The 57249-nt window shown below is 70.6% G+C and carries 47 protein-coding genes (1 of these 47 only partly in view); 28 read left to right on the top strand and 19 right to left on the bottom strand.

The genetic code is table 11. The features are described from left to right. The 3 genes from D7X32_RS06335 to D7X32_RS06345 all read right to left on the bottom strand — a co-directional run. On the bottom strand, positions 1 to 2161 hold a 2161-nt coding region (locus tag D7X32_RS06335; protein WP_120601662.1), incomplete at its 3' end, for a CHASE3 domain-containing protein. 161 nt (positions 2162 to 2322) lie between these two features. Continuing rightward, positions 2323 to 3216 (bottom strand): phosphatase PAP2 family protein, encoded by an 894-nt coding sequence (locus D7X32_RS06340; protein WP_120601663.1) that lies wholly within the window; start codon positions 3214 to 3216, stop codon positions 2323 to 2325. Positions 3217 to 3273: 57 nt separating this feature from the next. Further along, positions 3274 to 4182 carry a LysR family transcriptional regulator gene (locus D7X32_RS06345; protein WP_120601604.1) on the bottom strand — a complete coding sequence of 303 codons (909 nt, stop codon included), beginning with the start codon at positions 4180 to 4182 and terminating at the stop codon, positions 3274 to 3276. A 116-nt stretch (positions 4183 to 4298) separates the two neighbouring features. Here D7X32_RS06345 and D7X32_RS06350 point away from each other — a divergent pair, with 116 nt between their 5' ends. The 6 genes from D7X32_RS06350 (at position 4299) to D7X32_RS06375 (ending at position 15308) form a co-directional block, all read left to right on the top strand. Next, positions 4299 to 5282 (top strand): alpha/beta fold hydrolase, encoded by a 984-nt coding sequence (locus D7X32_RS06350; protein ID WP_158625618.1) that lies wholly within the window; start codon positions 4299 to 4301, stop codon positions 5280 to 5282. A gap of 344 nt (positions 5283 to 5626) precedes the next feature. Continuing rightward, positions 5627 to 8872 carry a PD-(D/E)XK nuclease family protein gene (locus D7X32_RS06355; RefSeq protein ID WP_120601606.1) on the top strand — a complete coding sequence of 1082 codons (3246 nt, stop codon included), beginning with the start codon at positions 5627 to 5629 and terminating at the stop codon, positions 8870 to 8872. Then, positions 8869 to 12528, top strand: coding sequence for a UvrD-helicase domain-containing protein (locus tag D7X32_RS06360; protein WP_120601607.1), 3660 nt, complete (start codon positions 8869 to 8871; stop codon positions 12526 to 12528). Before D7X32_RS06355 ends, D7X32_RS06360 begins: the two co-directional genes overlap by 4 nt. A gap of 12 nt (positions 12529 to 12540) precedes the next feature. Continuing rightward, positions 12541 to 13851, top strand: a complete 1311-nt coding sequence (locus D7X32_RS06365) for an adenylosuccinate synthase (RefSeq protein ID WP_120601608.1) — start codon at positions 12541 to 12543, stop codon at positions 13849 to 13851. 56 nt (positions 13852 to 13907) lie between these two features. Beyond that, positions 13908 to 14804, top strand: coding sequence for a tetratricopeptide repeat protein (locus tag D7X32_RS06370; RefSeq protein WP_120601609.1), 897 nt, complete (start codon positions 13908 to 13910; stop codon positions 14802 to 14804). Between the two features lie 63 nt (positions 14805 to 14867). Continuing rightward, positions 14868 to 15308, top strand: coding sequence for a PH domain-containing protein (locus tag D7X32_RS06375; RefSeq protein WP_120601610.1), 441 nt, complete (start codon positions 14868 to 14870; stop codon positions 15306 to 15308). A gap of 11 nt (positions 15309 to 15319) precedes the next feature. Here the strand turns inward: D7X32_RS06375 and D7X32_RS06380 are convergent, their stop codons facing one another. Together D7X32_RS06380 and D7X32_RS06385 are read right to left on the bottom strand one after the other, a co-directional pair. Next, positions 15320 to 16153: an FHA domain-containing protein gene (locus D7X32_RS06380; RefSeq protein ID WP_120601611.1), complete on the bottom strand. Its 834-nt coding sequence runs from the start codon at positions 16151 to 16153 to the stop codon at positions 15320 to 15322. 129 nt (positions 16154 to 16282) lie between these two features. Next, entirely contained in the window at positions 16283 to 16918 is a 636-nt protein-coding gene (locus D7X32_RS06385) for an outer membrane beta-barrel protein (RefSeq protein WP_120601612.1), read from the bottom strand. A 186-nt stretch (positions 16919 to 17104) separates the two neighbouring features. Between D7X32_RS06385 and D7X32_RS06390 the strand changes: the two genes are divergently transcribed. Beyond that, positions 17105 to 18310 carry a carbohydrate-binding family 9-like protein gene (locus tag D7X32_RS06390; protein ID WP_120601613.1) on the top strand — a complete coding sequence of 402 codons (1206 nt, stop codon included), beginning with the start codon at positions 17105 to 17107 and terminating at the stop codon, positions 18308 to 18310. 9 nt (positions 18311 to 18319) lie between these two features. Here the strand turns inward: D7X32_RS06390 and D7X32_RS06395 are convergent, their stop codons facing one another. Both D7X32_RS06395 and D7X32_RS06400 read right to left on the bottom strand, forming a co-directional pair. Beyond that, a complete protein-coding gene (locus tag D7X32_RS06395; RefSeq protein WP_120601614.1) occupies positions 18320 to 18580 on the bottom strand; it encodes a hypothetical protein in 261 nt (86 codons plus the stop codon). Then, complete coding sequence (locus D7X32_RS06400; protein WP_120601664.1) at positions 18580 to 21039, bottom strand: DNA internalization-related competence protein ComEC/Rec2; 2460 nt, start codon at positions 21037 to 21039, stop codon at positions 18580 to 18582. Before D7X32_RS06400 ends, D7X32_RS06395 begins: the two co-directional genes overlap by 1 nt. A gap of 191 nt (positions 21040 to 21230) precedes the next feature. Between D7X32_RS06400 and D7X32_RS06405 the strand changes: the two genes are divergently transcribed. Next, positions 21231 to 21725 carry a CarD family transcriptional regulator gene (locus tag D7X32_RS06405; RefSeq protein ID WP_014398206.1) on the top strand — a complete coding sequence of 165 codons (495 nt, stop codon included), beginning with the start codon at positions 21231 to 21233 and terminating at the stop codon, positions 21723 to 21725. Positions 21726 to 21834: 109 nt separating this feature from the next. On the opposite strand, the gene D7X32_RS06410 is transcribed toward D7X32_RS06405, so the two are convergent. Then, positions 21835 to 23319, bottom strand: a complete 1485-nt coding sequence (locus D7X32_RS06410; RefSeq protein WP_120601615.1) for an FHA domain-containing protein — start codon at positions 23317 to 23319, stop codon at positions 21835 to 21837. Between the two features lie 128 nt (positions 23320 to 23447). On the opposite strand from D7X32_RS06410, the gene cysS reads away from it, so the two are divergent. The 7 genes from cysS to D7X32_RS06445 all read left to right on the top strand — a co-directional run bounded on the left by cysS (position 23448) and on the right by D7X32_RS06445 (position 33556). Then, a complete protein-coding gene (gene cysS, locus D7X32_RS06415; RefSeq protein ID WP_120601616.1) occupies positions 23448 to 24917 on the top strand; it encodes a cysteine--tRNA ligase in 1470 nt (489 codons plus the stop codon). A 46-nt stretch (positions 24918 to 24963) separates the two neighbouring features. Further along, positions 24964 to 26640, top strand: a complete 1677-nt coding sequence (locus D7X32_RS06420; protein WP_120601665.1) for a M28 family metallopeptidase — start codon at positions 24964 to 24966, stop codon at positions 26638 to 26640. A gap of 79 nt (positions 26641 to 26719) precedes the next feature. Then, positions 26720 to 28885, top strand: coding sequence for an excinuclease ABC subunit UvrB (gene uvrB / locus D7X32_RS06425; protein WP_167506448.1), 2166 nt, complete (start codon positions 26720 to 26722; stop codon positions 28883 to 28885). 8 nt (positions 28886 to 28893) lie between these two features. Beyond that, complete coding sequence (gene uvrC / locus D7X32_RS06430) at positions 28894 to 30834, top strand: excinuclease ABC subunit UvrC (protein ID WP_120601618.1); 1941 nt, start codon at positions 28894 to 28896, stop codon at positions 30832 to 30834. Positions 30835 to 30972: 138 nt separating this feature from the next. Next, a complete protein-coding gene (locus D7X32_RS06435) occupies positions 30973 to 31491 on the top strand; it encodes a DUF507 family protein (protein WP_014398200.1) in 519 nt (172 codons plus the stop codon). Positions 31492 to 31552: 61 nt separating this feature from the next. Continuing rightward, a complete protein-coding gene (locus D7X32_RS06440) occupies positions 31553 to 33130 on the top strand; it encodes a hypothetical protein (RefSeq protein WP_120601619.1) in 1578 nt (525 codons plus the stop codon). Positions 33131 to 33205: 75 nt separating this feature from the next. Continuing rightward, complete coding sequence (locus D7X32_RS06445) at positions 33206 to 33556, top strand: hypothetical protein (protein WP_120601620.1); 351 nt, start codon at positions 33206 to 33208, stop codon at positions 33554 to 33556. Positions 33557 to 33566: 10 nt separating this feature from the next. Here D7X32_RS06445 and D7X32_RS06450 read toward each other — a convergent pair whose 3' ends face one another. From D7X32_RS06450 to D7X32_RS06475, 6 genes are all read right to left on the bottom strand, one after another. Beyond that, positions 33567 to 34898, bottom strand: a complete 1332-nt coding sequence (locus tag D7X32_RS06450; RefSeq protein ID WP_120601666.1) for a di-heme oxidoreductase family protein — start codon at positions 34896 to 34898, stop codon at positions 33567 to 33569. Between the two features lie 20 nt (positions 34899 to 34918). Continuing rightward, on the bottom strand, positions 34919 to 35998 hold the full coding sequence (locus tag D7X32_RS06455; RefSeq protein WP_120601621.1) for an imelysin family protein: 1080 nt from the start codon (positions 35996 to 35998) through the stop codon (positions 34919 to 34921). 55 nt (positions 35999 to 36053) lie between these two features. After that, positions 36054 to 37460: a hypothetical protein gene (locus tag D7X32_RS06460; RefSeq protein ID WP_244238875.1), complete on the bottom strand. Its 1407-nt coding sequence runs from the start codon at positions 37458 to 37460 to the stop codon at positions 36054 to 36056. A 118-nt stretch (positions 37461 to 37578) separates the two neighbouring features. Beyond that, positions 37579 to 38556 carry a DUF3108 domain-containing protein gene (locus tag D7X32_RS06465; protein WP_120601622.1) on the bottom strand — a complete coding sequence of 326 codons (978 nt, stop codon included), beginning with the start codon at positions 38554 to 38556 and terminating at the stop codon, positions 37579 to 37581. A gap of 25 nt (positions 38557 to 38581) precedes the next feature. Further along, positions 38582 to 40267, bottom strand: a complete 1686-nt coding sequence (locus D7X32_RS06470) for a DUF4091 domain-containing protein (RefSeq protein ID WP_120601623.1) — start codon at positions 40265 to 40267, stop codon at positions 38582 to 38584. 34 nt (positions 40268 to 40301) lie between these two features. Continuing rightward, on the bottom strand, positions 40302 to 41108 hold the full coding sequence (locus D7X32_RS06475; protein ID WP_120601624.1) for a DUF3108 domain-containing protein: 807 nt from the start codon (positions 41106 to 41108) through the stop codon (positions 40302 to 40304). 291 nt (positions 41109 to 41399) lie between these two features. Between D7X32_RS06475 and D7X32_RS06480 the strand changes: the two genes are divergently transcribed. Next, on the top strand, positions 41400 to 41621 hold the full coding sequence (locus D7X32_RS06480; protein WP_120527264.1) for a hypothetical protein: 222 nt from the start codon (positions 41400 to 41402) through the stop codon (positions 41619 to 41621). 22 nt (positions 41622 to 41643) lie between these two features. On the opposite strand, the gene D7X32_RS06485 is transcribed toward D7X32_RS06480, so the two are convergent. Next, on the bottom strand, positions 41644 to 42309 hold the full coding sequence (locus tag D7X32_RS06485; protein WP_120601625.1) for a YggS family pyridoxal phosphate-dependent enzyme: 666 nt from the start codon (positions 42307 to 42309) through the stop codon (positions 41644 to 41646). After that, positions 42306 to 42899: a Maf family protein gene (locus D7X32_RS06490; protein WP_120601626.1), complete on the bottom strand. Its 594-nt coding sequence runs from the start codon at positions 42897 to 42899 to the stop codon at positions 42306 to 42308. Before D7X32_RS06490 ends, D7X32_RS06485 begins: the two co-directional genes overlap by 4 nt. A gap of 64 nt (positions 42900 to 42963) precedes the next feature. Here D7X32_RS06490 and D7X32_RS06495 point away from each other — a divergent pair, with 64 nt between their 5' ends. After that, positions 42964 to 44064 (top strand): GGDEF domain-containing protein, encoded by a 1101-nt coding sequence (locus tag D7X32_RS06495; RefSeq protein WP_120601627.1) that lies wholly within the window; start codon positions 42964 to 42966, stop codon positions 44062 to 44064. On the opposite strand, the gene D7X32_RS06500 is transcribed toward D7X32_RS06495, so the two are convergent. Then, on the bottom strand, positions 44065 to 45642 hold the full coding sequence (locus D7X32_RS06500; protein WP_120601628.1) for a peptidylprolyl isomerase: 1578 nt from the start codon (positions 45640 to 45642) through the stop codon (positions 44065 to 44067). 229 nt (positions 45643 to 45871) lie between these two features. Between D7X32_RS06500 and mreC the strand changes: the two genes are divergently transcribed. From mreC to D7X32_RS06525, 5 genes are read left to right on the top strand one after another with little or no spacing between them, the layout of a single operon-like run. Beyond that, positions 45872 to 46735, top strand: coding sequence for a rod shape-determining protein MreC (mreC, locus tag D7X32_RS06505; RefSeq protein ID WP_120601629.1), 864 nt, complete (start codon positions 45872 to 45874; stop codon positions 46733 to 46735). Next, complete coding sequence (locus D7X32_RS06510) at positions 46732 to 47232, top strand: hypothetical protein (protein ID WP_120601630.1); 501 nt, start codon at positions 46732 to 46734, stop codon at positions 47230 to 47232. The genes mreC and D7X32_RS06510 overlap by 4 nt, the downstream gene beginning before the upstream one ends. Then, positions 47229 to 49289: a penicillin-binding protein 2 gene (gene mrdA, locus D7X32_RS06515; protein ID WP_120601631.1), complete on the top strand. Its 2061-nt coding sequence runs from the start codon at positions 47229 to 47231 to the stop codon at positions 49287 to 49289. The genes D7X32_RS06510 and mrdA overlap by 4 nt, the downstream gene beginning before the upstream one ends. Positions 49290 to 49296: 7 nt before the next feature. Further along, positions 49297 to 50424, top strand: coding sequence for a rod shape-determining protein RodA (gene rodA, locus D7X32_RS06520; protein WP_171446721.1), 1128 nt, complete (start codon positions 49297 to 49299; stop codon positions 50422 to 50424). Between the two features lie 17 nt (positions 50425 to 50441). Beyond that, a complete protein-coding gene (locus D7X32_RS06525; protein WP_120601633.1) occupies positions 50442 to 51083 on the top strand; it encodes a PilZ domain-containing protein in 642 nt (213 codons plus the stop codon). An 18-nt stretch (positions 51084 to 51101) separates the two neighbouring features. On the opposite strand, the gene D7X32_RS06530 is transcribed toward D7X32_RS06525, so the two are convergent. Beyond that, a complete protein-coding gene (locus D7X32_RS06530) occupies positions 51102 to 51446 on the bottom strand; it encodes a hypothetical protein (RefSeq protein ID WP_120601634.1) in 345 nt (114 codons plus the stop codon). A gap of 436 nt (positions 51447 to 51882) precedes the next feature. Then, on the bottom strand, positions 51883 to 52209 hold the full coding sequence (gene trxA, locus D7X32_RS06535; RefSeq protein WP_120601635.1) for a thioredoxin: 327 nt from the start codon (positions 52207 to 52209) through the stop codon (positions 51883 to 51885). A 155-nt stretch (positions 52210 to 52364) separates the two neighbouring features. On the opposite strand from trxA, the gene D7X32_RS06540 reads away from it, so the two are divergent. From D7X32_RS06540 to D7X32_RS06565, 6 genes are all read left to right on the top strand, one after another. Then, on the top strand, positions 52365 to 52739 hold the full coding sequence (locus D7X32_RS06540; protein WP_216618276.1) for a hypothetical protein: 375 nt from the start codon (positions 52365 to 52367) through the stop codon (positions 52737 to 52739). Positions 52740 to 52784: 45 nt separating this feature from the next. Then, positions 52785 to 53597: a cytochrome C assembly family protein gene (locus D7X32_RS06545; RefSeq protein WP_120601636.1), complete on the top strand. Its 813-nt coding sequence runs from the start codon at positions 52785 to 52787 to the stop codon at positions 53595 to 53597. A gap of 2 nt (positions 53598 to 53599) precedes the next feature. Further along, positions 53600 to 54940, top strand: coding sequence for a glutamyl-tRNA reductase (gene hemA / locus D7X32_RS06550; protein ID WP_120601637.1), 1341 nt, complete (start codon positions 53600 to 53602; stop codon positions 54938 to 54940). Beyond that, positions 54937 to 55878, top strand: coding sequence for a hydroxymethylbilane synthase (gene hemC, locus D7X32_RS06555; protein WP_120601638.1), 942 nt, complete (start codon positions 54937 to 54939; stop codon positions 55876 to 55878). The genes hemA and hemC overlap by 4 nt, the downstream gene beginning before the upstream one ends. A 10-nt stretch (positions 55879 to 55888) precedes the next feature. Continuing rightward, positions 55889 to 56650 carry a uroporphyrinogen-III synthase gene (locus tag D7X32_RS06560; protein WP_120601669.1) on the top strand — a complete coding sequence of 254 codons (762 nt, stop codon included), beginning with the start codon at positions 55889 to 55891 and terminating at the stop codon, positions 56648 to 56650. A gap of 71 nt (positions 56651 to 56721) precedes the next feature. Continuing rightward, positions 56722 to 57249, top strand: partial view of an MYXO-CTERM sorting domain-containing protein gene (locus D7X32_RS06565; protein WP_147450047.1) — the beginning only. Its footprint extends 1239 nt past the window's final position; 528 of the gene's 1767 nt are visible here — the first part of the coding sequence; the start codon lies at positions 56722 to 56724; the stop codon falls past the right edge of the window.

A 57249-nucleotide genomic window follows, 5' to 3' on the forward strand; every position in this document is an offset into this window, starting at 1 on the left:
GTGCGGGGGGCGTCTCGCGGACCGCCGGCACCGGAGCGCCCGGGCGCAGGGGGAGGGTGACGGTGAAGGTGCTGCCCTCGCCCGGCGTGCTGTGCACGGTGACGTCGCCGCCCAGCAGCCGGGCCAGGTCGCGGGAGATGGACAGGCCCAGGCCGGTGCCGCCGTACTTGCGGTGGGTGCTGCCGTCGGCCTGCCGGAAGGCTTCGAAGATGGCGCCCTGGAGCTCGCGCGGGATGCCGATGCCGGAGTCACGCACCCGGAAGGCCACGCGGCCCGGGCTCTCGGGGGTGAGGGTGAGGGTCACCTCGCCCGCCTCCGTGAACTTGAAGGCGTTGGCGAGCAGGTTCTTGAGCACCTGGCCCAGCCGCTGCGGATCCGTCTCCAGCGTCTCGGGCACATCCGGCGCGACGGTGGTGGCGAAGCGCAGGCCCTTCTGCTCGGCCACGGGTTGGAAGGTGCGGGCCAGGTTCTCCACGAAGCGCTGGAGGCCCACGGACTCCCACTGAGCCTCCACCTTGCCCGCCTCGATGCGCGACAGGTCCAGGATGTCGTTGATGAGGGCGAGCAGATCATTGCCCGCGGAGCCGATGGTCTGCGCGAACCGCACCTGTTCGGCGGTGAGGTTGCCTTCCTTGTTGTCCGCCAGGAGCTTCGCGAGGATGAGCGAGCTGTTGAGCGGCGTGCGCAGCTCGTGGCTCATGTTGGCCAGGAACTCGCTCTTGTAGCGGTTGGTGCGCTCCAGCTCCGTGGCCTTCTCCGTGAGGGTGACCTGCGCCAGGGTCAGGTCGTCGCGCTGGTTCTCCAGCAGGCGCGCCTGTTGCTCCAGCTGGGCGTTGGTCTGCTCCAGCTCCTCCTGCTGGGTCAGCATCCGCGACTGGGACTCCTTGAGGACGCGGCTCTGCTCTTCAATCTCCTCGTTGGAGACGCGCAGCTCCTCCTGCTGGGCCTGGAGTTCCTCGGCCTGGCGTTGCGTCTCTTCCAGGAGCTGTTCCAGGCGGGTGCGGTCGTGCGAGGAGCGCACCGCGACGCCGATGGCGTCCGACACCCGCTGGAGCAGCTCCAGGTCCGACGGGTGCACCGGGTGCAGGAAGCCCAGCTCCAGCACCGCGTTCACCTGTCCGTCCACCTGGGAGGGCGCGATGAGCACATGGCGAGGGCGGCCGCGGATCAGGCCAGAGGCGATGGGCAGGTAGCCTTCGGGCACGTCGCGCAGGTGGAAGACCCGTCCGTCCTTCAGGGCCTGTCCGGCCAGTCCTTCACCGGGGGACAGGTGCTCATTCCTCGCCTCCAGGTCCGGGGGCAGCGCGTGGCCGGCGACGCGGCGGAAGTGGTTCGCCGTGTCCGCGACGTAGAGGGCCCCCACCTGGGCCTCCAACGTGTCGGCGAGCACGCGCAGGATGTTGCCGCCCAGCCGGTCCAACCGCTGTTCGCCCTGCATGCGTGTGGCGAGCGACGCCTGGGCGGTCTGGAGCCACGACTCGATGGCGCGGGCGCGGAAGTCGCGCGCGGTGGTGTACGCCGCGATGCCCAGCAGCGCGAACAGCAGCGCGGAGCCGCTCAGGGTGACGACGAGGGCCAGATTGGCGGACGCCTGGGACTCCGCGTTGCGCCGCGTGAGCAGCGTGCGCTCCTCCAGCTCCATCTCCTCCAGGGTGGCGCGGATGGTGCGCATGGCGGCCAGGCCGCGGTCCTCCTTCACCACGGCGATGGCCTGCCGGCCCTCTCCGCGCAGCTGAAGGTCCACGGTCTCCTGGAGCTCCGCCAGCTTCTCCGTGACGGCGCCCTCCAGCCGGTCCAGCCGCTGCTGCTGCACGGCGCTGTCGGCGATGAGGCCGCGAAGCTCCGTGAGCCGTTCGGGCAGGGTCTTCTTCGCGTGGGTGTAGGGGCTGAGGTAGCTCTCCGCGCCGGTGAGCAGGAAGCCGCGCTGGCCTGTCTCCGCGTCCTTCACGGTGGACAGCACCTCCTCCAGCTTCGCCACGACCGTGAGCGTGTGCGTCACCATGTCGCCCGCGGCCGCGCGCGTCTGGAGGGTGCGGTAGGAGAGCAGCGCGATGGCGAGCACCGCCAGCGCCGCCACGGCGAAGCCCGTGAACGTGGAAGGGGGCAGCGCCGGCCCGAAGCGTTCGATGCGCGGGGCGTCCTTCACGCGGGGCGGGCTCATGAACACCGCCCCACGGCGCACGGAGGGAAGACAGTCAGGATGGAGCGCACGGAAGGACCCGTCCGACGAAGGTGAACGGATCGACTACCATGTCAGGCGGGTGCGTCCGGGAGCCGTGACGGCCGAAGTGTCGCCTTGTGCGCGCCCGGCCGCGAACGTGCCTAGAAGGCGCCCGACAGGCCCACCATCTGGGCGCCGACCATCGGGTTGAGCGACACCGAGGACGCTCGCGTGGTGGAAGGCGGCGCGTCGTCCACGCGGCCGTGCAGGAGCAGGGGCACGGCGACGCCGAACGCGGTGCCCAGCAAGGCGCCGGTGAGCACGTCGGAGAGGTAGTGCTTGTCCGCGCCCATGCGCAGCAGGCCCACGGACGCGGCGAGCGGCAGACCCACGCCCCACACGATGGCCTGGTGCTTGTAGCCGCGCATCGAGGCGACGGTGCCGGCGGACACGGCCAGGGAGAAGGCCAGGTTGGTGTGGCCGCTGTAGAAGGACAGGTTGTTGTCGCTGGGGTGCGCGGTGAGGCCCTTGTCCTCCTCCGGCAGGACGTGGACGAAGGGGCGCTCGCGGCCCAGGGTGAACTTCACGGCCTGGTTGGCGACGGAGGCGAGGACGGCGCTCTGCACCATGATGGTGGCGTCCTGGGCGAAGAACTCACGGGACGCGCCACTGCTGTGGCCCACGGCGTACTGGGTGCCCAGCAGGGCCAGCGGCAGGCCCGCGAACCCGAGGATGTTGCTCCAGGTGTCCGCGCGCTTGCGGGACGCTTCGGTGTTGCCCGCGATGCCTCGGCCCCAGCGGTCCAACTGGTTGAGCCGGTCGGTGCCATCCGGAGCGCGGTCGCACCAGCGGCACTGCGCCGGGGCCAGGTTGCCCTTGAACACCGTCTCGCTGGAGATCCACAGCACGCCGGCGGTGCCGGTGATGATGCCGTCGCGGGTCCAGTCGAAGCGCAGCGCGCGCGGTGCATCGGAGGTGTCCTGCGCGGCGGCGGGGGACAGCGGCGCCAGCAGCAGCAGGCAGAAGGTGGCCAGGGTCCGGTAGGAGGCAGGCATGGGGCGGCGGAGCATAAGGGCGCTCCGCCCCCTGGTTGCAATCCGGCCGGAGTGGGGTCAGCGCGTCCCGGCCTCGTCCTCTTCGACGAGCCGCGCCAGGAAGTCGCCCAGGGCCTTCACCTTGGGAGGGGTGCGCCGGGCCTGGGGCCACACCATCCACAGCGCGCCGCGTTCCAGGGAGTGCTCGCGGAGGAAGGGGCGCAGGGTGCCGGCCTCCAGCTCCGGGCGGATCATCAGCTCCACGAACTGGGCGATGCCGAAGCCCGCCCGGGCCGCGTGGGTGACGGCCTCGCTGTTGTTGAAGACGAAGGTCTCCGGGATGCGAGGCGCGGAGGCGCCCACGGGCTGGCGCAGGGCCCAGGACTCCACGCGGCCAGTGGACACGAAGCGGTAGCGGATGCAGTCGTGTTCCTGGAGCGCGTCGAGCGAGCGCGGCGTCCCGTGCGCCTGGAGGTACGCGGGGGAGGCGCAGAGGATGAAGCGCTTGGGGCCGAGCCTGCGGCGCATGAGGCGCGAGTCGGTGAGCTCCCCGCAGCGCACCGCCGCGTCCAGTCCGTCCCCGACGATGTCGGCCACGTGGTCGTTCACGTCCAGGTCCAGCTCCAGGTGCGGGTACTCGCGGCGGAAGCGCTGGAGGTTGGGGATGATGAGCCGCAGGGCGAGCATCTCCGGGACGGAGACACGCACGCGGCCGCGAGGCGTGCGCACGGCGTGGGCGAGCTCCGATTCGGCGTCGCGCAACTCCGTGAGGGCGCGGATGCAACGCTCGTGGAAGCGGGCGCCCTGTTCGGTGAGGTGCATGCGCCGCGTGGTGCGCTGGAAGAGGCGGGTGCCCAGGCGCTCCTCCAGGCGGGCCACGCTCTTGCTCGCGGCGGAAGGGGTGATGCCCAGCGCACGGGCCGCGGAGGCGAAGCTGCCGGTCTCCGCGACGCGGGCGAAGACGCCAATGGCGGACAGGCTCTCCATGCGTTCCTCCAGGCCTGATGATTCAAGACACCGATGTCCGGAGTGAAATGGCAGACAGCGTCATTTCGCGCACGCCTTTTCCACCGCATGAATGCTGGCGAAAGGAAACACGCGCCATGTCCACGCCCTGGAAGGCTCCGCCGATTCTTGCTCCACCGTCGTCGCATCCCACACCGCCTGACGGCACGGTCTCCCGCCGGGGCGTGCTGAGCGCGGGGGCCGCGCTGATGCTCGCGGGCTGCGGGAGCGCGTCCGGTGCCCGAACGCGCGCGGCTTCGGACGGAGCGGTCGGGCAGGAGCCGGCGGCCTTCACCCAGCACCGGATCACCTCCGCGGATGGCACCTCGCTGTCCTACTTCCGGCACGGCCAGGGGCCCGCGCTCGTCTGGATCTACGGCACGCTCAGCACCTGGGGCGACTGGCGGGACGTCGCGTCGCGGTTGTCTCCCCACTTCACGAACTTCGTGCTGGAACGGCGAGGACGCGGCGCCAGCGCGGACGGCGCGGCGTACGCGCTGGAGCGCGAGGTGGAGGACGTGCTCGCGCTGATGCAGGAGGCCGGGCCCGGTGCCTCGCTGTTCGGCCACTCACTGGGTGGCATCCTGGCGGTGGAGGCGGCGACGCGGCGGCCTCCGGCACGGCTGGTGCTCTATGAACCTCCGTTTCCCATCTCCCAGCCCATCGCGCGCGAAGCGGTGGAGCGCGTCCGGACGACCTGGAAGCGCGAGGGACCGGACGCGGCGCTCGTGGCCGCGCAGCACCACATCTTCCGGATGCTCACGCCGGAGCAGCTCGAAGCCTTCCGCCAGACGCCCCAGTGGGCGAAGCAGCTCGGCATGATGGAGAGCTTCGTGCGTGAAATCAGCGCGGTGGCGGACCTTCCCATGGGTGTGGAGCGCTTCCGCGCCGTGGATACCTCCACCCTCGTGATTCTGGGCGACCAGAGCCCACAGGTGCTCCTCGCGGAACCGGCTCAAGCCCTGGCGAAGGCACTCCCGCACGTGTCCCTCCGCGTGCTGCCGGGACAGGGGCACGTGGCCCACGTCTCCGCACCCGCGCTGCTCGCCCGTGAGGTGGAAGTCTTCCTCTCCGCGCGCTGACGGAGCGGCTGAGCCCCAAGCCCCTGCGCGTCCATGCCGACGTGTCGGACAGGTTTCGGCGCGGCCGCGGTGCCAGCCGCCGAGTTCCAAACGGGTCCGACAGTCGGACCCGTTCGTTCGGCGCGGCCCCGACGGAAAGCGCCAGCGAGGACAGAAGTCATGACCGAAGGCCTGGGAACCTCTGGCCTGAGCGGAGCTGTCCCAGGTCGGGTGGAAGGCCCGCGACCTCGGACTTCCCGGGTTCCGGAGGGCAGCAGGCGGGCGGACAACGGGCCAGGGTGTGGGAATGCCTCGAAAGGAGCATGAAAACGGCGCCCCTGGCCGTTCTAGAGTCCTCGCCCCGCATGCCCCGCCCTGGCCGCACACTCCACGTCTTCCCCGATGCCGCGCGCCGCCAGGCTGCCCTGCGGACGGAGAGGCGTGCGCGGGGCATCTCCGTGGGGACCCACCTGCTCACGTGGGACGACTTCGTCCACGCGCTGGGTGGGGCGCGCGAGCTCAACCGGCGGCCCTGTCCCGCGATGACGGCGCGCGCCGTGGTGTCAGGCCTGGGTGGCACGCTGGGCACCACGCCGTTCGGCGACTACGTGCGCGAGCCCGCCTTCGCCCGCGCCGCGGCGGACGTGCTGTTGGACCTGAAGGCGGGCCGGCTCTCCCCGCGCGAGCTCCAGGACGCCGCGGAGGTGCTGCCGCCAGAGCGCCGCACCCGCGCGCGGGTCCTGGCCCGGCTCTATCACCTGTACGAACAGCGCCTGGCGGAGCTGGGACTCGCGGACCATGAGGACGTGCTCCGGGGCGCGCGCGAGGCACTGGACCGGGGCGCGTGGCCCACGGGCTGGGACGGCGTGACGGGGCTGGTGCTCCACGGCGTCTACGACGTGCGCCCGTCGAAGCTGGAGCTGCTGATGGGCCTCGCGGCGGCGTGCGAGGCGCGTCGCGTGTCGCTGCGCGTGGAGACACCGGTGGGTGGCTCGCCGGTGGCGGACGCGGCGCTCGCGGCGCTGTTCCGCGCCTTCGAGAACCGGGGCGAGACCATGCCCCACGTGGACCTCTTCAAGGCGGACGTCACCTTCGAGGGCCGCCCCTTCACGGACCTGGGCCGGCACCTGTTCTCGCCCCGCGCCGCGCGCGACGTGCTGAAGGGCGCGGTGGATGGGCTGTCCGTGTGGAACGCGACGTCCGCGCGTGAGGAGGCCCGCGTGGTGGCCCGCGATGTGCGGCGGCTCATGGACGCGGGCAGCGCGCCGGGTGACATCGCCATCGCGTACCGGGACCTGGGGCCGGAGGCAGGGTGGCTCGCGGAGGCGTTGGGCGACCTGGGCGTGCCGGTGCGTCTGCCCTGGGGTGAGCCGCTCGCGCTCGCGGGGCCGGTGCGGCTGGCGCTGGAGCTGCCCGTGCTGATGGAGGACGGCTTCCCGGCGGAGCGCGTGGCGGAACTCGTCTCCAGCCGCTACGTGCCCTCGTTGTCGCGCGGAGGGCCGGATGCGCCCGCGACCCTCTTCGCGCTCGCCGCCGCGCGCGACGACCGCCTGGGCGCGACGCGAGGCAAGGGCGCCTACGACGTGCGTCTGGACGGGCTCGCGCGCCGGATGGCCGCGCAGGGGGGCAGGCACAAGGAGGACGCGGTCAAGGTGATGGCCGTGCGCGCGCTGCGCGACCGCGTGATGCGGCTCATCGACGAATGCCGCCACATCCCCCAGGAGGCCCCGGCCGCGGAGTCGGTCGCCGCGTGGTGGAAGGTGGTGGAGCGGCTGGGCCTGCTGGACTCGGCGGGACCGCTGGAGCCCCGCGAGGCTGGCGCGCTGGGTGCGCGCATCGAGGACGCCAGGGCCCGGGACGACGCGGCGCTCGCGGCGTTCCGTCAGCGGATGGAAGCGCTGCTGCGCTCGCTGCGCGCCGTGGGCGGAGGTCCCCGCATCACCCGGCGCGTGCTGGGCCGGTGGCTGGCGGACGCGTTGCGCGACGTGCACCTGCCCGCCCGGGGTGCGTCCACCGGCGCGGTGGAGGTGTTGGACCTGGCCGATGTTCCGGGCCGCACCTTCCGTCACCTCTTCGTCGCCGGGCTCACGGAAGGCCGGCTCCCCGGGCGCGATCCGCCGTCGCCGCTGCTGGGGGACGCGGAGCGCGTGGCGCTCAACCAGCACCTGACCCGGGACGTGTTCCGCCTCACCGGCGGCGAGTTCGACGACCGCGCGCCCTGGCGCCTCACGGAAGACCGGCTGCTCTTCGCCAGCGCGCTCGCGGCGGCGGAGGGCACGTTGAGCCTGTCGTTCGCGGTGAAGGCCGCGGGCGGACAGGAGCAGGTGCCCTCGGCGTTCCTGGAGGAGGTGCGCAGGCTCACCGGCCACAAGTGGGCCACGCGCACGCTGCCGCCCGTGCTGCCGTTGGACGAAGTGCTCACGGCGTCGGAGCTGCGGCGCACCGTGGCGCTGGAAGCGCTGGCGGGCCTGTCGTTCCCCACGTTGCGTGTCACGGAGCCCGACCCCGCGGGACCGCTGCTCAAGGATCGCTTCGGCACGGACGACTGGTTCCGCACCGCGCGAGAGCTGGCCCACATGGAGGCCGCGCGCCTGCGCTTCTTCGGCCGCGAGGACGAACTGCCCGGCGAGTTCACCGGCGGCGTGCAGGGTCCGGAGCTGGAGCAGAAGCTGCGCGACACGTTCCACTTCGGCCTGGAGCGCCCGCTGTCCGCGAGCGCCCTGTCGAAGTTCGGCAACTGCGGCTTCCAGGGCTTCATCGCGTACGGCCTGAAGGTGGCCGAGCCCGTGGTGGCCAGCGAGGAGTTCGACGCCCGGGGACGCGGCACCTTCTGGCACCGCGTGATGGAGGAGGTGTTCCAGGCGCTGAAGGAGAAGAAGCTCCTGGGGCAGGCGCCGGAGGACATCCCCGACGACGTGCTGGAGAAGGCGGTCAAGAAGGCCAGCCGGCACTTCGCGGAGCTGAACCACGTGGGCCACCACGAGCTGTGGAAGCTCGCGGGAGAGAAGGCCCACGCGATGGCCCGGCGCATCCTCGCGGATCCGCGTCACGGCCTGCCGTTCGACCCGCTGGTGCCCGAAGGCTTCGAGCTGCGCTTCGGTCCCGCGGCCGAGGACAAGCGCTGGAGCGACGTGAAGCTGATGGTGGCGGAGGACGCCATCGTCTTCGAGGGGCAGATCGACCGGCTGGACACGGCCGGCGCGGAAGTGGGCGTCATCGACTACAAGACGGGCCGCCTGGACAAGCGCACGCTGAAGGAGAACCTGCTGCGCTCGGACTTCCAGCTCCCGCTGTACCTCTACGCTGCGCGCGAGGCGGGCCACGTGGGCGCGAAGAACGCGGCGTGGTTCTCGCTGCGCACGGGTGACGCCATCCACCTGTCCGCCGTGCTGCCGCCCGCGGAGCTGGAGGACCTGCTGTCCACGGATCCAGAGGTGCGCCAGCGCGTGGCGGACGCCGCCGGGCTCAACCTGCCCAACGCGGTGGAGGACCTGGTGCGGCGCCTGCGCAAGGGCGACTTCCCGGCGCGGCCCAACGATTGCGGCAAGTGCGGCTACCGCGCGGTGTGCCGCATCACCGAGCGCCGCATCTCGGACGAGGGGAGCGGATGAGCGACACCGCGCCCCACATGCTCGCGCTGGAGAAGAACCTGGCCCTGATGGCGGGTGCGGGCGCGGGCAAGACGTACAGCCTGGTGACGATGACGCTGCACCTGTTCGCGGGAGCGCGGCAGGCGGAGCCGCTGCGTCCATCCCGGCTGTGCATGCTCACGTTCACGGACAAGGCCGCCGCGGAGATGCGCAAGCGCGTCCGCGAGCGCCTGGACGCCCTGGCCCAGGGAGACGTGCCGCTGGACGCGGAGAAGGACCTGCGCGCGTCGCTCGCGAGGCTGGAGCGTCCGTTCCCCACGCAGGACGCGTGGCGCAAGGTGCGCGAGGAGCTGGGCGCCGCGACGGTGGGCACGTTCCACTCGCTCTGCGGTCAGCTGCTGCGCCGCGCGCCGCCCGCGGTGGGAATCGATCCCGCGTTCGAAGTGCTGGACGAACTGGAAGCCGCGGGCCTCCTGGAGGACGTCACCGAACGCGTGGTCCTGGACGCGCTGGAGGGCGGCGACGCGCGCGTGCGCGAGCTGTGCGCGGAGCTGGGTTTCTCCGGCTCCGGCTTCTCCGATGGGCTCGTGGCCGCGCTGATGGATGTCTACGGCACGCTGCGCGAGGAAGGCCTCAAGGCCGCCACGGCGCGCGTGGGTGACGGCGTCGCGGACAAGGCACAGCTCGAAGCGCTCATCGAGGACTGCCGCCGCCTGTGCCTGGACGCACGCGCCCAGGACACCAAGGGTGAGTGGAGCGGGCTCCTGAACGCGTGCGAGCCCGCTTTGAAGGGGATGACGCCGGACACGTTCATGCAGCCGGCCCACTTCCCAGCGCTGCGAACCGCGCTGCTGTCGGAGCCGAAGAACCTGGTCAACCTGCGCAAGGGCGCGGGCGCGTGCCTCAAGGAGCTGCTCTGGAGGGTGAAGGGCAAGAGCGACGGCTCCGTGCGGCGGCTGGAGGATGCCTATGCCGCGTGGCGCACGGCTCCGTTCGAAGCGACCTTCCGCGACCTGCTGGGCCAGGTGGAGGAGCGGCACGACGCGGAGCTGACCCGGCGCAACGTGTTCGACTTCACCTCGCTCTTGGTGAAGGCGCGCGACCTCTTGCGCGACCATCCGGAGTTCCGCCAGCAGGTGCAGGAGCGGCTGGGCGCGCTGCTGGTGGACGAGTTCCAGGACACCAACCGGCTGCAACTGGAGCTGGTGCTGCTGCTGTCGGAGCAGCGCGAGGGCGGCCCGCGCGAGCTGGCGGCGGGCGCGGACCTCGTGGCCTCGCTGCCCCTGGAGCCCGCGTTCCTGTGCGCGGTGGGTGACCGCAAGCAGTCCATCTACGAGTTCCGTGGCGCGGACGTGTCCGTGTTCAAGGTCCTGGCGGACAAGATCGAAGCCGAAGGCGGCATGCGCGGCTTCCTCCAGAACAACTACCGCTCGCTGCCGGGCGTCCTGTCCTTCTTCAACCGCACGTTCGCCGGGCTGCTCGTGGCGAAGGAGGCGACGCCCCGTCCCTTCGAGGTCGTCTACGACGCGGCAACGGACGACCTGTCCCCCACGCGCCCGGAGCTGGCCGAAGGGCCCGTGGTGGAGCGGATCACGTTGCCGGAGGCCGACACGGCTCCGGAGCTGCGCGAGTACGAAGCGGACGCGGTGGCTCGCAGGCTGCGGGTGATGCTCGCTCCTGGCGCTCCGGCGACGGTGATGGCGGAGGACCGGAAGGGCCTGCGCCCCGCGCGCGGAGGCGACGTGGCCATCCTCTTCCGGACCTTCACGCACCTGGAGGAGTACCGGCAGGCGTTGATCCACCACGGCGTGCCGCACCGGGTGCTGCGAGGCCGGGGCTTCTACGGGGCCCAGGAGGTGCGCGACCTCGCCTCGTTGCTGGCGTTGCTCGCGGACGCGGACGATGCCCTGGCGTTCGCGGCGGTGTTGCGCTCGCCGCTGGTGGGCCTGTCGGACGCGTCGCTGTTCCGGCTGGCGGGGGACCTGCCCCTGTCGCTCGGTTCATCCCGGTTGGTGGATCCAGACGTCCGCGCCGCGATGTCCGCGCGTGAGCAGTCGCGGCTGGCGCGCTTCCTGGAGCTCATCCCCGTGCTGCGCAAGGAGCGCGACCGGTTGGGTGTGCATGCCCTGCTGCATGCCGCGCTGGAGGCAACGGGGTATCGCGAAGCGCTGGCGGGTTCGCCCTACGCGGAGCAGGCGAGCGCCAACGTGGAGAAGCTCCTGTCGCTGGCGGCGCGGCGGGATGAGCGCGGCACGGGAGGCTGCGTGGCCTTCGCGCGTGAGCTGCGCCAGTTGGCGGACTCCGACCCCAACGAAGCCCAGGCGGACCTGCTGGACGAGGGCGACCCGCGCGCCGTGCAACTGCTCACCATCCACCGCGCCAAGGGCCTGGAGTGGCCGGTGGTCGTGGTGCCTGGGATGGGCGGACGCAGGCGCACCACGTCGGCCCGCGCGTACTTCGAACGTTCCTTCGGCCTGGCCCTGCGGCCCTGGATGCCGGACTCGCTGGACACCTTCACCTCCGAGCGCTTCGAGGCCGTGCGCGCCGAACTGAAGGCCCGCGAGGACGCCGAATACCTGCGCCTGCTCTACGTGGCCCTCACGCGCGCCAAGGACCTGCTCGTGCTGTCGGGCGGAGAGGAGAAGCGCGCGGGCACGGACACGTGGTGGCACCGCGTGGACCGCCGGCTGGACGCGGATCCGGATCTGCGGTCGCTCGCCAGCGACGTGGACGTGGAGCAGCTGCCCCCGCCCGCGGATCCGGAGCCTCCCACGGAGGAACAGCGCGAACAGGCTCGGATCCGTCTGGAGTCCGCTCTGGAGCGGATGTCCGATGCCGCGTCCGGAGCCCTCTTCACCGACGCTCCGGCGATCGCCTCCGTGCGCGCGGTCCAGGACTTCCTCACGTGCCCGCGCCGCTACCACCAGCTCCACCGGCTGGGGCTCGCCGTCGGATCCGAACCCTGGGAAGCCCCCGCGCGGTCCGCGCCCCTCTTCGTCGAGCCCGAGGGCTGGCTGCCCGTGGAGCGTCCGGACCAGCTCGTCACGCGGCTGTTGCGAGAGGTGGACCTGTCGCTCGCGGGCTCGGACGCGGAAGCCTCCGAGCGGCGCGCGCACCTGGAGAACCTGCTGCGGAGCGCGGGCCGGGATCCGGCCGAGGACGAACTGGGCGACGTGATGACCACCGTCGAACGTTTCCTGGAGACCTCCTTCGCCCGCCAGCTGTCGGCGGTGCCCGCGTCCTCCATCCACCGGGGGCTGGACTTCGTGCTGGACCTGGACGACGGCGCCAGCGTGGAAGGGGCCGTGGACCTGCTCTGGGAGTCGCCAGACGGTGAGGCCGTGGCGGTGCTCCTGCGCCCGGGCGCCCGCCACCCCCTGGGGCCGGCCGCGTGCGCTCATGAGCTGACGGCCCTGTCCCTGGCGTCCGCGCGGATGGTGCGCGACGGGGTGCCGGTGCGGGTGGGCGTGGCCTTCCTGGGGGATGCGTCCCCGGAGCCGGAATTCCTCCCGGCCGGATCCGCTGACGCCGGGGCGGTGCGACGGCTGGCCGAGGGCGTCCGGGCCCTGGTCCAGGCCGAATCCACGCGGGGATGGCAGGGGTGGGACAAGGCAGCCTGCCAGGCCCTTCACTGCGGCTTCGCGGAACACTGTCACCCGGCCCCTCCCGCGTGCTAAGCGGCGGGCACCATGCCGAACGTCGTCGTCATCGGAGCGCAGTGGGGAGATGAGGGGAAGGGCAAGGTCGTCGACCTTCTCACCGAGCACGCCCAGGTGGTCGTCCGTTTCCAGGGCGGCAACAACGCGGGCCACACGCTGGTGGTCGGGGGGCAGAAGACCGTCCTGCACCTGATCCCCTCGGGCATCCTTCACCCGGGCAAGACGTGTGTCATTGGCAACGGAGTGGTGGTGGATCCCGCCGTCCTCGTCGGGGAGATCGACGCGCTCAAGGTGCGCGGCTTCCTCAAGGATGACGCGCAGCTGCTCATCTCCGACAACGCCCACGTCATCTTCCCGTGGCACAAGCTGCTGGACAGCTTCCGCGAGAAGGCCCGCGGCGGCAGCGCCATTGGCACCACGGGGCGGGGCATCGGTCCGGCCTACGAAGACAAGGTGGCCCGCCGGGGCATCCGCGTGCGCGACCTGCTCCACCCGGAGCGCCTGCGCCGCCGCATCGACGAGCGCCTCCCCGCCGCGCTGGAGGAGCTGAAGGACCTGTGCGCCCAGGCGGGCGTGGACGTGCCGCGCCTGGAGACGCCGCAAGTGCTGGCGGAGTTCACCGCGCTGGGCGAGCGGCTGCGCCCCTACGTGCACGACGTGTCCCTCTTCCTCTCCGAGCAGGTCCGCCGCGGCGCCCGCATCCTCTTCGAGGGCGCGCAGGGCACGCTGCTGGACGTGGATCACGGCACCTATCCGTTCGTCACCAGCTCCAACTGCGTGGCGGGCAACGCCGCGGTGGGCTCGGGCCTGGGGCCCACGGCCATCGACAAGGTGATGGGCATCAGCAAGGCGTACACCACGCGCGTCGGCGGAGGCCCGTTCCCCACGGAGCTGAGCGACGAGCTGGGAGACCGGCTGCGCAAGGTGGGCGACGAGTTCGGCGCCACCACGGGCCGCCCGCGCCGCTGCGGCTGGCTGGACGGCGTGGTGCTGCGCTACGCGGTGCGTGTCAACGGCCTGTGGGGCATCGCGCTCACCAAGCTGGACGTGCTCAGCGGCATCAAGACGCTCAGCATCTGCAACGCGTACGAACTGGACGGCCAGCGCGTCACGGAGCTGCCCGGTGACTACGAGGACCTGGCGCGCGTGAAGCCCATCTACGAAACGCTGCCCGGCTGGGATGAGAAGCTCGCCGGCGTGCGCACCTTCGATGAGCTGCCCGAGGCCGCCAAGCGCTACGTGCGCCGCGTGGAAGAGGTCAGCGGCGTGCCCGTGGTGTGCGTCTCCGTGGGCGCCGACCGCGGCGAGACGGTGCTCCTGCAGAACCCCTTCCGCAGCTAGGAAGGACGCAGGCCGAAGTGGTCCTGGCCCGCCGGGGGCCAGGACGGGAGAGGGACATGGTTCGCACGCGCAGGTTCCAGCTCGGGGTCTCGGCGGTGGTGTGGCTTGGCACGATGGCGGTGCCGGCCCAGGCGCAGGTACAGCCCCCGGCCTCCGAGGCGAAGTCCGCCGCCCAGCCCGCGCGCGCGCCAGGTCCTGCCACCGACACGAAACCCGGCCCCGCGGAGGCCCAGCCCCAGCGCACGTCGCAGGCGGTGCTGGCGGCCACGCGGATCCGTGACGGGGACGCGCTGATGCGCGAGCGCCGCTACCGCGAGGCGGCCTTCGCCTTCCTCGACGCGAAGCACGCGGCCCCGGAGCATGTGGAGGCCCGCTTCAAGCTGGGCAACGCGCTGGCGGTGCTCGGCTACTACGCGCGCGCCATCGACGAGTGGGAGACCGCGTCGCGCCTCACCCAGGACGCCGCCATCCGCCAGAGCGCGCAGGACAACATCACCCGGGCGCGCGTGAAGCAGGCGGAGGCCGGCGCGTCCCCTCAGGCCATGGGGCAGCCGCCCGGTTCGGGTCCGGTGGCGGACACGACGCGGGCCCAGGCGCGCCGCGCCTACGAGCAGGGCGTCCAGCACATCAGCCAGCGCGCCTACGCGCCCGCGCTCCAGACGTTGACGCAGGCCCTGCAGCAGGAGCCGCTCCTGACCGTGGCGTACATCGCGCGAGGCAGCGCCAACATCGGGCTGCGGCGCTACGCGGAGGCCGCGGCGGACTACCAGTTCGCGCTGAAGCTGGAGCCGGAGTCGGCCTCGCCGCTGTACGGCCTCGCGGAGGCGTACCGCGCGCTGGGCCGCAACCTGGAGGCCCGCGACCTCTACGAGCGCTATGCCCGCTCCACCGCCGCGGACGCCCGCCCCGAGCTGAAAGAGGAGTCCCGCCAGAAGGCCGAGCGCCTGCGCTGACCGCCTGCCTGGTAGGCGAACGGGCATTGCCGGAGGGGCTGTCCAGGCCACTATTTTGAAGGCATGGACGGACGCGATCGGACGGTGGAGGGGAAGCAGCCGCACCAAATCTTTCGCCCCCGCAGGGTGCTCGCCGCGCTGATGGCGGCGGCAGGCCTGTTATGGCTGGGCGTCTTCGCCTGGCTGTTCCATTTCGACGGGGTGCCGCTGCAGACGTTCCTGTCCGCGGCCTTCTTCGTCGTCTTCTTCGCGGTGGCCGTCGCCTACTACGGCCGCACCCGCATCGAGGTGGACTCCCATGGCGTCACCTGCCGGGGCATGGTGCGCACCCGGCGCTTCTCCTTCGCGGACATCCGCAAGCTGGACGTCATCTCGGGGCCCGTGACGGTCTACGCCATCCGGGGCAGCAAGGGCTTCGTGCACTTCACCAGCTTCTTCCGGCACCACCGCTACCTGGCCCGGCTCCTGGTGGAACGCGCGGGCCTCTCGCCCCTGCCGGCGTAAGGACGCCCGCTTCAGCCCGCCGCCACCAAGGAAGCGGCGAGCAGGGCCCCCAGGGCCAGCGCGATGGCCCCGGCGATGATCCACGCCTCCATCCGCCGTGGCTTCCCTTCCGGAGGCCACGGCGTTTCCGTTTCCGCCAGCGCCTCCAGGGCGGCCACCGGCGGAGGCACGGGCAGGGCCTCCCCCGAAGCCTCATCGAACGCGGCCTGGAAGCGGAGCAGCGAGCGCCCCAGCTCCACGACGTCTCCGTCCGCCAGCGGTCCGGGGGCCTCCAGCCGCACGCCATTGAGGAACACGCCGTTGGGCGTCCCCAGGTCCTCCAGCACGAAGCCCGCGTCCTCGCGGCGGATCCGCGCGTGCATCCGGGACACGGCCCGGTCGCGCAGCCGCAGGGCCACGCCATCGCCCCGGCCGATGTCGGTGCATGCCTCCGCGAGCGCGTGACAGCGGCCCACGTCCAGTCCGGTGAGGCAGGTGAGGGTGGCGGCGCGGGACGGAAGCGCTTCCGCATCCGTCAGCAGTCCCTTGAGCACCGCGACAGTGCCCACGCCGCGCTGGGGGGCACCCGGTTCGGCGAGCACGCGCAGGCACATCCCGTCTGGCAGGCCCAGCACCTCGCCGGGCACCACCAGACGCGACACGCCGGGCAGCACGCGCACCGCGTTCACGGTGAAGCTGCGCACCGCCTCCACCATGAGCCGCCCGGAGCCGATGCGCAGGGTCAACAGCCCCGGAGGCAGGCCCGCCAGGTGGATGTGATCCTCCGGGCCGCCGCCCAGCAGGTGGTGGCCCTCGGTCAGCTCGAACGGGGTGGGGGTGCCCAGGTGCTCGAATTCGAAACGCATGCGAACGCCCGGCAGCAAGGCTCACGCCTGCCACCGGACGCCGCGTTTTCGCGAGGTTGCCCCAAGCGCCCCATCCATCCCCGGCCTCCCATGTCCGGAGGCCGGGACGGCGGTGGCCGTGGCTTCGGGTTAGAAGGTGGCACCCACGTTGATGGTGCCCACGTAGCGGCCGCCCTTGCTGAACGTCTCGTCGCCGCCCAGGTCCACGTCGGACGGCGGCACGGTGAGGGCGAACTCCTGGTCGAACAGGAAGTTGTAGTTCACGCGCGCGTCCGCGGTGAAGCTGCCCACGTGCAGGCGCAGGCCCGCGCCCACTGGCACGTTGCCCACCGTGTCGTCCTGGAAGCCCGGGGCGAAGGCGCGCACGTTGTAGCGGCTCAGGCCCAGGCCGCCCATGATGTACGGCTGGAGCGGCGTGGCCGTCAGGCCCAGCGTCACCGCGGCCTGCGCGCCGTTGCGCACGATGTCCGGCCCGTTGGCGTTCGTCGCCAGCACGCTGCCGGTGTTGAACTCGCTGATGGCGCCCGTGTAGCCCAGCTCGACGCCCAGCACGTTCGTCGGCTTGATGGCCACCGTCACGCCGTAGGCCAGGCCTGGATCAATCTGGTCGCGCAGCGCGCTGGTGTAGCCCTCCACACCGCCGCCCACGAGGAATGTCAGGCCGCGCATGTCCGCCGACCTGCGCAGCTCCGTCGAAGCCGCCTGCACGGAACCCGCCGCCAACACCGCCATCGCCGCCGCACCAGCCAACAATCCCTTGCTCATGTGGTCCCCTCCCTGTGTTGGACCGAAAAGTGGGGTGCACTTCGGTCCATGCCAACCGGGCTCCGGGGGCCCGCAGGCTCGGTCGCCCTCCCTTGCGGACGGGTTGCCCATGCATGGGAAGCGCGGTGCCCCAACCTAGGAAGAACGCTTCCCGGAAGACGGGGAAGGGTAGACTCCCCACCTTCGATGCGCCTCCGCTCCCTTGTCCTCGTTCCGCTTCTGTCCTCCTTCCTGTTCGTCGCTGGCGCATGCCGGGATGAGCAGGCGGGCCCCGCCCACCGCACGCCCAAGCTGCCCGCGCCCACGACGCTGCGGACGCTCGACGCGGCTCCGGAGGGGCTCACCTTCCGCAGCGGCGCCACCTTCGCGGGCGGCGCCATCGTGTACCTGGGCTCGCGCGTGACGCCGGAGCGGCCCACGCCGGGGCAGCCGGTGCGGATCGCGCACTACTTCCAGGCCGTGCGTCCGCCGCCGCAGGGCTTCCACTTCTTCGTGCACGTGGTGGATACGGAGAACGGCCAGATGCTGGCCAACGCGGATCACGAGTTCCAGGACGGGGCCGCGCCGCTGGAGACCTGGCCCGTGGGCAAGGTGGTGGAGGACGTGCACACCGTCGCCATGCCGTCCGTGCCCGCGCGTCTGGCGATGGGGTTCTGGCGCGGCGACGAGCGGCTCCCGGTGGATGATCCGCGTCAGCACCAGGGCGACAACCGCGTGCGCGGCCCGCTCCTGGGCGGCGAGGCCCCCTCGCTGCCGGAGTACACCGTCACGCGCGTGAAGAAGGCGCCGGTCATCGACGGCGCGCTGGACGACGAAGCCTGGAAGGGCGCGAAGCCGGTGACGCTCGTGGGCAGCTTCGACGGAAGGCCCGGACGGCTGCGCACCCAGGCGCGCCTCGTGTACGACGACGCGAACCTGTACGTGGCCTTCGACGTGGAGGACCCGGACATCTGGGGCTCGCTGCGCAACCGCGACGACTCCATCTACGAGCAGGAGGTCGTGGAGGTGTTCCTCGACGCCAACGCGGACGGGCGCACGTACAACGAACTGGAGGTGTCCCCGCACAACGTCATCTTCGACGCGTACTTCCCGGCGCGGCGCCAGGGCATGGACCTGTCGTGGGACTCAGGGATGAAGACGGCGGTGAAGGTGCGCGGCACGCTGGGCGACGCGTCCGACCGCGACGAGGGCTGGACGGTGGAGCTGGCCATCCCGTTCAACCGGCTCGCGGAGGTGCCCCACATTCCGCCCCAGCCGGGCGAGCGCTGGCGCTTCAACCTGTACCGGTTGGAGCACCACGACCGCAGGCAGGTGGAAGGCCAGGCCTTCTCGCCCCTCTTCATTGGAGACTTCCACGCACTGCCGCGCTTCGCGTGGCTCGTCTTCCAGTAGGCGGGCGCGTCAGGCGTGGGGCGAGATGTCCCACGGCGCGTCCGCGACGGAGCGCTCCGCCGGGTCACCCAGGAAGCGCACGAAGCCCCGGGACTCCAGCGTGTCGACGAGCTCCTCGGCTTCCAATTCGGAGAACCGGTTGTCTCTCATGTCGAGCAGCATGTCGCGCATGAGGGACTTGCCGCGCAGGTAGCCCACGGGCTCGCCCGGGCCCAGGCGGGCCTTCAGGTCGGCGGTGAGTTGCCGGAGATCGAGGTCGTCGTTGATCATCACCGCTCAAGCTGGGCCTGCTGCCCACTCCTGGCAACGGGGAGGGGGGCGGCATCCGCACGCGGCAGGAAGGACACCAGGCGGACGTCCTGACCGTCGCTCTCCAGGGTGATGGCGCCGTCCTGGTCGGTGCGCCAGCACTCGGTGCCCAGGGCGCGGTAGCGCGCTTCCACCTCCGGATGCGGAAAGCCAAAGCGGTTGCGCCGGCCCACGCAGAACACCGCGTGACGGGGCCGCGTGCGCTCCAGGAGCGGTGCGGTGGAAGACGTGCGCGAGCCATGGTGTGGCACCTTCAACACCGTCACCGGGCCCAGTGACTCCTCGAGCGCGGCCTCGCCGTCCGCTTCCACGTCGCCCGCCAGCAGCACGGTGACGTCGCCATGGCGCACGCGCAGCACCACGCTCCGGTCGTTCGCGCCCTCCATCAACTCCCGGTCCACGGGAGGCCCCAGCACCTCCAGGGTCGCCTCGCCCAGGGTGAACGCGGGATGGCCCACCTGGACCTCTTCCACCCGGGCTCCCTTCGCCGCCGCCACGATGCGCCGGGACAGCGGCCCGTCGGCGCTTCCCGCGGACAGCCACAGGCGTTCGGTGGGCACCTGGGCCAGCGTCGACACGAGTCCGAGCGCATGGTCCGGATGCGGATGGGACAGCACCGCGAGGTCCAGCCGTGACACGCCCTCGGCCTTGAGGAAGGGCAGGACGAAGCGTTCCCCGGTGTCCGCGCCCTCTGGGACGCCGCCCGCATCCACCAGGGCATGGTGCCCCTGCGAGCGCAGCACCACCGCGTCTCCCTGGCCCACGGAGAGGAAGGTGATCCGGAGCGCGGGCTCCGGCGCGAGCACGGGCAGCAGCAAGGCGGCCAGCACCGCGCCCGGGACGAGCACCCCCAGCCATCGCCAGCGCCCCGAGCCCAGTGCCCATCCTCCCAGCCCCACCGCGTACGCCCCGCCAGTCCACGCTCCCAATCCAGGCACCTCCACCGCCGCGAAGGGCACGGCCGCGAAGCCCCGCGTCAGCATGAGGAGGAGCTCCGACGCCCAGGCCCCCGCCCACAGCACCGGTGTCGCCACGACAGGAGCTACGACGAAGAGTGCCGCGCCACCCGCCGCGAGCCCGGTGAGCACGCCGCACAGGGGCAGGGCGATGATGTTGGACACGAGCCCCGCCAGGCTCACCCGGCCGAACGCCGCGGCCACCACGGGCAGCCCCACGAGCGTCGCCGCCGCGCTGGCGCACAAGGTCTGCGCCACCGTCTCGCGCGCCTGTCCAAGCCACCGCTTCAGCCGCCGGGGCTCGGATGGATCCGGCCGGTCCAGGGGCAGGGCCTCGCGCAGCGCGGGCGACAGCAGCACCAGTCCCAGCACGGCGAGGAACGACAGCCGGAGCGACAGGTCCACGACACTGGAAGGCGTCCAGGCCACCAGCACCAGCGCCGCGAGCGACAGGCCGTTGAGCCCATCCGCGCGCCGCCACAGCGCCAGGCCCAGCAACACCGCCGAGGCCATCACCGCCGAGCGCACCGCGGGCGCCTGGTTGCCCGTGAAGAGCACGTAGGCCCAGACGAAGGGAACCGCCGCCGGGGCCGCCCACCGCCGCGCCTCCAGCGTCCGCCATCGCCTGCCCAGCCGCACCAGCCCCCACCGCAGCAACGCGAGCGTCATCAGCGCGAGCGCCGCCACGTGCAGCCCGCTGACGCTCAGCACATGCGCGAGCCCCGCCCGCGAGAACGCGTCCTCCCAGGCCGCGTCCAGGTCCGCGCGCTGTCCGGCGGCCAGCGTGAGGAACAGCGCCGCCGCGTCCGCCGAAGGCGCCACCCCGTGCACCGCCGTCGTCAGCCGTCCCCGCACGTCCTCCAAGGCCAGCCGCCACGAAGGGGCAGGGGAGAGCGTCAGCACGCGCCCCGGAATGAACCCGCCCGTGAAGGCCACGCCCTGTCGCCGCCGCGCCGACGCGAAGTCCCGCTCGCCTGGATTCGAAGGAGGCGCATCGGGCACGAGCCGTGCCTCCACCCGCACGCGCTGCCCGGGTTGCAATTCCAGACGGTCACCCCGTCCGGAAAGGCTGACGCGAAAGCGAGCCTCGACAGGAGGCTCCGGGATCAGCCCTGCCCGGGCCACCGCGAGCCGCAGACGGAGGGCACCCTCGAAGCGCTCCACGCGCTCCAACTCTCCTTCGAGGACCGCGCTACCGCCTTCCCTCAGCGAGGGCGGCACTTCGACGCGCGCCTCAAGAGCGGAAAGCCCCGCACCCGTGAGGGCCAGCGCCCCGAGCACCGCCAGATGCGCGCCAGGCAGCGGACCGAGCGCCAGGCCCAGCCCTCCCAGACAAAGCGCGCAGAGGAGAAATACCCCGGCGAAGCTCTCTGTTCCGGTTGCCCAGAGGGCGCCGAGCAAGAGGCTCAGCGCTGGAAAGAACAACGGACGCGCGCCCAGGTCGCGCCAGCCATAACGAACCAACACCCACCCCCACCCACCGCCCTGTCCGTCATGTGGCGCTCACACACCGAGCGACACCGCACACAAAACCGGACACCGTAGTGCGGCTGTCATCGGGTGGTCAAGGCGATTTCGTTGCCCGTGGATGTGGTTTGTGGTAGTAGTGGCGGGCGTGAAGGCCGGGGTCGAAGCTTTCTCCAAGGAGGCAGTTAGTGCAGACCAGCTTCAAGACTGGTGACAAGGCGGTTTATCCGGGCCAGGGCGTCGGTGAGGTGATGGGCATCGAGCACACCGAGGTCGCCGGGCAGCGCCAGTCGTTCTACGTGCTGCGCATCCTGGAGAACGGGATGCGGATCATGATCCCCATCAACAAGGTCGGTTCGGTGGGCCTTCGGGAGATCATCAGCGAGGAGGACGTCAAGCAGGTCTATTCCATCCTCCGCGAGAAGGACATCTCCGTCGACTCCACCACGTGGAACCGCCGGTACCGCGAGTACATGGAGAAGATCAAGACGGGTTCCGTCTTCGAAATCGCCGAGGTGCTCCGCGACCTGTACCTGCTCAAGGGTGACAAGGACCTTTCGTTCGGCGAGCGCAAGATGCTCGACACGGCCCGCTCGCTGCTGATCAAGGAGCTGTCGCTGGCCAAGGATTGCTCCGAGGAAGAGGTCGAGTCCGACCTGAAGAAGATCTTCAACCTCGCCTGAGTCCCCGCGTGACGCGAAGGCCCCCGTGGCCATCGCGTTCGCACCCCGCGCCCCGGGTTCCCTCGATGGAATCCGGGGCGTCGTGTTTCTGGAGTCCGGGTGCGGTGTCCTACGGCGCCTTGGCGTCGAGCGCCGCCAGCTGCTCGCGGGCGTCGGCATTGCCGGTGTCGTAATCGAGGGCCGCGGTGAAGGCCGCGCGGGCCTCGGCGAAGCACTGGGCGCGGACGGCGTCCTGGCCCGTGCGCACGTACAGCCCGGCGAGCTGGCGGCGAAGCACGGCCCCGTGGCGGCTCCAGTCTTGGGACAGCTCGTGGTCCAGCCGCACGGCGGCGCTGAGGGCATCGAGCGCCCGGGGGCGGTCCTGCTGCGCCAGGGCGGCCCGGGCGGAGGACTCGGCGACCTGGAAGCGGGTGAGTTGCTGCACCAGGGGCGCCAGGTTCGCGCGCTTCGCCTGGGCCAGGGCCCCGGCGACATCCCCGGACTCGTAGCGCGAAAGGATGTCCGCGCGCTGGCGCTCATCCGGAGACCCTGACGGCTCGGCGGAGGGAAGGGCCTTGCGTCCGGAAGAGGCCGCGACCTGGCCCGCGCTCGGATGCTGGGCGTGGGCGATGTCCGAAGCACTCAGGGCCTTCGTGGCTCCCGTGTTCCCAACCTTCGGGGGCTTCACGGCGGGATGCATGCCACGAGCGACGTCCGCCGCACTCAGCGCGGTGTGCTCCCCCGTGCTGACGTCCGGCGCCTTCGCGGGCACCTCCGCATCCACGGCGCTGGCCTCCTTCGCGGGGGCTTCCGCGCCGGTGTCGCGAGCATCGTTCGCGGGTGCGGCCGGAGCCTCGGGAGCCTGGGTGGGAGCACCCTCCGCCGGAGTCCGCGCGGGAGCCCGGTCCGCCATCCGCATGGCCACCACGCTGATCAGCGCCGCCACCGCGGAGCCCACGACCGCCGCCGCCACCGCCACCGCGACCCCGTTCAGCGGCCGCTTCACCGTGCGAGGCAGCCGCGGATCCATCGCCGTCCGGCCCGTCGCCGGCCCGGCCCCAGAACCGCGCAGCCGCAAGGTCGCGTTGCCCAGGCTCAGCTCGTCCCCGGCCTTGATCTCCACCTCGCCCTTGATGCGCAGGCGGTTGACGAACGTGCCGTTCTGGCTGCCCAGGTCGCGCACGGTGAAGACATTGCCTCGCCGGGTCAGCTGCGCGTGGCGCCGGCTGATGGACGCGTGCTGGAGCCGCAGGTCCGACGTGGACGACCGCCCCAGCGTGATGGAGCCCTGGTGCAGCGGCACGAGCTGGCCCGCGCCCGGCCCGCGCTCCACGTACACGAACGCGGGCGTCACGCCCGGATCCGAATACTCCTTCGCCCAGTCGTAGCGGGGCGACAGCTCCCGGTCGGACTTCGTCCGCTCGCCCGGCCCGCGCCGCTTCACCTTCCGGGGGCCCGCCGGGTACTGGGGCACGCGCTGCGGGCGCGGATCATCCGCCTGCAGGGGCGCCACCTCGTCGTCGTCGAAGGGCAGCTCCTCCGGGTCGTCCGAAGACGCCTGCTGCCCTGGAGGGCGGGGAGGGCGCGGCGGGCGCTTCGGATTCGGCGGAGCCATGCGGCGATTCTCCCTATCCGACGCTTCCAACGCCAAGTGCTGGCCTGTGTGGGACCCGGGATCCTAGAGTGTGTATCGCGTTGCGCAAGTGCCGCGCCCGCCCTGTTCCCAAAGGAGGACCTTCCACCGTGGCCCCCTCATCCATCCGGCTCTTCAACACGATGTCCATGCAGAAGGAGCCGCTGGAGCCGCTCGTGCCCGGCGAGGTGAAGGTCTACGTCTGTGGGCCTACGGTCTACAGCTACATCCATATCGGGAACGCGCGCACCTTCACGTCGTTCGACGTGGTGGTCCGCTACCTGCGCTACCGGGGCTTCAAGGTGACGTACGTGCGCAACTACACGGACGTCGACGACAAGATCATCAAGGCCGCGCATGAGACGGGCGAGGAGCCCGTGGCGCTCGCGTCGCGCTTCGTGGAGGCCTTCCGCGAGGACGCCCACGCGCTGCACCTGCGCGAACCGGACGTGTCCCCGCGCGTGAGCGAGACGATCCCGGAGATCGTCGCCATCATCCAGACGCTCGTGGACAAGGGCTACGCCTACGAGGCGAAGGGCGACGTGTACTTCGCCGTCGACAAGGACGAGGACTACGCGAAGCTGTCCAAGCGCAACCTGGACGACCTGTGCCAGGGCGAGCGCGTGCATCCCGGCGAGCTCAAGCGCCAGCCCCTGGACTTCGCGCTGTGGAAGGCGGCGAAGCCCGGTGAGCCGTCGTGGGACAGCCCGTGGGGCAAGGGCCGTCCGGGCTGGCACATCGAGTGCTCCGCGATGAGCGAGAAGTTCCTGGGCCGCACCTTCGACATCCACGGCGGGGCGTTGGACCTCATCTTCCCCCACCACGAGAACGAGATCGCCCAGAGCGAGTCCGCCACCGGCCAGACGATGGCGAAGTACTGGATGCACTGCGGCTTCCTGGACATGGAAGGCGCGAAGATGTCCAAGTCGCTGGGCAACGTGGTGCGCCTGCGCGACGCGCTCGCCAAGGTGGATCCGGAGGCCCTGCGCTTCTTCTTCCTCTCCACGCACTATCGCCACCCGCTCAACTTCGGGGAGAAGGCGCTCCAGGACGCCGAAGGGCGCATGGAGTACTTCTACGAAACGCTGCGCAAGGTGGACGAGCGCGTGACGGGCAAGGACTTCGGCAAGGGCCCGCTGCACGCGGACCCCGCACGCTTCCTCACGGAGTTCGAGTCCTCCATGGACGACGACTTCAACACCGCGGGAGCGCTGGGCGCGCTGTCGGGCCAGTTCGGCCTGATGAACGAGCTCACCGACAAGCCGCCCGTGAAGGACAAGGCGCTGGTGGGCCGCACGCTCCATGCGCTGCGCGAACAGGTGCGTGAGACGTCCCGCGTCCTGGGCCTCTTCGAGGACGACCCGGGCGCGTGGCTGCTGCGCCGCCGCGACCGCGCGGTGCGGGAGCGCGGCATCGACGTGGCGGAGGTGGAGCGGCTGCTCACCGAGCGGACCGCCGCGCGCGCCGCGAAGGACTTCGCGAAGGCGGACGAGGTGCGTGGGGCCCTCAAGGCCCTGGGCGTGGACATCATGGACACGCCTGCCGGCACCTCCTGGAAGGTGGCGGCGCCCGCCGCCTGAAAACCCGTTGGGGGGCACCCGTGCGGCCATGCTACGCACGGGGCCCATGAGGCTCCTCCCCGCGCTGTTCGCTGCCCTGTGCTCGGTGCCCGCCCTCGCGGCGGGCGCGCCCACCGTCACGCCGCAGGAGAAGACGGCCGAACAGGCCATCACGGCGGACCTGCTGCGCGCGCACGTGCGCTTCCTGGCGAGCGACCTGCTGGAAGGCCGCGGCCCCGGCACGCGCGGTGACGCGCTGGCGCAGGAGTACATCGCCACGCAGTTCGAAGGCCTGGGCCTCAAGCCGGGCGCGGAGGGCGGTGGCTACCTCCAGCGCTTCGACCTGATGGGCATCCACAGCCGTCCGGGCTCGATGACCTTCCAGGCGAAGGCGGGCCGCGTGGAGCTCCAGCCGCGCGAGGACTTCATCGCCGTGTCCGGTGTGCAGGCGACCGAGGCGAAGCTGGACGCGTCCGAGCTGGTGTTCGTGGGCTACGGCATCGTCGCGCCGGAGTACCAGTGGGACGACTTCAAGGGCGCGGACCTGAAGGGCAAGACGCTGGTCATCCTCAACAATGATCCGGAGGACGACCCGCGCCTCTTCGCCGGCAAGGCGCGCCTCTGGTACGGGCGCTGGGACTACAAATACGAGCAGGCGGCGAAGACGGGCGCGGCGGGCGCCATCATCATCCACACCACGCCCAGCGCGGGCTACCCGTGGCAGGTGGTGCGCACGTCGTGGACCGGCGAGCAGTTCGAACTGCCCGCGGGCGACGCGCCCCGCCTCCAGGTGAAGGCGTGGACCACCGAGGACGCCACGAAGCAGGTGATGAAGCTGGCGGGGCAGGACCTGGACGCGCTGCGCGCCGCCGCGCAGAAGCGCGACTTCCGCCCGGTTCCGCTGGGCGTGACGCTGTCGCTGCGCCTCACCAACGAGGTGCGCCGCCGGCCCACCGCGAACGTGCTGGGCCTGCTGCCCGGCAGCGACCCAACCCTGTCCAAGGAAGTGGTGCTCTACAGCGCGCACCATGATCACCTGGGCAAGAAGGACGACGGCAAGCCCGGCGAGGACGTCATCTACAACGGCGCGCTGGACAACGCGGCCGGTGTCGCCGCGATGCTGTCCGTGGCCCGCGCCTTCACCGCGCTGCCCACGCCCCCGCGCCGCTCCATCCTCTTCGCCGCGGTGGCCGCGGAGGAGTACGGCCTGCTGGGCTCCGCGTACCTCGCGGCGCATCCGCCGGTGCCGCCGGGCCGCATCGCCGCGAACATCAACGTGGATGGCGGCAACGTGCTGGGCCGCACCCGCGACATCACCGTCATCGGCCTGGGCAAGTCCTCGCTGGACACCTTCGTCACCGCGATGGCGAAGACGCAGGGGCGCACGGTGAAGGCGGATCAGCTCTCCGACCGCGGCTTCTTCTACCGGTCGGATCAATTCAACTTCGCGCGGCAGGGCATCCCGGCCGCCTACTTCGGCAGCGGCATGGACTTCATCGGCCGGCCGGAGGGGTGGGGCAAGGCGCAGCGTGGCCAGTGGGAGGCGAAGCACTACCACCAGCCCTCCGACGAGGTCCGCCCGGAGTGGGACCTGTCCGGCGCCGTGGAGGACACCCGGCTGTTCTTCCTGGTGGGCGCCCAGGTGGCGAAGGCCCCGGAGATGCCGGCGTGGAACAAGGGGGACGAGTTCGAGGCCGCCCGCCTGAAGTCCCTGGAGACACTGAAGGCCCCGGCCGCGCCGTAGGGGAGCGCCCCGTCCTTTGCTGGACGGACGTGCACGAAGGTTCAGTACACAGGCAGCGGGGATGTTAGATCTGTCCCCTATGCCGGAGTTCGAACTCGTCAGTGAGCACAAGCCGGAAGGCGACCAGCCCAGGGCCATCGGGGAGTTGACCGAGGGCCTGCTTCGCGGCGACCGCTACCAGACCCTCCTGGGCGTCACCGGTTCAGGGAAGACGTTCACGATGGCGAACCTCATCGCCAACGTGAAACGGCCCTCGCTGGTCATCGCGCACAACAAGACGCTGGCGGCGCAGCTGTACGGCGAGTTCAAGTCGCTCTTCCCGAGCAACGCCGTCGAGTACTTCGTCTCGTACTACGACTACTACCAGCCCGAGGCCTACGTCCCGTCGACGGACACCTTCATCGAGAAGGACTCGTCCATCAACGACAACATCGAACGGATGCGCCACTCGGCGACGCACAGCCTGCGCACCCGCAACGACGTCATCATCGTGGCCAGCGTGTCCTGCATCTACGGCCTGGGCGCCGCGCGCAGCTACGTGGACCTGGCCATCCGCGCCTCCGTGGGCGAGGACATGGGCCGCGACGGCTTCATGCGCAAGCTGGTGGAAGCCCAGTACGAGCGCAACGACCTGGACTTCCACCGGGGCACCTTCCGCGCCCGCGGCGACACCGTGGAGGTGTTCCCCGCGTACGAAGAGGAGCGCGCCGTGCGCGTCAGCTTCTTCGGCGACGAGGTGGAGCGCATCACCGAGTTCGACCCGCTGCGCGGCCAGACGCTGGGCCAGCTGGAGAAGATCGTCATCTTCCCCGCCAGCCACTACGTCGCCGGTCCGGAGGCGCGCCAGAACGCCATGCGCACCATCCGCGACGAGCTGAGCGAACAGCTCCAGAAGTTCAAGGCGGAGGGCAAGCTGCTGGAGGCGCAGCGGCTGGAGCAGCGCACCATGTTCGACCTGGAGATGATCGAACAGGTCGGCTACTGCAACGGCATCGAGAACTACTCGCGCCACTTCACCGGGCGCGCGCCGGGTGAAGCGGCCCCGTGCCTCATCGACTACTTCCCGCGCGACCTGCTGGTGCTCATCGACGAGAGCCACCAGACCGTGTCCCAGATTGGCGCCATGTACCGCGGCGACCGCGCGCGCAAGGAGACGCTGGTCAACTTCGGCTTCCGCATGCCCAGCGCGCTGGACAACCGGCCGCTGAAGTTCGGCGAGTTCGAGGAGATGGTCCCCCAGGCCGTCTTCGTCTCCGCGACCCCCGCCGAGTACGAACTTCAGAAGTCCAAGGGCGTGGTGGTGGAGCAGATCATCCGCCCCACCGGCCTCACCGACCCGGAGGTGGAGACGCGCCCCGCGGGCAACCAGGTGGATGACCTGCTGGAAGAGGTCCGCGTGCGCGTGTCGCGCAAGGAGCGCGTGCTGGTGACGACGCTCACCAAGCGCATGGCGGAGGACCTCACCGAGTACTACAGCGACGTGGGCGTGAAGGTGCGCTACCTGCACTCGGACATCGACGCCATCCAGCGCATGGCCATCATCCGCGACCTGCGCCGGGGTGAGTTCGACGTGCTCGTGGGCATCAACCTGCTGCGCGAGGGCCTGGACATCCCGGAGGTGTCGCTCGTGGCCATCCTGGACGCCGACAAGGAAGGCTTCCTGCGCAGCCACGTGTCGCTCATCCAGACCATTGGCCGCGCGGCGCGCAACGTGAACGGGCGCGTCATCATGTATTCGGATCAGATGACCGACTCCATGAAGCGCGCCATGGAGGAGACCACGCGCCGCCGTGACATCCAGCGCGCGTACAACCTGGAGCACGGCATCACGCCGCGTTCGGTGAAGAGCAACATCACCGACTTCACGGAGAACATCCCGGACTACGACGCGGGCGCGGGCGCGCTGCCCATGGCGGCGGAAGGGGAGAACGACCTCCTGGAGCCCAAGGAGATCAAGCGCCTCATCACGGAGTTCAGCGCCGACATGCTCAAGGCCGCGGACGAGATGCAGTTCGAGAAGGCCGCCGAATTCCGCGACCGCGTCCAGCTGCTCAAGGACATGGACCTGGGGCTCAAGCCCGCCTCGCGCTCGCTGCTGCGCGCGCCGCCCAAGGCGGTGGATCAGCCCGGCACCACCCCGAAGAAGGGGAGGGGACGCGGGCGTCCGTCGGCGTCCTCGGGGAGCGGTTCCTCGGGTAGCGGCTCCTCGGGAGCGCCCGGCCGTTCGCGGTCGCGCAAGAACTAGGACCCGCCATGGACATCCGGCTGCAGGAGAAGCTGGACGCGCTGCCCACCGAGCCCGGCGTGTACCTGATGAAGGACAAGCGCGGGACCATCATCTACGTGGGCAAGGCGGTGAACCTGCGCAGCCGCGTGCGCAGCTACTTCAACCGCTCCGGCGACACCCGCGTCTTCGTGTCCCTGCTGGACACGATGCTGGGCGACCTGGAGACGGTGCTCGTCCACAACGAGAAGGAGGCCCTCCTTCTTGAAAACGAGCTGATCAAGAAGCACAAGCCGCGCTTCAACGTCCTGCTCAAGGACGACAAGCAGTTCATCTCCCTGCGCCTGGACCGCACCCAGCCGTTCCCCCGGCTGGAGGTGGTGCGCAAGTACGAGAAGGACGGCGCGCGCTACTTCGGCCCGTACTCCAGCGCCGGCGCCATCCGCGAAACGCTGCGCCTCATCAACCGCTTCTTCCGCCTGCGCACCTGCACGGACCACGTCCTGGCCAACCGCAAGCGGCCGTGCCTGCTGTATCAAATCGGACGGTGCCCGGCCCCGTGCGTCCACCCGGTGTCCCCGGAGGACTACCGCAAGAGCGTGGACGAAGTGGCCATGTTCCTGGAGGGCAAGGCGGGGCAGCTCATCGAAGGGCTGCGCCTGCGCATGAAGCGCGCCGCGGTGGAGCTGAAGTTCGAGGAGGCCGCGCGCGTGCGCGACCAGCTGCTCGCCATCGAGCGCAGCCTGGAGCGCCAGAAGGTGGCCACCACTGACTTCAAGGACCAGGACGTGTTCGCCCTGTACCGCGAGGGCGACCGCATCCTGTTCTACGTGCTGCACGTGCGGCAGGGCCGGCTCAACGGCGGCCAGGCCTTCCCCTTCGGCAGCCAGGAGTTCCCGGCCGAAGAGCTGCTCGCCTCGTTCGTGAACCTCTACTACGACCAGGGCGGCTTCGTGCCGGAGGAGGTGCTGCTGCCGCTGGAGCCCGGCGACGGCACCGACGGCCTGGAGGCCCTGCTCACGGAGCGCAAGGGCGAGCGCGTGCGCGTCTTCGTCCCCAAGCGCGGGGAGAAGCATGAGCTGGTGAACATGGCGGTGAAGAACGCGGAGCAGGCGTTCATCGAGCGCAAGCGCACCAAGGACGAGACGGACACGGTGCTGTCACGGCTCCAGTCCAAGCTGGGCCTGCGCAACTTCCCGCGCCGCATGGAGTGCTACGACATCTCCCACTTCCAGAGCTCCTCCATCGTGGCGTCGCAGGTGGCCGTGACGGACGGGGAGACGGACAAGTCGCGCTACCGCAAATACAAGATCAAGACGGTGGACAAGCAGGACGACTTCGCCAGCATGTACGAGGTCATCACCCGCCGGCTCAAGCGCGGCCTGGAGGATGGGGACCTGCCGGACCTGCTCGTCATCGACGGCGGCAAGGGCCAGCTCGCCAGCGCCCACGCGGCCATGAAGGACCTGGGCGTGGAGGGCGTGGACGTGGTGGGCTTGGCCAAGAGCCGCGATCAAGAAGTTTTTGACCGCGACACGGAGAGCGCGAAGAGCCCCGAGCGCGTCTTCGTCCTGGGCAGGAAGGACCCCATCGTCCTGCCCCAGAACTCGGCGGAAATGTTCATGCTCACGCGCATGCGGGATGAAGCCCACCGCTTCGCCATCACCTTCCAGGGCAAATCCATGCGCAAGAGCTCCTTGCGTTCGGCGCTGGAGGACATTCCGGGCGTGGGGGAAGGCCGGCGGAAGATGTTGCTGCGCCACTTCGGTTCTCTCAAGCGGGTGGGTGACGCCAGCATCGAGGAGCTGGCCGAGGTCGTGGGCCCGGCGATGGCCGAGCGCGTCCACGCGGGCCTGCACGGCGACCCCGAGGACGACACCGAGGACCCCGTGCGCGAAGCCTCCCTGGATGACGCTTCCGAACCCGTGCACGAAAAAGCGGATGGAGGGTCGCCACCCGGTACGGCATGATTAAGTTCCGCTTCGGACGCCGGGGGGACTGGCCGCTGGAACCCGCGACGTTCCTAGGGTTTTTCATTGCGACCATGCTCGGCGCTGATTTATAGCGGTTGAAGATCCGAGCACGTTTGAAGAGGACGAGGGACCGACATGAGGCTGTATCCGAAGGTGATCCCGATCATCTCGCGCGAGGCCATTCAGCAGCTCATGCAGGACGGGGACATCGAGGTGGAGCCGATGCGCGTGGCCGACGCCGAGATGGATCTGTCCGCCATCATGCGCGAGTACCTCGCCAACGAAGAGCGTGTGAACCAGGCGACGCGCGAGGCCCTGGAGCGTCGGGGATATGACTACTCCAAGTTCAACCAGGTGAAGCGCGAGATGGCGGACGTGCGCGGCTTCAAGATGGGGGACGAGGGCATCGAGTACGTCATCAACCAGATGATTGAGTTCCTCCTCATCAGCCGGAACGTCGAGGAGGTCTACTCCCCCGACAACGTGCTGCGTCAGAAGATGTTCCAGGGCATGAAGAAGCACCTGGACGTCGACGACGAGATCGACCGGGAGGCCCGCTCGCGGCTGAAGCACCTGCAGGAAGGCACGAGCGCCTTCGACATCGAGTACAACAAGACGGTCGAGCAGATCCGCCGCGCCCGCGGTCTGATTTAGTTCCGGGGCGTGCCACGGCCCGCTCCGCTGCCTACCTTCAAGTTCAAGGGAGGCAGCGTCGATGGCGGGTCCAATCACGAGCATCTTGCTGTCCGGTTTCCTGGCGGCGGCGCCAGGGGGAGACGGGTTCACGTTCGAGGGCCGGGAGGCCAGCGCGAGGACCGACCAACCGGACGGTTACTTCTTCCAGGGTTCCTTGCCGTTCAGTGACCTGACCGAGCGCGGCACGGGGCAGGCATCGCTCTCCGTGCAGGACCGGGTCGGCATGGCGAACGCGACCTTCGGCGACAAGGCGCAGCTCACCGCGAGCCTGCGCATTGGCGGCACGGACTACCGGGTGGAGCTGACCCAGACGGGCTTTCCGCCCCGACAGGCGATGTCGCGGGCGCCCGCCGGGCCGCTCCCTCCTGCGCCGCCGCACCTCATCGAGGGCGGGGTGCTGATGGGCACGCCGCTCTATGGGGAAACAGGCATCGGTTGGCGCGCCACGACCCGTGCGCACGCGGCGATGGCCGTGTGGGGCATTGGCAGCGTGTGGCGCAACGGGACGCTGCTGACGGACTCTGCGTTGATTCATGCGGCGGCGCTGGACGCGGGCACGTACTCGGATGACGACACGAAGCGGCTCCTTCGCGAGGCGCGGCCGGGGGACGCGGAGCTGATGGTGGTGGTGTGGAACCTGCCGCCGCAGGCGGAGCCGCGCGGGTTCATCCAGTTCGTCTTCGACAACGTCGCCATCGACGTGGACGGGGCGCGGGTGCCGTCGCTGGCGGTGGTGCCGACGACGGGGGATCTGCCCGCGTCGCTCGCGTTGCTCACGCCGGTGGCGCCCACGGCGTTCCCCGCGGCGGTGGCGCCGATGTCCCCGCCGAGCTTCGCGCAGGGGCCGCAGGGCACGGGAGGCAGCGGTGCGGCGGGCGTGACGCTCGGGGCGGGGACGACGGGCGCGACGGGCGTCGCGACCACGACGGGTGACACGGGCGCGGCGACCACGGTGGGCGCGAACGACCTTGCGACCACGATTGGTGCCACGGGCACGGCGGCCACGGCCGGTTCCGCGAGCGCGGCGACCACGGGTGGGACGACGACGGGCGCGACGACCGCGGGAGCCGGGAACACGATGGGCGCCCCGGGGACGACGACCGTCACCACGCCTTCAGCGCCGACGCTGCCGTCGGCGGCCCCTTCGACGTTCAGCGGTTCGTTCGCGCCATCGGCACCGGCCAACCCGCCCGCGGTGGTGTCGGGCGTGCAGCCGGGCTCCTCCTCCACGGTGGGGCAGGGGGCCTTCGCCACGCCGCCGACGGTGGCGGGCGTGTCCGTGGGCGGCTTCACCACGCCGCAGGTGTCCGCGCCGGACTTCAACACCTTCGTGGGCACCAGCCAGGTGAGCCCGGGCATCCTCGCCACGGTGCCGCCGCTGTCCCAGTCCTCCGCCACGCCGCTGTCGCCCATCCTGGGGACGCCCGCGCCGCTCAACACGGGCACGCCGGCGCCGCTCCTGGGGACGCCCGCGCCGCTCAATGCCTCGCCGAGCACCGCGCTGCCCGCCACTCCAGCCCCGGCCAACGCCGCGCCCGCCACGGGTGCCGCCGCGTCCCCGGCCGCGACAGGCGGTGCCTCGGGGCCCGCGCGCTGACAACGGAGGGCCGTCGCACCGGCGGGCAGGGGGTGGAAAATTGACCGGACGCTACGGGCCTGTAGCGTCCTGGGCATGCCCCCTCCCGTCGCAGCCCTCGCCACCTCCGCGATGTTGCGCCGTACCGACCCCGTTCGCGGGGCGGTGGAGCGCTTGGCCCGGACGCTGCCCGCTCGCGCGGACGCCAGCGTCCTCCTGGACTTCGTGGAGGACGACCTCCGCGAGGGACTGGATGCCCTGGGTGACGTGCAGGCCCACTTCCACGACCTGCTCCTGGCCCTGCACCGCGAGACGCTGACGCCCGTCGCCCTGATGAACGCGGGCGAGGACCTGCACGTGCTCCAGCGCCTGGAGGACCTGCACGAGGTGGTGACCCACCTGCGCCGCCGCCTGTCGCAGGCCGCCGGGATGATTCGCAACGGCTGAAGGCCGGGCGCTACATCGACTGGAGGAAGCGCACCAGCGCGCCCCGGTCGCTGGCGGACAGGTTGCGGAACCCCTCCCGCGCCCGCTCCGCCTCACCGCCGTGCCACAGCACGGCCTCTTCCAGCGTCCGGGCCCGCCCGTCGTGCAGGTAGCCCGAGTACGGAAGAATCGTCTGCGTCAGCCCCAGGCCCCAGAGGGGCGCCGTGCGCCACTCGGTGCCGGTGGCGTCCCCGTCCGGCCGCCCATCCGCCAGGCCCGCGCCCATGTCATGGAGCAGCAGGTCCGTGTACGGATGGATGCGCTGGTGCGACAGCTCCGCGACCGGATGCTCGCCGGTCTCCAGCGTGTCGCGGTGGCACGTCACGCAGCCCAGGTCCTTGAACTTCGCCTCGCCGCGCTTCACCGCCGCGTCTGCCAGCGCCGTGCGCGCCGGCACCCCGAGCGACTGCGCGTAGAACACCGCCGCGTCCAGCGTGTCCATGGGCAGCTCGAAGCCGCCGTCCGCGCCGGGGAAGAGGGGGTTCGAAAGCCCCATGTCGTTGAAGTAGGCCTCCGCCGACTGCTGCCTCAGGTTGGGGCTGTTCGCCTTCCACCCGAAGCGTCCCGGCACCAGCGCGAGCGCCTGCACGTCCCACACGGTGTTCAGCCGGCCGGAAATCCCGTCGCGGTTCGCATCCGCGGGGTCTTCCATCCCCCGGAGCGTGGCCAGGTCCACCGCTTCCAGCAGCCCCAGGCCCACCACCGGCGGCGGCAGGCGCAGCGACGTGCGCATGTCCGCGGGCGGTGACGCCCCGTCCGGCATCACGATGGTGACGCGCGGCGAGCGCAGCCCATACGCCGTCCCGTCCGCGTACGTCCCCGCGCGCTCCACCCACTCGAGCGTCACGTTGGCCTCCGGCGACGCGCCGTAGACGGCCTGGTCCTGAATCTGGAGCCCCAGCCCGGGCACCGGCACCGCGCCGTTCGGGTGCTCCGGCGCGCCCTGGGGGAGGCTCACGCGCACCAGCAGCTGCGTGCGCGTTGGCCCGCCGCCCATCACCGGCATGCCCCGGCCGTTGCGCAGGTGGCAGCCATTGCAGGAGGTGTTGTTGTACGCGGGCCCCAGCCCCGGGTTCACCGGGGCGGGGCCGGGCACGAAGACGGCCGCGAAGGCAGCGTCGCCATCGCGGTGAAGCGCTTCATGTTCCGTGGTGAGGTTGGGGGCGGGCTGCGCGAACGCCCGCGACGTGCGGTCGTCGATGGTGGTGTCGCCCCCCGCGCGCGGCGGAGCCCCCGGGGCTTCGGCTTCCGTGCCGCCGCAGCCCACCAGCCACAGCAGCCCGAGTCCCAATGCGCGTCGCATCGCGTTCCCCCGGTCCAGCATCAGGGCAGGATGACAGCCTTCACGTCCACCTGGAAGGTGTCGTGGAGCTTGCGGATGACGGCCTGCGCCCCTTCGATTTCATCCGCGGAGGCCGGGTCCTTGATGGACACCGGGAACGGCTCCGGCACCTTGCCCAGCGCCGCGATGGCCGCCGCGATCTCCGACTTCACGCGCGTGTCCAGTGCCGCGTCGCGCTCCTTCACCACGTCCGACAGGGACAGGCCCTTGGCCGCGCTCTCCGGGCGGTGGCCCAGGTAGACGTTCTCCACGCTGCGCAGGTTGTTGGTGAAGTCCGACAGCGAGTTGAGCGCGAACTGGCTCTCCACCAGGTTTGCGTCCTTCGCGTCATACGGGTCGGCGATCTTCCCGTTGGCCACCTCGTCCAGGATGGTCAGGATGCCGCCCAGCATCTCCTGCGCGCCCGACTCCACCGTGGGGTACGCCGTGTTGCCGGACTCGCCCGCCTTGGCCAGCGTGTCGCGGTAGGGGGCCTGGCCGTTCACGCCCGTCGTCCACGAGGCCGCCAGGTTGCCGGACACCGTCTTCAGCTCCGCGGTCAGCGCGAGCAGGTACTCGAACTGGCGCGCGTTGAAGTCCTCCGGCTTCTTCGCCTGGCCCTCCCCGAAGAGCAGGTACTCCGTCGTGTGGTAGCCCTTCTGCGTCTCCTGCAACTGGCTCACGTACTGCTGCGACAGCGTGTCGCTGTTGCCGAGCACCGCGTCCAGGTCCGTGCGGTTCACCGGCCAGCTGTCCATCGCTGGATCCCATCCGTTGCTGTCCACCGGCCCGAAGAGGAACGCCTCGCTCTGCTCCCACGGCACGCGCGCCGCGAACCACGCGTCCTGCGCGGCCTTCAGCGTCGCCGCGCTGGGCCCGTTCTTCAGCGCCCGAGCCGCCGCGTCCAGTTCGACCATGCGCGTGGCGAGCAGGTTGTACGTGGGCACCACCACGTTGTCCGCGAAGTTCACGACGAGCTGCTGGTCCAACGACTCCAGGGGGGGGTCGTCGTCATTGCTGCAAGCGCCCATCAGGAGCGCGCCGCCAACCAGCAGGGAGAGTTTCAGGGAACGAGAGGACATGGGGGTGCCTTCAGGCCTTTCTTGCGACAGCGTTCGAGACAGCCGGGGTGACGAATCAGTAGACGAAGCCCGTCGACATCCGCAGAGCGTTCTCTGGCCGGAAGGCGGAGCTGCCCATGCGCCGCTGGCTGAAGTCGAGCTTCAGCACGACGAGCCCCGCGAACGTGTAGCTGGTGCCCACGGTGTAGACGGTGCGCTCGAAGCGGGGGTTGTCGAACAGCTCCGCGCGGGGCTTGAACTGCGAATCCATGTAGTCGATGCGGACGTACGGCTCCAGCCGGTGGTTGCCGTCGAGCCCCAGCCAGGGCGCGATGTCGTAGCCCAGCTCGCCCCACGCGGAGAGCGCGTTGTCGGACACCGGCGTGCGCAGCACGTTGAGCAGGTTGGACAGACGCGCGTTGCGCGCGGACACCGCCGCGGCGTTGCCCAGGTGGCCGTACATCACCATCGCGTGCGCGCGCCACCGGTTGCGGTTCACCGACAGGTGCGCATCCGCGACGAACAGGGGCGCGCTCACGTAGCCGCACGGCGCCACCATGTTGGGGTTCGCGTCATCGCACTGCTTGACCAGGTCAGGCTTGGGCCGGTTGCGCGTGGTGCCGCCGTAGTAGGCGGACACGCCGAAGTTGAAGCCCTCGAAGCGCCGCACGTCCGCGCGCAGCACTCCCGCCAGGTCCGTCGCGCGCACCAGTTCGAAGCGCTGCTGCAGCCCCGTGGCCACCCACGTCTGAGAATTGAACCCCGTGGAGTCCAGCCCGTTCACCACCTGCCCGGTGAGCCGCACGCCCCAGGGGGTGTCCCATCTCAGCTGCATCCCCATGTCGTTCCACGTGTTGGGGATGATGCGCGTCTCCGCCTCGGAGCGGATGGTGCCCAGGTAGGACGTGGGCAGGTAGTCCGAGAAGAGCGTGCCCACCGCGACGTAGAAGCGGCCCACCGACAGCTCCACGTTCCGGCCCAGCTTCTTCGTCAGGTACAGCTCCTCCACCAGCGCTTCACCGGCCTTCTCCACGTCGGTGTCGAACTCGCCGAACTCCTCGTACTCCAGCTCCAGCGCCGCGCCCGCGCCGCCGTGCTCGAACTCCACCTCGAACTCGGCCTCGATGCCGTACTCCGGCAGCCCCGCCTCCAGCTCCATCACCAGGCGCGTCGTGTCGAACACGAGCCGCGAGTCCTTCTGCGAGCCGTTCGCCCGGTTCTGGTTCTCGCCGTAGTTGAAGTAGGCGAACTGGAGGTCCGCGTACGCGTTCACGGACAGGTCCAGCTGCGGCTTGCTGCCCACCGTCAGGACGCGGTCCTTGCCCTTCTCGTCCTCCCCGATGCGGCCTTCGTCCAGGAAGCGCGTCCGGCGCCAGCGGAGCTCGTCGGCGCCCCGGAGGGCCTCCGCGCGAGCCGCCAGGGGCAGCAGGAACAGGGGGGTGCACAGCAACGTCAGGAGCGGGCTCAGGAGATGGGGGCGCATCGAACGGCGCGCACCCTACGCCTGGGTTTTTGACTTTGCAAACCAGTCTCAATTTGGCGCCAACGAAAAGCCCGCGCTCCCGGTGGGAGGCGGGCCTGGGCGGAGACTCAACCCCGCGTCACCACTTGAGATCTTCCTTGCCCTGGGCCTCCATGGGCTTTTCGCCGGGGCGCTTCACGCCGGACAGGGTGAGGCGCACGGCGCCCAGGTCGATGGCGCCCACGGCGGCCAGCGGGAGGCGGCGCTCGTCGTCGGTGATCCACACGTGCACGTCGCGCGTCTGCGACGGCCGGTCCAGGCGCACGGCGGTGCCGGCCAGGTGCCAGGCGTCGAACTCGCCCAGGGGCAGCGACACGTGCTCGCGCTCCACCACGGTGGCCGTCATGCGCCACATGCGGCGGATGCCGTACACGTCGAAGCACACCGGCAGGTCCTTCTTCAGCGGCAACTGGCGGATGAGGTAGATGGCGCCCGCGACGTCCAGGCCGTCCTTGTCGAACGCGTAGTCGTAGTGGCCCTTGGGGCGGTCCGCGATCTGGTAGTCCACCTTGACGCTCTTGTCCTGCGCGCCGAAGTCCACGTTCACCTTGCGGCGCTGTTCGTTCTCCACGGCCTCCTCGGTGTAGCGCGAGGGGCGCAGCGTCTTGGGGTGCAGGTAGCTGGTCGCGCTGCCGCGCACCCGGCGCACCTTGGAGAACAGCGTGTTGGTCTGCGCCTCCACCACCACCGGCAGCGAGCCGTTGGCCGGGCGCTGCACGCGCATGGTGAGCTTGCCGGCCTTGGCGCCCATGGCGTCCATGTCGAACTCGAGCAGTTCCCCGGGCTTGAAGGCCAGCTGCGAGCGCAGCGCGGGCAGGCCCTGGGCGCACGGCTTCACCTCGACGACGGGCTCCTTGGGCGCCGCTTCCGCGGACGCGTCACCGGTGTTCTCCGGGGACTCCACGGGCTTCGCCGCGTCGGCGGGGGCCGCCGGTGAGATCTGGACTGGACGCAGGATGTTGCGTGGTGGGGGCTGGGCCTCCTGGGCCTGACCCGGGATGGCGCTGAGGGCGCTGAAGGCGAGGCAGGCCGCGACGAGGTTGCGCATGGCGTTCATTCTGCTTCCTCCCAGGGGGGAGTGACTACGGGGTTCCCCCGGAAGTCCGACGTCCGGAGCGCTTCGCTTGTTCAGCCGACTGCCGCTTCACGATGCGCTCGGTCACTTCCTGGCGCACCGCTTCCCACTCCGCCGGGTCCCGGGAGATTTCGTACCCGGACTTCGCCAGCCGCTTCGCCGCCGTCTTCGCGAAGGCGCCGTCGCCCAGCGAGGTGAGCAGGCGCAGGTATTCGTAGTCCTCCAGGCCGTCGCGGATGTGTTTCAGCCGCAGGGACACCACGGGTTGATGCTCCGTGCCGCCCAGCTTCGCGGGCGTGCCCGGATAGAAGAGGGTGCCGTCGCCGTTGCCGCCGAACTCGAAGAGGTCCGCCCAGACGTCCTTCTTCGTGTTGTAGGCGAAGACGGTGTCGAAATAGAGCTCGCCGTCCACGCCGCTTTCAAACGCCAGCACGCCCATGGCGCGGTTGAGCGGGGCGGGGTGGTCCACCATGTACGAGGCCCAGTCGCTGAACGCCTTGTCCAGCGCCTTGTCCGCGGGCGGCCCGCCCGTGCAGCCGTGGGACATACAGCTCTGGTACCACCACACCTTCGCGCGCGGCGGCAGCCGGGTGCGCGCGGTCGCGGTGTTGGCCACGGTGCGGCATGTCTGGGGGCCTGCGCGCGGGTAGAAGCAGTTGATGATGGGCGTGAGGATGTCCACCGACCCCTGGAGCGCGGGGTCCAACGGCGTGGTGACGAGCACGGGGAGGGTGCCGCCCGCGTCGCGCACGCGCTTCGACTGCGCCTTCACCAGCGGAAAGTCCGCGGGCTTGGGTTCGTCCTTGGCGTAGAAGAAGAGCTGCGCCTTCCAGCCCTTGTCCTCGAAGTGCTTCTGGAAGGCGCGGTAGTACGCCGTCTTCTCCGCGTCCGTGGAGGCCTTCCGGTTGTCGCGCACGTCGGCCGTGGTGAAGCGCGCGCCAGAGGGCAGCAGGCTTCCGTCCAGGAAGGGCGCCATCTCCGCGTCGTACGCGGTCCAGTCCAGCACCGCGCGGCCGTCCTGGAACTTCACCGGCGGCGGATCCATGCCCATGCCGTGCGCGCTCACCCGGTGCTGAAGCAGCGTCTTGCCGTACTCGCGCAAGAGCGCCTTCGCCTCCGGCGAGTCCGCGGGGATGCCGTGCCCCTTCGCGATGCTGTACAGCGAGATGCCGAAGCTGTTGGGCAGCGACGACGTCGCGGGCAGGTCGAAGGGCTGCACCTCCACGGTGAAGGGAACGGCCGGCAGCTCCTTCCCGTCCACCGCCGCGCTCAGGCTCCCCTTGTAGGTGCCCGGGGCCTGCTTCGGCGGAACGCAGACCTCCGCGTAGACGACCGTGGGATGTCTGGGATTGGCGGGGGCCGACAGGGGCACCAGCGCGTCGGGCCACGGGCCCGGCTTGCCCTCGCCGTTGGAGGGCGTCTTCACGTCCAGGTAGGCCTCGCGCCACGCGTCCACGGTGAGCGGCGCGCCCGGCCCCTTGAGGGCCAGGGGCTGCATCGTCACCCGCGTCACGCCCGGGGGGAGCACCAGCTGCGTGCCCTCGCATTCACCCCGGGCCGCGCTGAGGCGGGCCTCCTTCGCACCCTTCGGCGCCGCGTCCGGCCGCACCTTCACCAGCGGCGACACCACCTGCACGCCGCCCGGCGCGGCGGAAAGCGCCGCCGCCACTGCCCATGCCCAACCCACGCCCATGCCCCCTGCCTTCCCCTGGTTGGCGGACGACGCTTCAGTCGCCCGAGTTGTCCGCCCGGGCCACCGCCACCACGCGGCCCGGCTTGTAGTCCGTCAGTTCCGCCACGATGGTGCCCAGCGCGAAGTCCGCTTCGATGCGCACCGGCACGTGGTGGGCGTCCGCGCTCAGGTACGCGACCATGTCGCGCTTGGACTCCAGCTTGCCGCCGAACTCCGTGTGCACGCGCACGCGGAAGGTGTCCCGCGCGCCCGCGGGCGTGGTGACCGTCTCACGGCCCTCCACCGTGGCGCGCATGTTGAACTGCTTGCTGCCGGTGAACACCGGGTACTCGTAGGAGCGGCCCACCGCCAGGTCCTGGCCGCGCAGCGCGAACGTCGCGCCCGCCACGTCCAGCGTGCCCTGGGGCAGCGCGTGGTCCGACTCGCGCGGCGGGTCGCTCTCCTTCTGCTTGATGACCTTCGCGCCCGTGCCGTCCGCCGTCAGCTGGATGCGCTGGCGGCGGCGCTTGCGGTTCTCCTCCGAGTGCAGATCGCTTCCCGTCACCCGCTGGGTGCCCGCGTCCCAGTACGACACGAAGCGGCTCTTGACGGGGTAGACGCCCACCAGGTCGTCGGACTTCGCCGTGGACACGATGGGCCACACGCTCTGGCCCCACTGCGTCATGGGCGCGCCCACCGTCACCGTCGCCGTGCCGGCCGTCAGTCCCAGGTAGCGCACCCGGTACTGCGCCTGCTCACCCGGGCCGAACGCCGTACCGGTGGGCTCCTGGGCATGCGCCAGCGAGGACCCCATGAGTCCCACCACCGCCGCCGTGAACCCCCACCTGGACAGACCGCGCATCGGGTGTGCTCCCTTGCTTGCAAGTTAGGTGGCCGGCCCGCCCAAGCCAACCGTGCCGCTCAACCGCCCCCACCACCGGACATTTCCAGGACGGACGGCCGTGGGACAGCATTCAAAGCCGTCCGGCCGCCCTCCAGGCACGCCTGGAAACGACAGGCAGGGGACGGAAAGGCGGCCCGCAGGGGTACACGTCCGCAAGGGCCGCTGACAAATGGCGGACAGTTTTCCAAGCCTGCCTGGATGCCCAGCGGGACGCACCCGGACGGCCGCCCGGTGTTAGCCTCCGGACCCATGTCCAACGACTTCCAGTTCGACGACGACGACTTCGCGAAGGACGCGGGCGCCGGGACGGGCAGCCGCGTTTTCGACGAGTTCGACTGCCCCGGCTGCAACGCCAACAACCCCGTGGACGACACGTTCACCGACGGGGACGAGGTGCGCTGCAACTACTGCGGCTGCGAGTTCAAGGCGCTCGTCAACCAGGAGGGGCGGCTGCGGTTCCGCGAGCTGTGAGCGGAACCGGGGGCGCCGTACCCTAGGCGCGCTCGCCGAAGATGGCGGTGCCCACGCGCACGGCGGTGGCGCCTTCCAGGATGGCCTGCTCGAAGTCGTGCGTGGTGCCCATGGACAGGGCCGCCAGCGCATGCGCCGCCGCGAGCTCGCGCAGCCGGGCGAAGCCCTCGCGCATCCGCGCCACGTCGTCCGTGGGCGGCGGCAGCGCCATCAGCCCCACCACCTGGAGGTTCGGCAGCTCGCGCACCTGGGACAGGAAGCCGCCCAGCGCGTCCGGGGTGAGCCCGTGCTTGGTGTCCTCGCCGCCCAGGTTGAGCTCCACGTAGCAGGGCAGGGGAGCTGCTCCCGCGCGCCGCTTGGACAGCTCCGCGGCGACGTCCAGCCGCTCCAGCGCGTGGAAGGCGTGCGCGACGCGGGCCACGTACTTCACCTTGTTCGTCTGCAGCGAACCGATGGCGTGCCAGCGCAGGCCGTCCAGGTCCTTGAGCTCCTCGGCCTTGTCGCGCAGCTCCTGGGCGTAGTTCTCCCCGAAGTCGCGCTGTCCGGCGGCGTAGGCCTCGCGGATGAGCGCCGCGGGCTTGAGCTTGGACACCGCCACCAGCGTCACGGAGGACTCCGGCCGGCCCGCGCTCGCGCAGGCCTTCGCCACGCGCTCGCGCACCCGCGCCAGGTTGTCCGCGACGCTCATCGCGGCCCCTCCGTCCAGGGCAGCGGCAGGCCCACCCGGGTGAGCAGCGCCAGCGTCTCACCCAGCGGCAGGCCCACGACGTTTGACGGACTGCCGTCGATGCCGCGCACCAGGAAGCCGCCCTTGCCCTGGATGGCGTAGGCGCCCGCCTTGTCCAGGGGCTCGCCGGTGTCCGCGTACCAGGCGATCTCCGCCGGGGTGAGCTCGCGGAAGGTCACCTGCGTGCGCACCACCTGGGAGTCCCGGGCCCGGCCGGCCACCGCGATGCCGGTGAAGACCTCGTGGACGCGGCCGGACAGCCGGGCGAGCATCTCCCGGGCCTCCGCCGCGTCCCGGGGCTTGCCCAGCAGCTCCGACCCCAGGGCCACGGTGGTGTCCGCGGCCAGCACCCATGCGTCCGGGTGTCGGGTGGCGACCGTGCGGGCCTTCTCCACGGCCAGCCGGTGCACGTAGTCCGACGCAATTTCTCCGGCCATCGGCGTTTCATCGATATCCGCGGCCGCCACGGTGAAGCGAAGGCCCAGCTGGGCCAATAAATCCTTGCGCCGGGGCGAGGCGGAGGCGAGAACGAACAGAGCGGTTGGATCCATGGGCGGGTGCGGGGTGTTTCGCGCTCGCGGGCCTTAGCAGACTTGCGCTCCAGAGGGCACCTCGATGAACCCCGCGGACCTCCTGTCGGCCATGAAGCGGACAGTGGAGCAGCTGGCCGCCTACAACGAGATGGCCAAGGCGCTGACCTCCACGCTGGAGCTGCGCGAAGTGCTCACGCTGGTGATGCAGAAGGTCAGTGCGCTGCTCAGGCCGCGCAACTGGTCCCTCATCCTCCAGGACGAACGCACCGGAAAGCTCTACTTCGAAATCGCCGTGGGCGAAGGCGCCGAAGCGCTCAAGGCCCTCCAGCTGAACCCGGGGGAAGGCATCGCCGGGGCCGTGTTCGCCTCCGGCGTCGCGCGGCTCGTGCACGACGTGGGCGGCGACCCCAGCTTCGCGCCCCGCTTCGATGAAGCCTCCGCCTTCCACACCCGCTCGCTGCTCGCCGTGCCCCTGGTGGCGCGCGAACGCGTGCTGGGCGTGATTGAGCTGGTCAACGGCCCCACGGAGCCCGGCTTCACGCATGACGACCTCGCCGCGCTGTCCGCCATCGCGGACTACGCGGCCATCGCCATCGAGAACGCGCGCAACTTCCGCCGCGTGCAGGAGCTCACCATCACCGACGAGCACACCGGCTGCTTCAACGCGCGGCACCTGCGCGCGCAACTGGAGCAGGAGGTGAAGCGCTCGGCGCGCTTCCGCCACCCGCTGTCGCTCGTGTTCCTGGACCTGGACCACTTCAAGTCCATCAACGACCGGCACGGGCACCTGGTGGGCAGCGCCACGCTCAAGGAGGTGGGGGACCTGCTCATCAGCCTGGGCCGCCACAACCTGGACGCCGTCTTCCGCTACGGCGGCGACGAGTTCGCGGTGATGTTGATTGAGACGGACACGGAAGGCGCGCAGATCATCGCCCAGCGCATCTGCGAGGCGTTCCGCGGCCAGCGCTTCCTGCGCGGGCAGGGGCTGGACGTGGCGCTCACCGCGAGCGTCGGGGTGGCGTCCTTCCCGGACCATGCCACCACTTCCACGGACCTCATCCGCGCGGCGGACTTCGCCATGTACGCGGCCAAGGGCCGGGGCCGGGACGGCATCGCCGTCGCCGAGGCCCCTTCGGCGGAAGGGACCCCCTTGGAGGTCCCCTACGCCCGCTCCGGCGGGTGACTACCCCGCGGAGCCCAGCACCGAGTCGATGGCCTCGGTGTTGGTGACGACGGTGCCGCTCTTCTTCAGCGACTTGAGGAAGGACTCCGTCAGCTCAATCTGCTTGGCCTGACGGGCCTGGGTGCGCAGCTCCTCCTTGCGCTTGTCGAAGCCCGTGGTGTCCGGCTTCTCGCGCTCCACCACCTGCGCGACGATGTTCGCCTCGCCCACGGTGAAGACCTCGTCCAGCGTCACGGGGCCCTTGGCCTCGAAGGTGGCCTTCACCAGGCCCGGCGCCGGACCCAGGTGCGGCACGGAGTCACCCTGCGCGGTGAAGCTGTCCGTCTCCACGGCCTCCGGCTTGGTCTCCGCCTCGAAGCGAAGCAGCGCCGGCTGCTGGCCCGCGGGGACCGGGAACTGCTCCTTCAGGGGCTTGCCGGCCTTCGCCGCGGCCAGCGCCTTGTCGGCCTCCGCCTTGGCCAGGCCCTTCGCCTGCTCCTGCTTGTAGAGGCTGGTGGCGATTTCGCCCTTCACGTCGTCCAGCTTCCGGGCCTGGGCGTCCTTCTTCTCCTCCACCTTCACCAGGTGCAGGCCCAGCGCGGACTCCACCGGCTGCGTCACTTCCCCGGCCTTCAGGGCGAACGCCGCGTTGGCCAGCGCCGGATCCCACGTGGTGCGCTCCACCCAGCCCAGCTCGCCGCCCTTGAGCTTGGTGGCGTCGTCGTCGCTGCTCGCCTTGGCCACGGTGGCGAAGTCCTTGCCGCCCTCCAGCTCCTTGCGCAGGCCGTCCGCCTTCGCCTTGGCCTGGGCCTTCTGCTCGGCCGTCGCGTCCGGGGCCACCTTCACCAGGATCTGACGGGCGCGGATCCGCTCCGGCACGTTGTAGACGAAGCTGTTCGCCGCGTAATAGTTGGCGATCTCCTTCTCGTGCGTCTTCTGGAACTCCGCCAGCTGCGCGGCCGTGGGCGCGGGGACCTTGTCCGCGTACATCGTGGGCAGGAAGCGGGCGAACACCAGCTTCGCCTGGTTGCCTTCCTTCTCATAGCGCGCGCGGACCTCGTCGTCCGACACCACGGCGCCCGTGCGCACCACGTCGAGCATCTTCTGGGCGGCCATCTGGCGGCGCAGCTCCTGCTCGTACTCCTGCGGCGTGCGGCGGTAGAAGTCGCGCAGCACCTGCTGGTAGCGGGCGAAGTCGAACGCGCCCTCCTTGGAGTGGAAGTCCGTGTTGTCGTGGATGAGCTTGCGCAGCTCCTCGTCCGACGGGCTGATGCCGTGGCGCTCCGCCGACTGGGCGAGCAGCTCCGCGTTCACCAGCCGGTCGAGCACCTGCTTGTCCAGGCCGAACTGGCGGGCCACCGACTCCGGGATGGGGTTGCCCTGCGAGCGCAGGAAGTTCATCTGGCGCGACCAGGCCATGCTGAAGTCGCGCAGGGGGATCTCCTTGCCGTTCACCGTGGCGACCGCGCTCGCGGTAGGAGCCTGGGCGCCACTGTCGGCGAACCCGTTGCTGCCAGGGCCGAACTGGAGCGTGAACACCACGGCGATGCCGATGATGAACAGGAGGGAGAAGACCTTCCGGGGATTCAAACCGTCCATTGTCGTCACTTCACGGTCGGAAGCGCCCGCGATTCACCTTGCGGAAGGTCTCGCGGCGCCGTGTTGTTGGTAGCCCGGCCGGTGGGGATGCTTCTGTGTCAACACCCCCTCATCCGGGCCTTGACTGCCTAGGACAACAGACCGGAAAATGCAAGCGATTCAGCCAGCTTAGCCCGCTCCTCTCCCCCTTCCACCACCGACCTCCGTCCCCCCGGGAAAGCCCCCGTCCGTGCTGTCTCTTCTCAAGCGGTACCGCCGCTTCCTCCTCGTGGCCGCCCTCCTTTTGTACCCGCTCGGCGCCTTTCTGCTGGGCGGAAGGCGGGGCCGCGACCCGAACTTCGTCGACCGGGGCGTCATCGCGCTCACGGCCCCCGTGCAGCAGGGGCTCACCGCTGGCATCGACGGCGCCGTGGCCGCGGTGCGCAACTACCTGGACCTGCGCGGCGTCCGTCAGGACAATGACGCGCTGCGGCTGGAAAACCTCCAGCTGCGGGCCACGGTGCAGGTGCTGGGCGAGACCCGCTCGGAGAACGGGAGGCTGCGCAAGCTGCTCTCCTATGCGGAGGCCGCGCCCGGTCCGGAGATTCCGGCGCGGGTGGTGGGCGTGAACCCGGTGGCGAAGCTCCTGTCGGTGCGGATCAGCAGTGGTGAGAAGGACGGGGTGTTCCGGGGCATGTCGGTGGTGACGCCGGACGGCATCGTGGGGCAGGTCATCCGGTCCACGGGCGGCTACGCGGACGTGGCGCTGGTGACGGATCCTCAGAGCCGGGTGGCGGTGCGGGTGCAGCGCTCCAGGGCGCGCGGCACGGCGGCGGGCGCGGGCAATGGCCCCCTGACGCTGGAGAACATGCTGCGCACCGAGGACGTGGAGGACGGCGACCTCATCATCACCTCCGGCACGGACAACATCTATCCGCCGGGGCTGGTGGTGGGGCGGGTGACGCAGTTGGAGAAGAAGGAGCACGGCATGTTCCAGGGCGCGGACATCCAGCCCGCGGTGGACACCAGCCGGTTGGAGGAGGTGCTCGTGGTGGGCAGCCCGTACAGCCAGATGGCCACCAATGGGCCGTCGGCGGAAGGCGCGCAGAAATGAAGTTCCTTGTCACCATCATCCTGGCGCTGGTGCTGCTCACGCTGGAGTCCGTGTTCGTCCAGCAGGCGGGGCTGGTGCTGGGCCGCGTGGACGTCACGGTGGTGCTCGTGGCCTTCCTCGCGCTCCGGGCAAGCCTCACCGAAGGAGCGTGTTCCGCCTTCGCGGTGGGCTACCTCCTGGACCTGATGAGCGGCCAGCCCACCGGCCTCTTCACCTTCCTGGCCGTGTTCACCTTCCTGGTGGGCCGGCTGGTGGCGTCGTTCGTGGACGTGCGCGGCCCGGTGGCCTTCGCGCTGTTCGCCATGGGCGCGGACCTGGGGCACGGCCTCTTGTCCACGTTCTTCACCTGGCTCACGGTGAAGGACGGCCATACGGCGCCGCTGCTCGCCGGCATGCCGGTGCAGCTGGCGCTCACGGGCGCGGCGGCGCTGCTGCTCTTCCCGCTGTTCAAGCGGTTCGAGGTCGCGCAGGAGCGTCCGGCGGGGTTGCTCCGTTGACGCCTCCGACCATTGGCAACACCACGCCGGGCCGGGACCTGAAGCGCCGCTTCCTGTGGCTGGGCCTGGCCATGTCGCTGGGCCTGGTGGCGCTGGCCATCCAGCTGTACCGGCTCCAGCTCATCCGCCATGAAGAGTACGCCGCCAAGAGCGTGGCGAACTTCGTGAAGGAGGTGCGCCTTCGCGCGGACCGCGGCGTCATCAAGGACGCGCGCGGCACCATCCTGGTGGACAGCCGTCCCTCCTTCGACGCCTTCGTGACGCCGGCCTTCTGCACGGACTGCTTCGAACAGGTGATTCCGCGCCTGGGCGAGCTGCTCCAGTGGGACCCCGAGCAGCGCAAGAAGATTGAAGACCTGGTCCGCTCCAGCCGCCGCAACGCGCCCTTCCAGCCGGTGCCGGTGCGCGTGGACCTGACGCGCGACGAATACGACCGGCTCAACGCCCGGCGCGACATCCTGGACGGCGTGGAGGTGGTGCCCGTTCCGCACCGCAACTACCGCGCGGACACGGTGCTGTCGCACGTGCTGGGCTACATGAACGAAATCACCCAGGAGGAGCTGGAGCGCCTCAACGGGGACGGCGCGAAGTACGCGCTGGGGGACTACATCGGACGCCGCGGCCTGGAGCGCTACTTCGAATCCAAGCTGCGCGGGCTGGACGGCGTGCGCAAGGAAGTGGTGAACGCGCGCGGCCAGACGATTGAAGAGCTCAACGAAAAGCTCGGCGAGAACGCCGTGATTCCGCCCACGGCCGGCAGCAACGTGGTGCTCTCCATCGACATGCGCCTGCAGGAGGAGGCGGAGCGCGCGTTCCCGGGCGTGACGGGCGCGGTGGTGGCCATCGACGTGAACACCGGCTTCATCCGGGCGCTGGTGTCCCGCCCCGGCTTCGACCCGAATCTCCTGACGGGCCGCGTGACGCCGACGCAGATGGCCACGCTGGCGCGCGACCCGCTCCACCCGATGATCAACCGCGTGGCCGCGGAGCACTACAGCCCGGGCTCCACGTTCAAGGTCGTGACGCAGCTGGCGGCCTTCAAGTCCGGCGTGTTCCGGCCGGAGACGGTGGTGAACTGCTCCGGCGGCTACCGGCTGGGCGCGCGCGTGTGGCGCTGCCACAAGGACAGCGGTCACGGGCCCCTGGATGGCAAGGGCGCGATGAAGGCGTCGTGCGACTCGTGGTTCTACAAGGTGGCGGACACCATCGGCCTGGACCCCATCGCGGAGATGGGCAAGTCGCTGGGCCTGGGCCGCCCCACCGGCATCGGCGTGGTGGCGGAGGTGCCGGGCATCATGCCGTCCAGCGCGTACCACGACAAAGCCTCGCCCGGCGGCTACACCAAGGGCATGGCGCTCAACAGCGCCATCGGGCAGGGCGATGACAACGTGACGCCCCTGCAGCTGGCGCTGGTGTACGCGGCCGTGGCCAACGGCGGGAAGCTCTACAAGCCGCAGATGGTGCAGCGGCTGGAGAACCTGGACGGGCAGGTGATGGAGGAGTTCAAGCCGGAGGTGGTGTCGAAGGTGGACATCAACCCCGCGCACCTGAAGGCCATCGTGGAGGGCCTGGAGGCGGTGGCGCAGGAGCCCGGCGGCACCGCGTACCGCGCGAAGCTCAAGTCGGGTCTGCCCGCGGACTTCCTGGTGGCTGCGAAGACGGGCACCGCGCAGGTGGCGCGCATCGGCACGGTGCGTCTGAAGACGCACCAGATGAGCTACTTCGAGCGCGACCACGCCTGGTTCGCCGGCTTCGCGCCCGCGGACAAGCCGGAGCTGGCGGTGGTGGTGCTCAACGAGCACGGCGGCCACGGCGGCGTGGACGCGGCGCCCACGGCGCTGGCGGTGATGAAGAAGTACTTCGAATTGAAGGCGCAGGACGCCACGTCGCCGCCGCCGCGCGCCAACCAGCCCTACACGCCGTCGCTGCCGCCGGCGCCCAGCCTGGATGAAGCGGCGCTCACCCGCGCGGTGGTGCCGCCGCCGCGGGTGAACCTGCCGGGAGAGCCCATCCAGCCGCCCTCGGAAACCGGAGACGACAGTGCAACTGCGGATTGAGCGCCGGATGATGCCCCACGTGCCGTGGGGGCTCGTCGTGTGCGTGCTGGGCGTGTGCACGCTGGGCATCTGGAACCTGGCGTCCGCGTCCCGGCCCCCCATGGCGCCGGTGTGGACCAGCCAGGCGCTGTACCTGGCCGTGGGCCTGGGCGCGGTGCTGATGGTGTGCCTGGTGGACTACCGCTGGATCCAGCGGATGGCCCTCCCCATCTACGTGCTCAACATCCTGGCGCTGCTGGCGCTCAGGCTCGTGGGGCACACGGCGAAGGGCGCGGAGAGCTGGTTCGTCATTGGCCCGTTCCGCCTGCAGCCCGCGGAGTTCATGAAGATTGGCGTCGTGCTGATGCTGGCCAAGGTCTACCACGACGACTTCCAGCCCAATCAGCCGTCCTACGGCATCGTGCGGCTGTGGAAGCCGGTGCTGGTGGTGATGGTGCCCTTCGTGCTGGTGCTGGTGCAGCCGGACCTGGGCACCGCGCTGATGATCTTCCTGTCCTCCGGCACCGTCATCCTCTTCGGCAAGGTGCGCTGGTACCTGGCCGCGACGCTGGTGGCGGGCGTGCTGGTGGGCGGCCTCATCATCTGGAACGACTACGTCCGGGAGATGCCCGAGCCGCGCACCACCGTCGTGCGCCACTACCTCAAGAAACACCAGAGCCAGCGCATCTCCGGGTGGCTGGACCCCGAAGCGGACCTGCGAGGCAGCGGCTACCACGCCGCCCAATCCAAGATCGCCGTGGGCTCCGGCGGGCTCACCGGCAAGGGCTGGCGTGAGGGAACCCAGACAGGTCTGCGCTTCCTGCCGGAACAGCACACGGATTTCATCTTCTCCGTGTGGGCCGAGGAGCACGGCTTCTTCTCCTGTCTCCTGTTGCTCCTGCTCTACGGAGGCATCTTCATTCTCGGGCTGGGCGTGGGCTTCAGCGCGCGCGATCGTTTTGGAGCGTTCGTTGCGGTGGGGGTGGTGGCCACACTTTTCTGGCAGGTGTTCGAAAACATCGGCATGGTCATTGGCCTGTTGCCGGTGACGGGCATCACGCTGCCCCTCATGAGCTATGGCGGCTCCTCGATGCTGTCGGTGATGTTGTGCATCGGGCTGCTGGTGAACATCAGCATGCGCCGTCACATGTTCTGACGGCCGCGGAGGCTCCGATGGTGGTTCAGAGGAAGGGTGCGACGACGGTGAAGGCCGGCACGGCGGTTCGCGGGCCGGAGGGCACGGAGACACCCCGGCCGTTCGTTCCGCCGGTGGGGGCTTCGCGCAGCGCGCCCACGCCCGGCGCGGCGCCTCGCATTGAGATGAACCAGGGGGAGCCGGAGCACCGGCACTTCCCGCGCGCGCAGCTGGCCACCCACTTCGACCTCTGGGTGGATGACGGCGCCGGAGGCCGGCGCTTCAGCGCCAACCTCGTGTCCATCAACGTGAGCGTCAGCGGGGCCTTCCTCGCGAGCACCTTCTTCCTGCCCATGGGCACGGTGGTGCGCACGCGCTTCGCGCTGGAGGAGGGGGCGGCCCCCGTGGAGGCCCGCGCGGAGATTGTTCGCGAGGAGCGCGGCCCGGAGGAGGAGGGCCGCAGCGGGTTCGCCCTGCGCTTCCTGGACTTCTCAGGTCAGACGGAGGTGGCGCTCGCCCGGCTCTTCCTGGGCATGCGCCTGCGTGCCTTCACGGAGGACTACCTCAAGTCCCAGCGCGCCCGCTCCCTGCCCAATGAGCTGGAGCGGGTCATCGACGTGATGGCGGCCTGGGAGCTGCTCAAGGCCACCACGCCCGGAGACCCCTGGCGCGGCGAGTAGGGCTCCGGTGCGCGGCCCTCAGGCCGGCTTGCCGGTGGCGATCTGCCTGCGGCGCTCGGCCTGGTAGTGCGCGGAACACAGGCCCTTGGAGCGCTGCTCACGGGTGCAGCCATTCACCGTGCAGCGGCGGTCCATGGGCACCGGCCCACCCGCCACCGTCTTCGGGGGACGGCCGCGGCGGCGTCCCGCCATCACCGCGCCGTTGCCCGGCGACGCCGAGGCGACGCTGCCCATGCCCGGCATCCCCGTGTTCAGCGCGCGCAGCATGCCGCGGCCGATCGCATCACCCAATGCCTCCGCCCACGACGTCAGGGCAGGGGTCAGCGGTGCTTGCGAGGTCAATTCTTTGCGAAGGCGTGCCATGAAAACTCCTGTTGAAACTCGCCAATCAAGACAGGCGTGTATCCCCGACTTCTGTCTGGTGTGGCGAACTCTGTCAATAAGACATGTTGGGGTCGTGTTTGACTCGTAATGTAATTTCAATGTCTGTTGAACAAAACATGACGGGAGGATCGTCCAGCTGTGCCAAGCGGGCGTTTGTCTCAAGTGCAGAGAAACGTCTTCCGTCGGGGGCAGCCGGCCCCCGGTAAGTGAAAGCCCTTACCGTTGCGGTGAGTTGTCTTTCTACAGACATATCGAACCTGGAGCTTTGTCACGCCCCGGTGTCTGGTTGGGAGCCACACACGAAGCGTCCCCTCTCACCGGGCGCGAACCCTGGCGCTGAAGGCCAGGCGCGTCATGGGTGGGAGGGGACGGGGGGACGGCCGCGAGGCGGGCCCGTCACCGGGAACACGGCGGCTCAGAGATTCTTCCGGACCACTTCCTCGATGCGCGCCCTGGGCACCGCGCCGACAATCTGGTCCACGACCTTGCCGCCCTTGAAGAGCAGCAGGGTGGGGATGGAGCGGACGCCGTACTTCTGGGGCGTGTCCTGGTTCGTGTCGATGTCCAGCTTCGCGAACTTCACCTGGCCCTTGAACTGGTCGGACAGCGCCTCCACGGCGGGCGCGATGGCGCGGCAGGGGGCGCACCACGTGGCCCAGAAGTCCACGAGCACGGGTTGCTGCGCGTCCAGGACCTGCGTCTGGAAGTCCGAATCACCGATGTTGATCACGTCGCCAGCCATGTTGCCTCCTGATGTCTCTGCTTGGGAAAGGTGTGTCGCCGGGCTTCGTGCCCGGCCTGGGGGGACCGGATGGCCGGGCTGCCCGGGAGACGGATGCGGCATCCCGCCGGGGGTTGCACCCCATTTCCAGCCCGTCCGACAGGAGGTGTTGTAGGATGGCGGGCGTGACGAAGCTCTTCCTGTCCCAGGCCCAGCTCGAGGAGTGGGCGCTGGCGGACAAAGCAGACCTGCGCGAAGGCCGCCTGGTGGTTGCCGCCGAGGGAGGGAGCGACTGGCCGCTCACGCCCGCGGTCCACGTCGTGCAGCTGGTGTCGGGTGAGGACACCCACCAGCTGGTGTCGCGGGTGAAGACCGAGGAGCAGCTCGGCCGGCTGGGCGCCGAACAGATGGCCGACTCCATCCTGGTGGGGGACTCCGCGTACGAAGTCGTTCCGGGCTATGTGACGGAGGTGGGTGCGCCCGCCCCCGAGCGCAAACCCAATTCGGAGACCGACCTGTTGGCGGCCTTCATTCTCAACAAAATGGGCTGAGGCTGGACTGAATGCCTCCTCGGCCGGGGTTATGAGCCTGCCGCCATGAGCCATACGCTCGTCTCGCTTGCCTGCCACGCCTACGGCTTGGCCGCGCTCGTCTACCTCGCCTTCCTGGTCCGCCAGTCCCAGGTGCTCGCCGTCACCGGCCGGGTGCTGGTGGGGACCGGCCTGCTGATGCATTGCGTTGCCCTCATCGAAATGCTGGGGGCGCAGGGGGGCCGGCTGGTGGGCCCCGCGCAGGGCATGTCCACCTTCGCCTTCCTGCTGCTGGCGCTGTTCCTGGCGCTGGACGTGCGCTACCGCAAGCCCGTCATTGGCGCGTTCCTCACGCCCCTGGCGGTGGCGGTGCTGCTCATCGGGATGCTGCTGCACGGCGGGTCCACGCCGCTTCCGGACGCCGTGCGCCAGCCGCTGTTGCCGGTGCACGTCACCATCGCGCTCCTGGGCATGACGGCCTTCGGCGTGGCGGCCGGGGTGGGCGTCATGTACCTGCTGATGGAGCGGCAGGTGAAGACCAAGCACTTCGGGCTGCTCTTCTCCCGGCTGCCGTCCCTGGAGTTCCTGGACACGCTCAACCGGCGGCTCGTGCTGTGGGGCTTCATCGCGCTGTCGCTCACGCTGGCGACCGGGGCCCTGTTCACCACCACGCTGCGCGGCCTCGCCTGGGCGCTCGAAGCCAAGCACGTGGCGACGTTCGTCGCCTGGGGCGTCTTCGCCGCGCTCGTCAACGCGCGCATCTTCGCCGGCTGGAGAGGCCGGCGGGTGGCGCTGCTCACCATGGCCGGCTTCTGCCTGGTGCTGGTCTCCTTCTTGTCGTCCTACGACCTGTCCGCCGCTGGCCCGGGGATGCCGTAGCCATGGAATTCATCTGCATTGGCGTGTCGCACCGCACCGCGCCCCTGGGCGTTCGCGAGCGGTTGGCATTGCCCGAAGCCCGGCAGACGGAAGTGTTGCAGCGTCTGGCGCAGGCGCCCGTGGAGGCGCTCTGGGTGTCCACGTGCAACCGCGTGGAGGTGTACCTGGCGGCCCCCAGCGCGGAGCTGGCGAGGGATCGCGCGCGGGAGGCGCTGCACTCCCTGGGCGGCGCGGAGGCGCTGGAGCACCTGTATGAACACCAGGGCGAGGCGGCGCTCGTGCACCTGTTCCGCGTGGCGTCCAGCCTGGACTCCATGGTGCTGGGCGAGGCGCAGATTTTGGGCCAGGTGAAGGACGCCTTCGAGCGCGGCCAGGGCGCGGGCGCGGTGCGCGGGGAGCTGACGCGTGCGTGCGCGGCGGCGTTCGGTTGCGCCAAGCGCGTGCGCACGGAGACAGCGGTGGGGCGCGCGGCGACGTCCATGGCGTCCGCGGCCGTGCAGCTGGCGAGCAAGGTGTTCGACGGGCTCAAGGACAAGACCGTGCTGGTGGTGGGCGCGGGAGAGATGGGCGAGCTGGCGGCGCGGCACCTGAAGAACGCGGGCGCCGGGAAGCTCATCGTGACCAACCGCACCCTGGCCCGCGCGGAAGCGCTGGTGGCGGAGGTGGGCGGGGTCGCGCGGCCCTATGAAGAGCTCTTCACGTGGGTGGGGGCCGCGGACGTGGTGGTGACGAGCACCGCGTCGCCGGTGCCCATCTTCACGCGCGACAACGTGGGCGCGCTGGGCAAGGCCCGCAAGGGACGGCCGCTGTTCATGGTGGACCTGGCGGTGCCGCGCGACATCGACCCGGCGGTGGGGACGCTGGACTGGGTGCACGCGTACGACGTGGACGACATCCAGAAGTTCGTCGCGGACAACACCGCCGCGCGCGCGGAAGAGGCGCACAAGGCGGGAGGGCTGGTGGCGCAGGAGGTGGCGCGCTTCGCCCGGGAGCGCGCGCTGCGCGACGGCATGCCCGTGCTGGCCCGCCTGCGTCAGCGCGCGGAGGCCATTGCCCGCGCGGAGGTGGAGCGCACGCTGCTGGGCCTGGGCGACGGGCTCACCGACAAGCAGAAGAAGAGCATCGAGGCCATGGGACGCGCCATCGTGAACAAGCTGTTGCATGAGCCCACCGCGCGCCTTCGCGCCGTGGGTCCGCAGGGCGAGGGCAACCGGCTGGCGGGCGCCGCCGCGGAGCTGTTCGGCCTCACGGAGGCGGAGGCCGCCGCCATCGCGCCGCAAGAGGACGCCGCGCCCGTGGCGGAAGCGCGCAACACCGTGGTGGCCACCGGGAGCCGGCGATGAAGGCCGTGCGCATCGCGACGCGGCAGAGCCCGCTGGCGCTGTGGCAGGCCCGCCACGTGGCCTCGCTCCTCACCCAGCGCAACCCCGGCCTGGAGGTGACCCTGGTGGAGATGACCACCGAGGGCGACCGCTTCCTGTCCGCTCCGCTGTCCGCGGTGGGCGGCAAGGGCCTGTTCGTGAAGGAGATTGAGCAGGCGTTGCTGGATGGCCGCGCGGACGTGGCGGTGCACAGCCTCAAGGACATGACGTCGGTGTTCCCGGACGGGTTGATATTGGCGGCGGTACCGGCGCGCGAGGACCCGCGCGACGCGTTCTGCAGCCCGGAAGGGCACACGCTGGCGATGCTGCCTCCGGGCGCGAAGGTGGGCACGTCGTCGCTGCGGCGCAGCTGCATCCTGCGCGCGCGCCGTCCGGACCTGGAGATCGTCTCCCTGCGCGGCAACGTGCAGACGCGGTTGCAGAAGACGCGCGACCTGGGCCTCGCGGGCGCCATGCTCGCGGCGGCGGGGCTCAAGCGCCTGGGATTGGACCACCACATCACCCAGGTGGTGCCGGTGGCGGACAGCCTGCCGGCGGTGGGGCAGGGCGTCCTGGCCATCCAGTGCCGCGAGGCGGACGCGGACGTGCGCGCGCTGCTTGCCCCCCTGGAGGACATCCTCACGCGCAACGCCGTGCGGGCCGAGCGTGCCTTCCTGGCGAAGCTGGAGGGCGGCTGCACGGTGCCGCTGGCCGGCCACGCGACGGTGGAGGACGGGCAGGTGTACCTGCGCGGCCTGGTGGGCCGTCCCGACGGTTCGCTGGTGGTGCGGGGTGAGGTGAAGGGCCCCGTACCGGAAGCGGAGCGCCTGGGCGAGGCGCTGGCGGACGAGCTCCTGTCGCGCGGGGCCGGTGACATCCTGCGCGATTTCGGCCGCCGCGAAGGCGCGCCCCGCGCCTAGAGTGCCGGCCGTGGACCGGCGACTGGAAGGCATCCGAGTACTGGTGACGCGCCCCCGTGAGCGGGCCGAGGAGCTGTGCTTCCTCCTGGAGGACGAGGGCGCGGATGTCCTCAGCCTGCCGCTGCTGGAGCTGCACCCTCCGGAGGACCCGCGCCCGCTCGCGTCCGCCGCGGAGCACGTGCAGCGCTACCACTGGGTGGTGTTCGCCAGCCCCTCCGCCGTGGAGGCCTTCCTGGAGGCCCTGAGGCTCGCGGGCACGTTGGACCGGCTGTCCCGCGTGAAGCTGGCCGCCGTGGGGCCGCGCACCGCGAGGGCCGTGGAGGGCTTTGGCCTGAAGGTGGAGGCCGAACCCCATGAAGGCACCGGCGCCGCGCTCTTCACCGCGCTGCGCGACGTGCTGGGGCCGGACGACGACGTGCTGCTTCCGGCGGCGGAGGAGGGGCGGCGCGAGCTGGAGGACGGCCTGCGCGACCTGGGCGTGCGGGTCACGCGCGTGACGGCCTACCGCAGCGCGCCGGCCGCCGTCGACCCGGAGGCCCTGGCCCAGCTGGCCGGATCCCCGCCCCAGGTGGTCCTCTTCGCCTCGCCGCGCACCGCCGAGGCCTTCGTGGAGGGCGTGGGCCGTGAGCCCCTGTCGTCCGCGAAGGTGGTGGCCATTGGCCCTACCACCGCGACCGCGCTGACGCAGCTGGGCATCCCCGTGGCCGCCGTCGCGGAGCGCCCCACGCCCGAAGCGCTGGTGGATGCCACCGTCCGCGCCGTTCACGGTTAGACTGTCCGCCCGGTGACGTCCGGGCGCCAGGAAGGCGCCCCGTGAGGACGTGACGCGAAGAGGTGCGGGTGATGAATCGTGGGTCGCAGCGGAGTGTCTTCCTCCTTGGACTGCTGGCGCTGGCCGCGACAGCGCATGCCCAGACGCAGGAGGACTACCAGTTCCTGGATCACTGGGTGCTCAACAACAGCCAGGACCCGTTCCCGTACTACCTGGACGCGCGCAACGGCACTCCCTCGGGCAATGACTTGTCCCTGGTGGAAGACGCGGTGAAGAAGTCGTTCCAGGCCTGGCAGGACGTGGACTGCGCCTGGCCCGCCTTCACGTACAAGGGCCGCTCCACCATCGTCCCCATCCCGGACGTGAACGACCGGCTGGACGGCTTCAGCGTCGCCGCCGTCTGGGTCACCGACCCGAACAGCACCGAGTTCAAGGACGTGCTCAACGCCGGTGACAGCGTGGCGGCCGCGGTGCCGCTGCGCCACAGCGGCTACGTCTACCAGTGCGACATCTTCCTCAACGCCGTGAGCTACAAGTTCACGACGCTGTCCCCCACGCCCGCGGGCTTCATCGACATCCAGACGGCGGTGATGCGCGAG

This window comes from Corallococcus carmarthensis, from assembly GCF_003611695.1.
Lineage (GTDB): Bacteria > Myxococcota > Myxococcia > Myxococcales > Myxococcaceae > Corallococcus > Corallococcus carmarthensis.

Excerpts from the sequence above, each read along its gene's own strand:
- D7X32_RS06395 (WP_120601614.1), bottom strand. The coding sequence starts at position 18,580 with ATGATCAACGACGACCTCGATCTCCGGCAACTCACCGCCGACCTGAAG.
- D7X32_RS06380 (WP_120601611.1), bottom strand. The coding sequence starts at position 16,153 with ATGCGTTTCGAATTCGAGCACCTGGGCACCCCCACCCCGTTCGAGCTG.
- rodA (WP_171446721.1), top strand. The coding sequence starts at position 49,297 with ATGATGCCCCACGTGCCGTGGGGGCTCGTCGTGTGCGTGCTGGGCGTG.
- D7X32_RS06485 (WP_120601625.1), bottom strand. The coding sequence starts at position 42,309 with ATGAGCGTCGCGGACAACCTGGCGCGGGTGCGCGAGCGCGTGGCGAAG.
- D7X32_RS06355 (WP_120601606.1), top strand. The coding sequence starts at position 5,627 with ATGCCCCGCCCTGGCCGCACACTCCACGTCTTCCCCGATGCCGCGCGC.
- D7X32_RS06465 (WP_120601622.1), bottom strand. The coding sequence starts at position 38,556 with ATGAACGCCATGCGCAACCTCGTCGCGGCCTGCCTCGCCTTCAGCGCC.
- D7X32_RS06540 (WP_216618276.1), top strand. The coding sequence starts at position 52,365 with ATGGCGGGCGTGACGAAGCTCTTCCTGTCCCAGGCCCAGCTCGAGGAG.
- hemC (WP_120601638.1), top strand. The coding sequence starts at position 54,937 with ATGAAGGCCGTGCGCATCGCGACGCGGCAGAGCCCGCTGGCGCTGTGG.
- D7X32_RS06385 (WP_120601612.1), bottom strand. The coding sequence starts at position 16,918 with ATGAGCAAGGGATTGTTGGCTGGTGCGGCGGCGATGGCGGTGTTGGCG.
- D7X32_RS06390 (WP_120601613.1), top strand. The coding sequence starts at position 17,105 with ATGCGCCTCCGCTCCCTTGTCCTCGTTCCGCTTCTGTCCTCCTTCCTG.
- D7X32_RS06450 (WP_120601666.1), bottom strand. The coding sequence starts at position 34,898 with ATGCGACGCGCATTGGGACTCGGGCTGCTGTGGCTGGTGGGCTGCGGC.
- D7X32_RS06490 (WP_120601626.1), bottom strand. The coding sequence starts at position 42,899 with ATGGATCCAACCGCTCTGTTCGTTCTCGCCTCCGCCTCGCCCCGGCGC.
- D7X32_RS06370 (WP_120601609.1), top strand. The coding sequence starts at position 13,908 with ATGGTTCGCACGCGCAGGTTCCAGCTCGGGGTCTCGGCGGTGGTGTGG.
- D7X32_RS06500 (WP_120601628.1), bottom strand. The coding sequence starts at position 45,642 with ATGGACGGTTTGAATCCCCGGAAGGTCTTCTCCCTCCTGTTCATCATC.
- D7X32_RS06345 (WP_120601604.1), bottom strand. The coding sequence starts at position 4,182 with ATGGAGAGCCTGTCCGCCATTGGCGTCTTCGCCCGCGTCGCGGAGACC.
- uvrB (WP_167506448.1), top strand. The coding sequence starts at position 26,720 with ATGCCGGAGTTCGAACTCGTCAGTGAGCACAAGCCGGAAGGCGACCAG.
- D7X32_RS06530 (WP_120601634.1), bottom strand. The coding sequence starts at position 51,446 with ATGGCACGCCTTCGCAAAGAATTGACCTCGCAAGCACCGCTGACCCCT.
- D7X32_RS06545 (WP_120601636.1), top strand. The coding sequence starts at position 52,785 with ATGAGCCATACGCTCGTCTCGCTTGCCTGCCACGCCTACGGCTTGGCC.
- D7X32_RS06480 (WP_120527264.1), top strand. The coding sequence starts at position 41,400 with ATGTCCAACGACTTCCAGTTCGACGACGACGACTTCGCGAAGGACGCG.
- D7X32_RS06410 (WP_120601615.1), bottom strand. The coding sequence starts at position 23,319 with ATGGCTCCGCCGAATCCGAAGCGCCCGCCGCGCCCTCCCCGCCCTCCA.
- D7X32_RS06470 (WP_120601623.1), bottom strand. The coding sequence starts at position 40,267 with ATGGGCGTGGGTTGGGCATGGGCAGTGGCGGCGGCGCTTTCCGCCGCG.
- D7X32_RS06360 (WP_120601607.1), top strand. The coding sequence starts at position 8,869 with ATGAGCGACACCGCGCCCCACATGCTCGCGCTGGAGAAGAACCTGGCC.
- hemA (WP_120601637.1), top strand. The coding sequence starts at position 53,600 with ATGGAATTCATCTGCATTGGCGTGTCGCACCGCACCGCGCCCCTGGGC.
- trxA (WP_120601635.1), bottom strand. The coding sequence starts at position 52,209 with ATGGCTGGCGACGTGATCAACATCGGTGATTCGGACTTCCAGACGCAG.
- D7X32_RS06435 (WP_014398200.1), top strand. The coding sequence starts at position 30,973 with ATGAGGCTGTATCCGAAGGTGATCCCGATCATCTCGCGCGAGGCCATT.
- D7X32_RS06445 (WP_120601620.1), top strand. The coding sequence starts at position 33,206 with ATGCCCCCTCCCGTCGCAGCCCTCGCCACCTCCGCGATGTTGCGCCGT.
- D7X32_RS06455 (WP_120601621.1), bottom strand. The coding sequence starts at position 35,998 with ATGTCCTCTCGTTCCCTGAAACTCTCCCTGCTGGTTGGCGGCGCGCTC.
- uvrC (WP_120601618.1), top strand. The coding sequence starts at position 28,894 with ATGGACATCCGGCTGCAGGAGAAGCTGGACGCGCTGCCCACCGAGCCC.
- D7X32_RS06510 (WP_120601630.1), top strand. The coding sequence starts at position 46,732 with ATGAAGTTCCTTGTCACCATCATCCTGGCGCTGGTGCTGCTCACGCTG.
- D7X32_RS06340 (WP_120601663.1), bottom strand. The coding sequence starts at position 3,216 with ATGCCTGCCTCCTACCGGACCCTGGCCACCTTCTGCCTGCTGCTGCTG.
- D7X32_RS06495 (WP_120601627.1), top strand. The coding sequence starts at position 42,964 with ATGAACCCCGCGGACCTCCTGTCGGCCATGAAGCGGACAGTGGAGCAG.
- D7X32_RS06420 (WP_120601665.1), top strand. The coding sequence starts at position 24,964 with ATGAGGCTCCTCCCCGCGCTGTTCGCTGCCCTGTGCTCGGTGCCCGCC.
- D7X32_RS06350 (WP_158625618.1), top strand. The coding sequence starts at position 4,299 with ATGTCCACGCCCTGGAAGGCTCCGCCGATTCTTGCTCCACCGTCGTCG.
- D7X32_RS06365 (WP_120601608.1), top strand. The coding sequence starts at position 12,541 with ATGCCGAACGTCGTCGTCATCGGAGCGCAGTGGGGAGATGAGGGGAAG.
- D7X32_RS06440 (WP_120601619.1), top strand. The coding sequence starts at position 31,553 with ATGGCGGGTCCAATCACGAGCATCTTGCTGTCCGGTTTCCTGGCGGCG.
- D7X32_RS06375 (WP_120601610.1), top strand. The coding sequence starts at position 14,868 with ATGGACGGACGCGATCGGACGGTGGAGGGGAAGCAGCCGCACCAAATC.
- D7X32_RS06460 (WP_244238875.1), bottom strand. The coding sequence starts at position 37,460 with ATGCGCCCCCATCTCCTGAGCCCGCTCCTGACGTTGCTGTGCACCCCC.
- D7X32_RS06525 (WP_120601633.1), top strand. The coding sequence starts at position 50,442 with ATGGTGGTTCAGAGGAAGGGTGCGACGACGGTGAAGGCCGGCACGGCG.
- D7X32_RS06475 (WP_120601624.1), bottom strand. The coding sequence starts at position 41,108 with ATGCGCGGTCTGTCCAGGTGGGGGTTCACGGCGGCGGTGGTGGGACTC.